The 56,105-nt window shown below is 74.6% G+C and carries 49 protein-coding genes (2 of these 49 cut by a window edge); 24 read left to right on the top strand and 25 right to left on the bottom strand.

The features are described 5' to 3' along the window. Nucleotides 1-1,251 carry the 3' portion of a transporter gene (locus ACFWTC_RS21645; protein ID WP_384028157.1) on the top strand. Its footprint begins 393 nt before the window's first position, so the window shows 1,251 of its 1,644 coding nt (coding positions 394-1,644); the start codon falls outside the window, past its left edge; it ends in the stop codon at nucleotides 1,249-1,251. Between the two features lie 95 nt (nucleotides 1,252-1,346). Here the strand turns inward: ACFWTC_RS21645 and ACFWTC_RS21640 are convergent, their stop codons facing one another. Together ACFWTC_RS21640 and ACFWTC_RS21635 are read right to left on the bottom strand one after the other, a co-directional pair. Continuing rightward, entirely contained in the window at nucleotides 1,347-2,240 is an 894-nt protein-coding gene (locus ACFWTC_RS21640) for a sigma-70 family RNA polymerase sigma factor (RefSeq protein ID WP_383916846.1), read from the bottom strand. A 119-nt stretch (nucleotides 2,241-2,359) separates the two neighbouring features. After that, nucleotides 2,360-2,788: an ATP-binding protein gene (locus ACFWTC_RS21635; RefSeq protein WP_383916849.1), complete on the bottom strand. Its 429-nt coding sequence runs from the start codon at nucleotides 2,786-2,788 to the stop codon at nucleotides 2,360-2,362. Between the two features lie 213 nt (nucleotides 2,789-3,001). Between ACFWTC_RS21635 and ACFWTC_RS21630 the strand changes: the two genes are divergently transcribed. Both ACFWTC_RS21630 and ACFWTC_RS21625 read left to right on the top strand, forming a co-directional pair. Then, complete coding sequence (locus ACFWTC_RS21630; RefSeq protein WP_384028161.1) at nucleotides 3,002-3,847, top strand: helix-turn-helix domain-containing protein; 846 nt, start codon at nucleotides 3,002-3,004, stop codon at nucleotides 3,845-3,847. A gap of 13 nt (nucleotides 3,848-3,860) precedes the next feature. Further along, nucleotides 3,861-4,064: a DUF397 domain-containing protein gene (locus tag ACFWTC_RS21625; protein ID WP_384028156.1), complete on the top strand. Its 204-nt coding sequence runs from the start codon at nucleotides 3,861-3,863 to the stop codon at nucleotides 4,062-4,064. Here the strand turns inward: ACFWTC_RS21625 and ACFWTC_RS21620 are convergent. Together ACFWTC_RS21620 and ACFWTC_RS21615 are read right to left on the bottom strand one after the other, a co-directional pair. Beyond that, nucleotides 4,055-4,999, bottom strand: coding sequence for an alpha/beta fold hydrolase (locus tag ACFWTC_RS21620; protein WP_383916856.1), 945 nt, complete (start codon nucleotides 4,997-4,999; stop codon nucleotides 4,055-4,057). The two genes, ACFWTC_RS21625 and ACFWTC_RS21620, sit on opposite strands and share 10 nt — an antisense overlap. A gap of 326 nt (nucleotides 5,000-5,325) precedes the next feature. Beyond that, nucleotides 5,326-6,018, bottom strand: a complete 693-nt coding sequence (locus ACFWTC_RS21615; RefSeq protein WP_383916859.1) for a metal-dependent transcriptional regulator — start codon at nucleotides 6,016-6,018, stop codon at nucleotides 5,326-5,328. Between the two features lie 368 nt (nucleotides 6,019-6,386). Here ACFWTC_RS21615 and ACFWTC_RS21610 point away from each other — a divergent pair, with 368 nt between their 5' ends. Both ACFWTC_RS21610 and ACFWTC_RS21605 read left to right on the top strand, forming a co-directional pair. After that, nucleotides 6,387-7,142 (top strand): SIS domain-containing protein, encoded by a 756-nt coding sequence (locus tag ACFWTC_RS21610; RefSeq protein ID WP_384028155.1) that lies wholly within the window; start codon nucleotides 6,387-6,389, stop codon nucleotides 7,140-7,142. A gap of 108 nt (nucleotides 7,143-7,250) precedes the next feature. Further along, nucleotides 7,251-8,558: a serine hydrolase domain-containing protein gene (locus ACFWTC_RS21605; RefSeq protein ID WP_384028154.1), complete on the top strand. Its 1,308-nt coding sequence runs from the start codon at nucleotides 7,251-7,253 to the stop codon at nucleotides 8,556-8,558. Here the strand turns inward: ACFWTC_RS21605 and ACFWTC_RS21600 are convergent. Together ACFWTC_RS21600 and pdxH are read right to left on the bottom strand one after the other, a co-directional pair. Continuing rightward, entirely contained in the window at nucleotides 8,555-9,904 is a 1,350-nt protein-coding gene (locus tag ACFWTC_RS21600; RefSeq protein WP_383916868.1) for a PAS domain-containing protein, read from the bottom strand. The two genes, ACFWTC_RS21605 and ACFWTC_RS21600, sit on opposite strands and share 4 nt — an antisense overlap. A 433-nt stretch (nucleotides 9,905-10,337) precedes the next feature. After that, nucleotides 10,338-11,009, bottom strand: a complete 672-nt coding sequence (pdxH, locus tag ACFWTC_RS21595; RefSeq protein WP_383916871.1) for a pyridoxamine 5'-phosphate oxidase — start codon at nucleotides 11,007-11,009, stop codon at nucleotides 10,338-10,340. A 199-nt stretch (nucleotides 11,010-11,208) separates the two neighbouring features. Here pdxH and ACFWTC_RS21590 point away from each other — a divergent pair, with 199 nt between their 5' ends. After that, the gene (locus tag ACFWTC_RS21590; protein ID WP_383916874.1) at nucleotides 11,209-12,315 is read left to right on the top strand and encodes a citrate synthase 2; all 1,107 of its coding nucleotides are present in this window, start codon (nucleotides 11,209-11,211) and stop codon (nucleotides 12,313-12,315) included. 83 nt (nucleotides 12,316-12,398) lie between these two features. Here the strand turns inward: ACFWTC_RS21590 and ACFWTC_RS21585 are convergent, their stop codons facing one another. The 7 genes from ACFWTC_RS21585 to ACFWTC_RS21555 form a co-directional block, all read right to left on the bottom strand. Beyond that, the gene (locus ACFWTC_RS21585) at nucleotides 12,399-12,986 is read right to left on the bottom strand and encodes a TetR/AcrR family transcriptional regulator (RefSeq protein ID WP_383916877.1); all 588 of its coding nucleotides are present in this window, start codon (nucleotides 12,984-12,986) and stop codon (nucleotides 12,399-12,401) included. After that, on the bottom strand, nucleotides 12,974-13,711 hold the full coding sequence (locus tag ACFWTC_RS21580) for an enoyl-CoA hydratase family protein (protein ID WP_383916880.1): 738 nt from the start codon (nucleotides 13,709-13,711) through the stop codon (nucleotides 12,974-12,976). Before ACFWTC_RS21580 ends, ACFWTC_RS21585 begins: the two co-directional genes overlap by 13 nt. Before the next feature lie 173 nt (nucleotides 13,712-13,884). Then, entirely contained in the window at nucleotides 13,885-15,045 is a 1,161-nt protein-coding gene (locus ACFWTC_RS21575) for an acyl-CoA dehydrogenase family protein (protein WP_383916882.1), read from the bottom strand. Then, nucleotides 15,042-17,015 (bottom strand): acetyl/propionyl/methylcrotonyl-CoA carboxylase subunit alpha, encoded by a 1,974-nt coding sequence (locus ACFWTC_RS21570; RefSeq protein WP_383917056.1) that lies wholly within the window; start codon nucleotides 17,013-17,015, stop codon nucleotides 15,042-15,044. Before ACFWTC_RS21570 ends, ACFWTC_RS21575 begins: the two co-directional genes overlap by 4 nt. An 8-nt stretch (nucleotides 17,016-17,023) precedes the next feature. Continuing rightward, nucleotides 17,024-18,622 (bottom strand): acyl-CoA carboxylase subunit beta, encoded by a 1,599-nt coding sequence (locus ACFWTC_RS21565; RefSeq protein ID WP_383916884.1) that lies wholly within the window; start codon nucleotides 18,620-18,622, stop codon nucleotides 17,024-17,026. Continuing rightward, nucleotides 18,619-20,886 carry an acyclic terpene utilization AtuA family protein gene (locus ACFWTC_RS21560; protein ID WP_384074378.1) on the bottom strand — a complete coding sequence of 756 codons (2,268 nt, stop codon included), beginning with the start codon at nucleotides 20,884-20,886 and terminating at the stop codon, nucleotides 18,619-18,621. Before ACFWTC_RS21560 ends, ACFWTC_RS21565 begins: the two co-directional genes overlap by 4 nt. Next, nucleotides 20,883-21,683, bottom strand: a complete 801-nt coding sequence (locus ACFWTC_RS21555) for a TIGR03084 family metal-binding protein (RefSeq protein WP_383916890.1) — start codon at nucleotides 21,681-21,683, stop codon at nucleotides 20,883-20,885. Before ACFWTC_RS21555 ends, ACFWTC_RS21560 begins: the two co-directional genes overlap by 4 nt. A 335-nt stretch (nucleotides 21,684-22,018) precedes the next feature. On the opposite strand from ACFWTC_RS21555, the gene ACFWTC_RS21550 reads away from it, so the two are divergent. Continuing rightward, a complete protein-coding gene (locus ACFWTC_RS21550; RefSeq protein ID WP_383916893.1) occupies nucleotides 22,019-23,668 on the top strand; it encodes a CocE/NonD family hydrolase in 1,650 nt (549 codons plus the stop codon). 162 nt (nucleotides 23,669-23,830) lie between these two features. On the opposite strand, the gene ACFWTC_RS21545 is transcribed toward ACFWTC_RS21550, so the two are convergent. Further along, nucleotides 23,831-24,286: a hypothetical protein gene (locus tag ACFWTC_RS21545; protein ID WP_384028152.1), complete on the bottom strand. Its 456-nt coding sequence runs from the start codon at nucleotides 24,284-24,286 to the stop codon at nucleotides 23,831-23,833. 81 nt (nucleotides 24,287-24,367) lie between these two features. On the opposite strand from ACFWTC_RS21545, the gene ACFWTC_RS21540 reads away from it, so the two are divergent. Then, on the top strand, nucleotides 24,368-25,408 hold the full coding sequence (locus ACFWTC_RS21540; RefSeq protein WP_384028151.1) for a helix-turn-helix transcriptional regulator: 1,041 nt from the start codon (nucleotides 24,368-24,370) through the stop codon (nucleotides 25,406-25,408). Between the two features lie 56 nt (nucleotides 25,409-25,464). Here ACFWTC_RS21540 and ACFWTC_RS21535 read toward each other — a convergent pair whose 3' ends face one another. The 3 genes from ACFWTC_RS21535 to ACFWTC_RS21525 form a co-directional block, all read right to left on the bottom strand. Further along, a complete protein-coding gene (locus ACFWTC_RS21535) occupies nucleotides 25,465-25,830 on the bottom strand; it encodes a DUF1801 domain-containing protein (RefSeq protein WP_384074375.1) in 366 nt (121 codons plus the stop codon). Then, entirely contained in the window at nucleotides 25,830-26,798 is a 969-nt protein-coding gene (locus ACFWTC_RS21530; RefSeq protein ID WP_383916903.1) for a DMT family transporter, read from the bottom strand. Before ACFWTC_RS21530 ends, ACFWTC_RS21535 begins: the two co-directional genes overlap by 1 nt. Nucleotides 26,799-26,883: 85 nt before the next feature. After that, nucleotides 26,884-29,997, bottom strand: a complete 3,114-nt coding sequence (locus ACFWTC_RS21525; protein WP_384028150.1) for an FAD-binding and (Fe-S)-binding domain-containing protein — start codon at nucleotides 29,995-29,997, stop codon at nucleotides 26,884-26,886. Between the two features lie 85 nt (nucleotides 29,998-30,082). Here ACFWTC_RS21525 and serC point away from each other — a divergent pair, with 85 nt between their 5' ends. From serC to ACFWTC_RS21505, 4 genes are all read left to right on the top strand, one after another. Next, nucleotides 30,083-31,201 (top strand): phosphoserine transaminase, encoded by a 1,119-nt coding sequence (serC, locus tag ACFWTC_RS21520; protein ID WP_383916906.1) that lies wholly within the window; start codon nucleotides 30,083-30,085, stop codon nucleotides 31,199-31,201. 298 nt (nucleotides 31,202-31,499) lie between these two features. Beyond that, nucleotides 31,500-32,315, top strand: a complete 816-nt coding sequence (locus tag ACFWTC_RS21515; RefSeq protein ID WP_383916909.1) for a hypothetical protein — start codon at nucleotides 31,500-31,502, stop codon at nucleotides 32,313-32,315. After that, entirely contained in the window at nucleotides 32,308-32,949 is a 642-nt protein-coding gene (locus tag ACFWTC_RS21510) for a class F sortase (RefSeq protein ID WP_383916912.1), read from the top strand. Before ACFWTC_RS21515 ends, ACFWTC_RS21510 begins: the two co-directional genes overlap by 8 nt. Nucleotides 32,950-33,019: 70 nt before the next feature. Then, nucleotides 33,020-36,163: a sacsin N-terminal ATP-binding-like domain-containing protein gene (locus ACFWTC_RS21505; protein ID WP_383917061.1), complete on the top strand. Its 3,144-nt coding sequence runs from the start codon at nucleotides 33,020-33,022 to the stop codon at nucleotides 36,161-36,163. A gap of 129 nt (nucleotides 36,164-36,292) precedes the next feature. Here ACFWTC_RS21505 and ACFWTC_RS21500 read toward each other — a convergent pair whose 3' ends face one another. Both ACFWTC_RS21500 and ACFWTC_RS21495 read right to left on the bottom strand, forming a co-directional pair. Beyond that, a complete protein-coding gene (locus tag ACFWTC_RS21500) occupies nucleotides 36,293-38,758 on the bottom strand; it encodes an HAD-IC family P-type ATPase (protein WP_384028149.1) in 2,466 nt (821 codons plus the stop codon). Between the two features lie 120 nt (nucleotides 38,759-38,878). Next, the gene (locus ACFWTC_RS21495; protein ID WP_384028148.1) at nucleotides 38,879-39,226 is read right to left on the bottom strand and encodes a DUF2530 domain-containing protein; all 348 of its coding nucleotides are present in this window, start codon (nucleotides 39,224-39,226) and stop codon (nucleotides 38,879-38,881) included. Nucleotides 39,227-39,354: 128 nt separating this feature from the next. On the opposite strand from ACFWTC_RS21495, the gene ACFWTC_RS21490 reads away from it, so the two are divergent. Next, nucleotides 39,355-40,806 carry an NCS2 family permease gene (locus ACFWTC_RS21490; RefSeq protein ID WP_383916921.1) on the top strand — a complete coding sequence of 484 codons (1,452 nt, stop codon included), beginning with the start codon at nucleotides 39,355-39,357 and terminating at the stop codon, nucleotides 40,804-40,806. Between the two features lie 29 nt (nucleotides 40,807-40,835). Here the strand turns inward: ACFWTC_RS21490 and ACFWTC_RS21485 are convergent, their stop codons facing one another. Continuing rightward, nucleotides 40,836-41,018 carry a ribbon-helix-helix protein, CopG family gene (locus tag ACFWTC_RS21485; RefSeq protein WP_384028147.1) on the bottom strand — a complete coding sequence of 61 codons (183 nt, stop codon included), beginning with the start codon at nucleotides 41,016-41,018 and terminating at the stop codon, nucleotides 40,836-40,838. A 119-nt stretch (nucleotides 41,019-41,137) separates the two neighbouring features. Here ACFWTC_RS21485 and ACFWTC_RS21480 point away from each other — a divergent pair, with 119 nt between their 5' ends. From ACFWTC_RS21480 to ACFWTC_RS21465, 4 genes are all read left to right on the top strand, one after another. Next, nucleotides 41,138-41,575 carry a MarR family winged helix-turn-helix transcriptional regulator gene (locus ACFWTC_RS21480; RefSeq protein ID WP_383916924.1) on the top strand — a complete coding sequence of 146 codons (438 nt, stop codon included), beginning with the start codon at nucleotides 41,138-41,140 and terminating at the stop codon, nucleotides 41,573-41,575. A 25-nt stretch (nucleotides 41,576-41,600) separates the two neighbouring features. Continuing rightward, a complete protein-coding gene (locus ACFWTC_RS21475) occupies nucleotides 41,601-42,998 on the top strand; it encodes an MFS transporter (protein ID WP_384028146.1) in 1,398 nt (465 codons plus the stop codon). A gap of 50 nt (nucleotides 42,999-43,048) precedes the next feature. Continuing rightward, the gene (thpR, locus tag ACFWTC_RS21470; RefSeq protein WP_384028145.1) at nucleotides 43,049-43,606 is read left to right on the top strand and encodes an RNA 2',3'-cyclic phosphodiesterase; all 558 of its coding nucleotides are present in this window, start codon (nucleotides 43,049-43,051) and stop codon (nucleotides 43,604-43,606) included. 288 nt (nucleotides 43,607-43,894) lie between these two features. Beyond that, complete coding sequence (locus ACFWTC_RS21465; RefSeq protein WP_383916932.1) at nucleotides 43,895-44,884, top strand: aldo/keto reductase; 990 nt, start codon at nucleotides 43,895-43,897, stop codon at nucleotides 44,882-44,884. Between the two features lie 94 nt (nucleotides 44,885-44,978). Here ACFWTC_RS21465 and ACFWTC_RS21460 read toward each other — a convergent pair whose 3' ends face one another. Beyond that, nucleotides 44,979-45,689, bottom strand: a complete 711-nt coding sequence (locus ACFWTC_RS21460; protein ID WP_383916935.1) for a GDSL-type esterase/lipase family protein — start codon at nucleotides 45,687-45,689, stop codon at nucleotides 44,979-44,981. Between the two features lie 76 nt (nucleotides 45,690-45,765). Here ACFWTC_RS21460 and ACFWTC_RS21455 point away from each other — a divergent pair, with 76 nt between their 5' ends. Continuing rightward, nucleotides 45,766-46,797: a WD40 repeat domain-containing protein gene (locus tag ACFWTC_RS21455; protein WP_383916936.1), complete on the top strand. Its 1,032-nt coding sequence runs from the start codon at nucleotides 45,766-45,768 to the stop codon at nucleotides 46,795-46,797. A 40-nt stretch (nucleotides 46,798-46,837) separates the two neighbouring features. Here the strand turns inward: ACFWTC_RS21455 and ACFWTC_RS21450 are convergent, their stop codons facing one another. Beyond that, nucleotides 46,838-47,755 (bottom strand): DUF3027 domain-containing protein, encoded by a 918-nt coding sequence (locus ACFWTC_RS21450; RefSeq protein ID WP_383916938.1) that lies wholly within the window; start codon nucleotides 47,753-47,755, stop codon nucleotides 46,838-46,840. 332 nt (nucleotides 47,756-48,087) lie between these two features. On the opposite strand from ACFWTC_RS21450, the gene ACFWTC_RS21445 reads away from it, so the two are divergent. From ACFWTC_RS21445 to ACFWTC_RS21430, 4 genes are all read left to right on the top strand, one after another. Next, nucleotides 48,088-49,461, top strand: a complete 1,374-nt coding sequence (locus ACFWTC_RS21445) for an MFS transporter (protein ID WP_383916941.1) — start codon at nucleotides 48,088-48,090, stop codon at nucleotides 49,459-49,461. Nucleotides 49,462-49,574: 113 nt separating this feature from the next. Continuing rightward, entirely contained in the window at nucleotides 49,575-50,060 is a 486-nt protein-coding gene (locus ACFWTC_RS21440; RefSeq protein WP_383916944.1) for a DUF2771 domain-containing protein, read from the top strand. Between the two features lie 13 nt (nucleotides 50,061-50,073). Next, complete coding sequence (locus ACFWTC_RS21435; RefSeq protein ID WP_383916947.1) at nucleotides 50,074-50,799, top strand: futalosine hydrolase; 726 nt, start codon at nucleotides 50,074-50,076, stop codon at nucleotides 50,797-50,799. Next, a complete protein-coding gene (locus tag ACFWTC_RS21430) occupies nucleotides 50,786-51,640 on the top strand; it encodes a 1,4-dihydroxy-6-naphthoate synthase (protein ID WP_383916950.1) in 855 nt (284 codons plus the stop codon). The genes ACFWTC_RS21435 and ACFWTC_RS21430 overlap by 14 nt, the downstream gene beginning before the upstream one ends. Nucleotides 51,641-51,721: 81 nt before the next feature. Here the strand turns inward: ACFWTC_RS21430 and ACFWTC_RS21425 are convergent, their stop codons facing one another. Beyond that, complete coding sequence (locus ACFWTC_RS21425) at nucleotides 51,722-52,105, bottom strand: cold-shock protein (protein ID WP_269288191.1); 384 nt, start codon at nucleotides 52,103-52,105, stop codon at nucleotides 51,722-51,724. A gap of 178 nt (nucleotides 52,106-52,283) precedes the next feature. On the opposite strand from ACFWTC_RS21425, the gene ACFWTC_RS21420 reads away from it, so the two are divergent. After that, on the top strand, nucleotides 52,284-52,535 hold the full coding sequence (locus ACFWTC_RS21420) for a hypothetical protein (protein WP_383916953.1): 252 nt from the start codon (nucleotides 52,284-52,286) through the stop codon (nucleotides 52,533-52,535). A 55-nt stretch (nucleotides 52,536-52,590) separates the two neighbouring features. Here ACFWTC_RS21420 and ACFWTC_RS21415 read toward each other — a convergent pair whose 3' ends face one another. After that, nucleotides 52,591-53,208: an HAD family hydrolase gene (locus tag ACFWTC_RS21415; protein WP_383916956.1), complete on the bottom strand. Its 618-nt coding sequence runs from the start codon at nucleotides 53,206-53,208 to the stop codon at nucleotides 52,591-52,593. A 248-nt stretch (nucleotides 53,209-53,456) separates the two neighbouring features. After that, nucleotides 53,457-54,527, bottom strand: coding sequence for a hypothetical protein (locus ACFWTC_RS21410; RefSeq protein WP_384028144.1), 1,071 nt, complete (start codon nucleotides 54,525-54,527; stop codon nucleotides 53,457-53,459). An 86-nt stretch (nucleotides 54,528-54,613) separates the two neighbouring features. Here ACFWTC_RS21410 and ACFWTC_RS21405 point away from each other — a divergent pair, with 86 nt between their 5' ends. After that, nucleotides 54,614-56,105: the 5' portion of a helicase-associated domain-containing protein gene (locus tag ACFWTC_RS21405; RefSeq protein ID WP_384028143.1), read on the top strand. Its footprint extends 1,016 nt past the window's final position; only the first 1,492 of its 2,508 coding nucleotides appear in the window; its start codon is at nucleotides 54,614-54,616; the stop codon falls past the right edge of the window.

The raw sequence follows: 56,105 nt of genomic DNA, 5'->3' as shown, positions 1-56,105 counted from the left end.
ATCGGACCGCTGTTCACGCTGTGCCTGGCGGTCGGCTCGGTCATCGCCGTCGCGCGGGGCGCGGCCGGGGCGGCGGCCGCGGTCGTGGGCGCCCCGCTGCTGGTTCTCGGCTGCGTGACGCTGGCGCGGGCGGTGGCCACGGCCAACGTGCGGCTGTTGACCAGCCGCAAGGGGCGCGACCTGGCCCTGCTCAGCGGCCTGTTGATCGCGGTCGGCGCGCAGCTGGCCAACTTCGCCAGCCAGCGCCTGTTCGAGGCGGGCGGCCTGTCCCAGCTGGAGCCCGTCGAGGCGGTGGTGCGGTGGCTGCCGCCGGCGACCGCCGTGGGCATGGTCGACTCGGTGAGCGACGGCTCGTACGGGGTGGCGGCGGCCCAGCTCGCGCTCACCGTCGGCGCGCTGGCGCTGCTGATGTGGTTCTGGGAGCGCAGCCTGACCCGGCTGATGGTCAGCCCGGACGGTTCGACGATCGCCGCCGCACGGCCCGTGAAGGACCGCGGCACGGGCGGCCCGTGGTCGCTGCTGCCGGAGGGCCGGACGGGCGCGGCCGTGCAGCGCACCCTGCGGTACGTGGTGCGCGACCCGAAGACCAAGGCCTCCTGGGTGACGGCGCTGGCGATCGGCCTGATCATCCCGGTGGTCAACGCCCTCCAGGGCGCCGGATCCGTGTACCTCGCGTGTTTCGGCGCGGGCATGCTCGGCGTCCAGATGTACAACCAGTTCGGGCAGGACACCTCCGCGTTCTGGATGGTCGCGCAGACCATCTCGACCCCGCGCGACGCGTACCTGGAGCTGCGCGCCCGGGCGCTCGCGCTGGGGCTGGTGGCGCTCCCGTACACCGCGCTGGTCACGGCGGTCACGGCCGCGCTGCTCGGCGACTGGGGCAGCTTCCCGGCGGCCCTGGGGCTGGCGGTGGCCCTGGTGGGCTCGATGCTGTGCACGGGGGCGCTGGCCTCGGCCCGCTTCCCGTACTCGATCCCGACGGACGGCGCCTTCAAGAACGTCGCCCCGGGGCAGGGCGGGCTCGCCTGGATGGGCATCCTCGGCGGCATGGCGGTGTCGGCGCTGATCTGCGCCCCGGTGATCGCCCTGACGGTCTACCTGAGCGTGGCGGACCACCGGGTCCTCTCCTGGATCGTGCTGCCGCTGGGCGTGGCCTGGGGTGCCCTCGTGACCTGGGCGGGCCTGCGGCTGGCGGCGCCGACGGTGGCGCGGAAGCTGCCGGAGATCCTGCTGGCGGTGAGCAAGGGCTAGCCGTACCGGTCGCGGGGGTGGCCACGGGGGTGCGGCGGGCGGTCTGCCCGCCGCACCCCCGTGTCGTGCGCGGGGGCGGGGCGGGGGGTGCGGGGTCAGCCGTCGAGGACGTCCAGGTCGACGCGGGCGAGGCGCTCGGGGTCGGTGAGGATGTCGAGGGCGGTGATCCTGCCGCCGCGGATCGTGAACGCCATGACCGACAGCGGACGGCCCCCGGCGACCGCGACCAGCCCGGGGGCGCCGTTGACCAGCACCGGACGGGCCGCTTCGGCGAAGCGGGCGAAGGCGATCGCCTGCGAGGCGACGTCGGAGGCGCCGCGGCGGAGCAGGCTCGGGCGCAGCACGCCGCCGTCGGAGCGGGCCGTGACGTCGGGGTCGAGCACGGCGACGAGGGCCTCGAAGTCGCCACCCCGCGAGGCGGCGAGGAACGCGTCGACGATCCTCCGCTGGTGGGCCGGGTCGGTGTCGGGGACGGGCGCCCCGGCCTGGACGCGGCGCCGGGCCCGGCTGGCGAGCTGCCGCGTGGCGGCCGGGGTGCGCCCGATGACCGGGGCGATCTCGTCGAAGGGCACGGCGAACGTGTCGTGCAGGACGAAGGCGAGCCGTTCGGCCGGGGTCAGGGTCTCCAGGACGACGAGGAGCGCGATGCCGACGGAGTCCGCCAGGAGCACTGCCTGTTCGGGGTCGGGTCCGGCCGGACCGCTGACGACCGGGTCGGGGACGCGGACGTGGCCTTCCCCGTCGTGGAGCGGGTCCTCGCGGCGGGCGGCGCGCGAGCGCAGCATGTCCAGGCAGACCCGGCCGACCACCGTGGTCAGCCAGCCCCCCAGGTTCTCCACGGCGTCGGCGTCCGAGCGGCTCAGCTTGAGCCAGCCCTCCTGTACGGCGTCCTCCGCCTCGCCGAGCGAGCCCAGCATCCGGTAGGCGACCGCCCTCAGGTGCGGGCGGTGCTCCTCGAACCGCCGCGCCAGAAGATCCTTCCCGTTCATCCGCCTCATCCCCCGCTTCGTGTCCGCCGGTGCCCTGAAGGACGATAACGGGCGGACCCAACTCGGTCCGGCAGCAGGGGAGATGGAGAGCGCCCCGGACCACCGCGGAGGGGCGGGTTTCACCGGCGGGGCCCGCACTCCACCCAGAGCAGCTTGCCGGCGTGCGCCCCGTCCAGGCGGTACGAGCCGTACCGGTCCGCGCACAGCCGTACGAGGATCAGCCCGCGCCCGTCCTCCGCGTCGGGCGCCGCCCCGGGCGCGGCGGTCTCGCCGCCGAAGGGGGCCGGGATGGCCGGGTTCGTGTCCCAGACGCCGACCCGGACCCGGTCTGCCGCCACCGCCCGCAGCCGCAGGGCGCAGGGGCCGTACGCGTGGCGGTAGGCGTTGGCGACCAGCTCGCTCGCCAGGAGCTCGGCGGTGTCCGCCGGCCCCGGCATGGCGTGGCTGCGGAGCACGGCCCGCACGGTGGAGCGGGCGATTCCCGCTGCGCGGGGATCGTGCGGGAGTTGGAGGGTGTAGGCCCAGGACGGAGCTACGGTTACGTCCATGGAAGTCTCCGATCGAGGAGGAAAGTTGGACCGCGTGCGGTGGATCTGTGCGGTGCCCGGTGACCAGGCCGCTCCGTCGAGCGGGGTACTTCCAGGCGGTGGCCAACCACCAACATAGGGACCCGCGCCTAAGGAGTTAGGCGCTTCGCGCTAAATGCATGCAACGCCCACTCGTGTGGGTGACACTTGCCCGCGGAGGTAGTCGCTTTGCCCATTCGCAGCAGCCCGACCGCACGCCAACTGCGCTTCGCAGCCGAGCTGCGCAGGATGCGCGAACGCGCCGGGCTCACGTCCGCCGAGGCCGCCGGCCTGCTCGGCATCAAGCCGAACCAGATCAGCAACATGGAGGCCGCACGTTTCGGCGTCAGCCCCGAGCGGATCCGCGCCCTGGCCCGCCATTACGACTGCGCCGACGACGGTCTGGTCGAAGCCCTGGTGACGATGACGGGCGAGCGCAAGGGCGGCTGGTGGGAGGCGTACCGCGAGCTGCTCCCAGCCGCTTGGCTGGACCTCGCCGAGCTGGAGCACCATGCGCGGACGCTGCGCGACGCGATCACCGTGCACATCCCCGGACTCCTGCAAACCGCCGAACACGCCCGGGAGATCTTTCGCCAGGCCGTCCCCTCGCTTCCCCCGCCGGAAATCGAGGACCGCGTCTCCTTCCGCCTGAAGCGGCAACGAGTCCTCCACGGGGACACCCCGACGCGGTACGACGTGACCATCCACGAGGCGGCGCTGCGCATCGCCGTCGGCGGACCGGTCGTGGCACGGGCACAGTTGAGGCACCTGCTGACCATGGGCGAGCAGGACCACGTCACCATCCGCGCCATCCCGTTCTCGGCGGGCGCCTTCCCGGGATCAGGGCAGTCCGTCTACTACGCGCACGGACCGGTGCCCCTCCTGGACACCGTCCAGCTCGACCAGTCGCACGGGCCGGTCTTCCTGGACGCAGAGGCGCAACTCCTCAAGTACCGGACACTGTTCGAGCGATTGGAAGCGGTGGCACTGAGCCCGGCGCAGACGCGCGACCTCATCAGCGCCGTCGTCCGGAGCCAGTGAAAGGCAGTCCCCCATGACCGAGGAATGGCAGAGGTCCACCCACTGCGCGGAGGGCAACTCCTGCGTCTACGTCGCCATCGCCCCCGACAGCCCCGGGCACGTCCTCGTGGCGGGCAGCCCCGGCAGCCCCCGCGGCGGCCCGCCGGCCCGCGTCGTGCGGGTGGGGGCCGCCGCCTGGGGGGCGTTGCTCGACGCGGTCAGGAGCCGTCAGCTCTGAGCGGCCCGGACCCCGTCCAGGAACGGTTCCAGGACCGCGCGCCAGGCCGTCGGCTGGTCGTAGTGCAGGTAGTGGCCCGCGTCGGGGATCTCGGCGTACTGGCCGGCCGGGAGGACCCGGACCATCTCCTGGGCCTCGGCCCGGCCCAGTTCGCCGTCGAGGCCGCGGACCACCAGGGTCGGGCAGCGGACCTGGGCCAGCTCCTCCCAATGGGCGTCGTGCACCCAGGTCTCGCGGGCCGTCAGCATCTGGCGCCGGGAGAACAGCGGGCGCCAGCCGTCCTGGGCCTCGTGCATGACCTCCGCGAAGAAGGCGCCCCGGCCGGGGTCGGGGCGTTCCACGCGGGGGTCGTCCTCGCCGAACCAGCGACGGGCCGCGTCCTGGGTGGGGAAGGGGAGCGGCCAGCGGCGGAACCAGTCCTCCCACTCCTGCTGGGAGGCCTCGCCGAGGGCCGAGGCCCGCATGTCGCAGATGACCACGGCTCCGACCAGGTCCGGGCGGCGGGCCGCGAGCTGCCATGCGGTGAGCGCGCCCATGGAATGGCCGATCAGGGTCACCGGGGCGAGGCCGAGCTGCTCGACGGCGGCCTCCGCGTCGGCCACGAAGGCCTCGCGGCCCAGGGAGGTCATCGCCCCCGGGCCCGCGGGCGGGCGGTCGCTCTGGCCGTGTCCGCGCTGGTCGAGGGCCACCACGCGGCGGCGCTCGGCGAGCCAGCGGGCGGTGCCTGCCCAGTGGAAGGCCCGTCCCATCAGGCCGTGCAATAACAGGACCCCGGGGCGCTCGGGCGCGTCGCGAGGCGGTGCGGGAGGCGCTGCGGAAGCCGCGGTGGCGTCTTCGTCGCCCGCGGGCACCGGGTGCCCCGCGTGCGGTTCGCGGAACTCCCAGGCGGCCAGGCGCACACCGTCGGCCCCTGTCACATCGATGCGCTGTACCACCGCAGATGCACCCCCTTCGCTCCCGGCCAGACTATCGAACCCGTATTCGAAAACGGGGGTCTCGGCGAGAACACCCCTCTTTCGAGTGACCTTGCTCAAGGATTGGCCGCCGCTGCCGATGGAGATCCTTTCAGCAGGGAGGCGGGCCGATCGGGGAAGACGGTCCGAGGGGACGACCTTGAGAGCTCGGGGCTCCAGGTCACAAGGGGAGGATCGGTCCCGGCGCCGCGAGGCGCCGGGACCGCCGCCCCCTTGACCGGGACCGCCCGCTCCGGAAATCCGGTCCGTCCGGTCGAAATCCGTCCCGCCGTCCGGCCGCAGCCGGATCAGCGCTTCGCGACGAACACGTGCGAGGCGATCTCCCCGTCCAGCTCGGCCGCCTCGCCGCCGCTCCCCACGAGCACCCCGCCCGGGGACTCCGTCACGCTCACCACCGAGCCGGGCTGCACGCCCGCCCGCCGCAGCGTGTACATCAGCTGGGCGTCCGTCTGGATCGGCTCGCCGATCCGGCGGACGACCACGGTCTTGCCCTCGGTGCCCGGGTCGAGCTCGGCCAGGCTGACCATGCCCTCCTCCAGGAAGGGGTCGGCCTCGGCCTTCTCGCCCAGCTCCTCCAGCCCCGGGATCGGATTCCCGTACGGCGACTCGGTCGGGTGACGCAGCAGCTCCAGCACCCGCCGCTCCACCGCCTCGCTCATCACGTGCTCCCAACGACAGGCCTCGGCGTGCACGTGCTCCCACTCCAGGCCGATGACGTCGACGAGCAGGCACTCGGCGAGCCGGTGCTTGCGCATCACGCGCGTCGCCAGCCGCCGCCCCTCCTCCGTCAGCTCCAGGTGCCGGTCGCTGGCGACGGCCACCAGGCCGTCGCGCTCCATCCGCGCCACCGTCTGGCTCACCGTCGGGCCGCTCTGATCGAGCCGCTCGGCGATACGGGCGCGCATGGGGACCACGCCTTCCTCTTCCAGCTCGAGGATGGTGCGGAGATACATCTCCGTGGTATCGATCAGTCCGGACATTCGTGCCCCTCGGATTGCGTGCGCTGGCCCTGCCCCCAATTCTGACGCATCAGGCCGACAACCGTCCCGTGCCGGGCGTCAAGCGCCCGCGGGACATCGCCGCGGCGCCCGCCGCCCCCTCGCCGGTGCCTCCGCGGACGGTCCCCGGTGATCGCCCGGACGCTCGCGGGGGTGATCGCGGAGGGGCGCCCGAGGACCTCCCGGGTGATCTCCCGGACCCCGTCCCCGGACATCCCGGGACATCCCCCGGGGGCTTTCGGCCCGGGATTGACGTTCGTATTGACACGCCCTTGGTCCAGACCGCACGGTGAGCGGCGGACACCGACGCACCGCCACTCCCACCCCACCTCCGGAAGGGCCATCGGCGTATGAGCGAGAGCAAGCTGGCCGGTCAGTTCTTCGACGCCGCCATCGGTCTGCTGGAGCGGGTACGGGACGAGGAGGCCGCGCGGATCAGCGAGGCCGGCACCCTCGTCGCCGACGCCGTGGCCGGCGGGAACCGGCTCTTCGCCTTCGGCGCCGGGCACTCCTCGCTGCCCGCCCAGGACGTCGTCTACCGGGCCGGCGGACTGGCCCTGATGAACTTCCTGGCCGTCCCGGGCACCGTCGGCATCGACGTCATGCCCGCGACGCTGGGCAGCGCCCTGGAGCGGGTCGACGGCCTCGCCGCGGCCGTCCTCGACAGCAGCCCCGCCTCGGAGGGCGACGTACTCGTGATCATCTCCCTCTCCGGGCGCAACGCGCTGCCCGTCGAGATGGCGATCAACGCCCGCGCGATCGGCCTCAAGGTGATCGGCCTGACCTCGGTGGCGTACGCGACGGAGACCAAGTCCCGCCACGCCTCCGGCACCTACATGAAGGACCACTGCGACGTCGTCCTCGACAGCAAGATCGCGGTCGGCGACGCGGAGCTGACCCTCGACGGCATCGACGCCCCCTTCGCCCCCGCCTCCACCGTCGTGACCTGCGCGATCATGCAGGCGGTGATGGCGGCGGCGGTCGGCGAGCTCGCCGCCCGCGGGATCGAGCCCCCGATGCTGCGCTCGGGCAACGTGGACGGCGGCCACGAGTGGAACGGCCGCGTGATGCAGGAGTACGGCGACCGGATCTTCTTCCGCCACTGACCGGGTGCCCGGCGACCGGCCGGGCACCCGACCGGTCGCCGGGCGCGGCCTTTCGTTCCACGATGGTGGGACGGCACTCGGGGCCCCGGTGAGCAGAGGTGACCCGGCATGCCCTCCACCCCCGCGACGCAGCCCGCCACGACGAAGCCCCCGTACGACCGCGAACCGCGCGCGGGCCGCGGACCGCACACCCGCCGACGCGCCCTGCGGGCCGGGGCGGCGGCCCTGCTCCTGCTCCTCACGGGCGTCGCCGCGGCTCCCGCGGCCCCCGCCCGGGCGGCGGCGGTGTCCGCGCCCTCCACCTCCGAGGCTCGGGCCGCCGCCGCGGCCGCCGTACCGCGCGAACTCGACCCCGCCACCGTCCGCCGGCTCGACGCGGCCGTGGTCGGGGCCATGAAGCGCGACAACATCCCCGGCGCGATCGTCGGCGTCTGGATGCCCGGACGCGGCGACTACGTGAAGGCCTTCGGCACCGCCGACACCCGGTCCGGCACCCCCATGAAGTCCGACCTCTTCATGCGCATCGGCAGCGTGACCAAGACCTTCACCGTCACCGCCGTCCTCCAGCTCGTCGACGAGGGGCGCATCGCCCTCGACGACCCGATCTCGAAGTACGTCGACGGCGTGCCCGGGGGCGAGCGGATCACCCTGCGCCAGCTCGCCTCCATGCGCAGCGGCCTCTTCAACTACACCGAGGACGAGAAGTTCCTCGCCGCCCTGCGCGCCGACCCGCACCGCGAGTTCACCCCGCGCCGGCTCCTCGGCTACGCGTTCGCGCACCCCGCGAACTTCGCGCCCGGCGCCAAGTGGGAGTACAGCAACACCAATACGATCCTCCTCGGGCTCCTGCTGGAGGAGATGTCCGGGCAGCCCCTGAACGGCTACCTCCGCCACCACGTCTTCGACCCGCTGAAGCTGAAGGACACCTCCCTGCCGAGCGGCACCGAGTTCCCCGAACCGCACGCCGACGGGTACACGGGCTTCTCCCCCGACGGCGCCGTCGCCAACGCCACCGACTGGAACCCCTCGTGGGCGTGGGCCGCCGGCTCCGCCATCTCCACGCTCGACGACCTGCACGCCTGGGTCCCTGCCCTCGTCGACGGCCGGCTGCTGACCCCCGCCACCCAGGCGCAGCGGATGCGCACGGAGCCGGTGGGCGTCCCCGGGATCTCGTACGGCCTCGGCATCGCCGACGTCAACGGCTGGCTCGGACACAACGGCGAGCTGCCCGGCTACGAGACGATCGCCGCGCAACTGCCGCAGGACAAGACCACGATGGTGATCATGGTCAACTCCGACATGGACGAGGGCGGCTCGTACAGCACCACGCTCGGCAAGGCCGTGACCGAGGTCATCACCCCGGACCACCTGTGGAGCCTGCCGTCCCCGTCCCAGGTCGGCCAGAGCCGGCGCTAGGCGTTGCCCTCCGGGTAGTCCGGCGGGGCGGGCGCGGCCGGGGTGTCCCGGGCGGAGAGGTCCAGGTCGGCCGCGACGCGGGCCGCGACCTCCTCCGCGTACGCCGCGTCCGCGCGTTCGAAGGCCGGGCGCGAGGGTCCGCGCAGGAACGTCACCGCGCCCAGCGTCCGGCCCCGGCTGCGCAGCACCGCGCACAGCGCGTGCGCCGCGTCCTCGGGCCACCGGCGGGTCCGCGCCCACGCCGCGTCCTCGGCGCCGCGCGGGGCCGAGGCCCGTACGGAGCCGACCCGGTCCAGCGCCTGCAGCGCCGGGTGCCCGGACGCGTACGGGACGGGGATCGACCCCGGTCCCGGCAGCGCCGGCGGCGACGCGGCGGCCCGCAGGAGCCTGCGCCGCCCGGGGCCGGCGGAGGGGTCGAGCACGTCGAGCAGCACGTGGTCGGCGAAGCCCGCGAGGGCGAAGTCCAGGCGTACGGCGGCCGCTTCGGCCGGGTCCTCGCACTCGGCGGCGGCCCGGCCCGCGCGGTGCAGCTGGTGGGACCGGAAGCGCAGCTGCGCGGTGTCCAGCTGGGCCTGACGGGCCTCGGTGACGTCCTGGAACAGCCAGCCGACGCCCAGCGGCACCGGTTCCTCCGCGAGCGGCGAGGCCAGGCGCAGGAACCCGCACCGCCAGCAGCGCCGGCGCAGCCCCTCGGCCGTGCGCACCGTCACCCACAGCTCGACGGGGGCGGGCGGCGCACCTTCGGCGAGCACGTGCTGGAGGGCGCCCTCCAGCTCCTCCACGCCCTGGGCGAGGAGCTCCCCGAGCGGCCGCCCGAGGAGGGCGGTGCGGCCGGCGGCGAAGGCGCGCGCGGCGTGCGCGTTGACCACGGCGGGGCGCAGGTCGACGTCGACGAGCACGACGCCCCACGAGGCGTCCTCCATGAGGGCCTCGCTCAGCGCGATGGACCGCTCCAGGTCGATCTGGGCGTGCACCTCGCTGAAGGCGCAGTACACCCCGGCGGGCCGGCCGTCGGCGCCCGGTACGCCGGCGGACTGGGTCCGTACGAGGACGCGGCCGCCGTCCTTGGTCAGCAGCGCGAACTCGTGGACCTGCCGGCCCGGGCCGTCCTGGGCGGCCATGAGCCGGTCCTGCACGTCCTGCGCGTCGGCGGCCCGCGCCGCCCACCCCGCGAAGCCCTTGCGGCCGACGGCCTCGGCGGCGGACCAGCCCAGGATCCGCTCGGCCTCGCGGTTCCAGTGGGTGACCACGCCGTCGGAGTCGAACGCGCACAGGGCGGCGTCCATCCCGTCGAGCAGGGCTGCGAGCAGGTCGTCGGTGGTCTCGTCACGCCCGGAAGCACTCACCTGGCACCCCCCGCGGGTGTTCGCGTGTGCGGCTCGTCGGATCATTCAACTGGAACGTGACGCATCCCACACGGCGTTCCCCCGATTACCCCGTAATGATCCGTTTCGGACCCCGGGCGGACCGTCGAGGTGCTCCGGAAAATAAGTGGTTGTGCCCCACCGGAAGGGCTTCTAGGCTCGTGCCACACAAGAAGGGAGGTGGTTCCCGAAATGTACGGAAACCGGACGCGTGAGGTGGCTGCGGGCTAAGCGCCCGTCGTCGCACGCACCCAGTGCGGTGCCCGGCGGGATCGCCAGGCGCCAATCCACAGCAGTCACCCGACCCGCGGGCTCGCCGGCACGTCCGGCCGGCTTCTCTCACTGCAGGAGAGGATCCCGAGCCCGCGGGTCGTCTGCGTTCCCGGGCCGCCACGGCGGATGCTGGCCGCTACGGCTACGGGCACAGCCGCTCGACGTGCCAGGACCCGGCGGCCGCCGCGTCGCGGACGTAGCGCAGGCGGTCGTGCAGGCGGTTCTCGTGGCCCTGCCAGAACTCCACCGCGTCCGGGGTGATCCGCAGGCCGCCCCACTGGGGCGGGACCGGGACCTGCTCGCCCTCCGGGTAGCGGGCGGCGAGTTCCGCGTAGCGGCGGTCCAGTTCCGCGCGCGACGCGATCACGCTGGACTGCTCGCTCGCCCAGGCACCCAGCTGGGAGCCGTGCGGGCGGGAGCGGAAGTACGCCGCCGTCTTGTCGCGGCCGATCCGCGCCGCGGTGCCGGTGACGACGACCTGGCGGGCGATGGGGTGCCAGGGGAAGAGCAACGCGACGTGCGGGTTCTCCGCCAGTTCGCGGCCCTTGCGGGATCCGTAGTTGGTGAAGAACACGAACCCCCGCTCGTCGAACTGCTTCAGCAGCACCGTGCGCGAGCTGGGGCGGCCGTCGGGGGTCGACGTCGAGACGACCATGGCGTTGGGTTCGAAGAGGTGCGCGTCGGCAGCCTGCTGGAACCACCGGGCGAACTGCGCCATGGGATCACCGGCGAGGCTGTGCTCGTCGACGATCTCGGAGCGGTACTGCTTGCGCATGACGGCGGGGTCAAGGTCGTGATCGGTCACGCGGGCCATCCTGCCGCAGTGTGCCCGCCGGGGGTGTGCCGTATGTCACGCTTCCGCAGTCCCGCGGGAACGGACAAAATCTTGGGGCCGGTCCGAGGACCCCCGCACGGGTGACCAGCGGACCTGCCGGGCATCAACGGGGATGACCGCGCCGGACCGCGGATACGGCAGGAGCCGCGCGTATCCGCACTATCTGAGGAGCCGCCTGATGTCCGACTTCGTACCCGGGCTCGAAGGGGTCGTCGCGTTCGAGACCGAGATCGCCGAACCGGACAAGGAAGGCGGTTCGCTCCGCTACCGGGGGGTCGACATCGAGGACCTCGTCGGGCACGTCTCCTTCGGGAACGTGTGGGGCCTGCTGGTCGACGGCGCCTTCAACCCCGGTCTGCCGGCCGCCGAACCCTTCCCCATCCCGGTCCACTCCGGTGACATCCGCGTCGACGTGCAGTCCGCGCTCGCCATGCTCGCCCCCGTCTGGGGCCTGAAACCGCTGCTCGACATCGACGAGCGGACCGCCCGCGACGACCTCGCGCGGGCGGCCGTCATGGCGCTCTCGTACGTCGCCCAGTCCGCCCGCGGCCAGGGCCTGCCGATGGTCCCCCAGCAGGAGATCGACAAGGCCGAGTCCGTGGTCGAGCGGTTCATGATCCGCTGGCGGGGCGAGCCGGACCCGCGCCACGTCAAGGCCGTCGACGCGTACTGGACCTCGGCCGCCGAACACGGGATGAACGCCTCGACGTTCACCGCGCGCGTCATCGCCTCCACCGGGGCGGACGTGGCCGCGGCCCTGTCCGGCGCCGTCGGCGCGATGTCCGGGCCACTGCACGGCGGGGCGCCGTCCCGCGTGCTCGGCATGATCGAGGAGATCGAGCGCACCGGCGACGCCGTGGCGTACGTGAAGAAGGCCCTGGACAAGGGCGAGCGGCTGATGGGCTTCGGGCACCGCGTCTACCGCGCCGAGGACCCGCGCGCCCGCGTCCTGCGCCGTACCGCCAAGGAGCTGGACGCCCCGCGCTACGAGGTGGCCGCCGCCTTGGAGAAGGCCGCGCTGGAGGAGCTGCACGCGCGCCGGCCCGACCGGGTGCTCGCCACGAACGTGGAGTTCTGGGCCGCGATCATGCTGGACTTCGCGGAGGTGCCGGCGCACATGTTCACCTCGATGTTCACCTGTGCCCGTACGGCCGGCTGGTCGGCGCACATCCTGGAGCAGAAGCGCACGGGCCGCCTGGTGCGCCCGTCGGCCCGCTACATCGGGCCGGGCGGGCGGAACCCCCGCGAGGTCGAGGGGTACGCGGACATCGCCGCGACCGCCTGACCGTCCCTCCCCCGCTCCGCGCGTTCCGGGCGCCGTACCCCCTCGGGGGTGCGGCGCCCTCGCGCGTACGGGCCGCGGGAGGGTCAGGACAGGGCGGTGTCCACGATCCGGGACCACTGGGCGACCACGCGGGCGCGGCGGGCCGTGTCGTCCGTCAGGACGTTGGCCAGGCCCAGGCCGCGCGCCATGTCGAGCAGGCCCTGTACGGTCTCCCGCACGCCCGGGACCGACTCGTCCGCGCCCAGCAGCTCGACGGCGATGCGGTGGGTCTCGCGTCCGACCCGGGCCTCCAGTTCCGAGACCCGGGGGCGCAGTTGCTCCTCGTTGGAGGCGGCCACCCACAGCTGGAGGGCGGCCCGGAAGAGGATCCCGGTGTACATGTCCACCAGGGCCGCCACGACCTCCGGGCGGGCGGCCGGGCCCGCGTGGAACAGGTCGCGCAGGGCCGTGGAGCGTTCCTCGGCGACGTACTCGACGGCCGCGGTGAACAGGTCCTCGCGGGTCGGGAAGTGGTACTGGGCCGCGCCGCGGGAGACCCCGGCCCGCTCGGCCACGACGGAGACGGTGGATCCCGCCCAGCCCTGCTCGGCGAGGCAGGAGACGGCCGCCTCCAAAAGGTGGCGGCGGGTGACGCGGCTGCGCGCCTGCTTGGGGCCGGTCACAGTGCCCATGACGGGTCCCGGCGCTCGAAGCGGGCGGTGATGCCCTCGCGGGCCTCGGCGGAGGCGAAGAGCCCCGCGGAGAGCTCCGCCAGGCGGGCGCCGTCGCGGTCCAGGGTCTCCCGTACGGCGGCGGCGGTGAGCGCCTTGGTGGCCGCCAGGCCCTGCGGGGAGGCCTGGCGCAGGCCGGCGAGGACCGGGGCGAGGGCCTCGTCGACGTCCTCGGCGTGGAGGGTGAGCAGGCCGATGCGGGCGGCCTCGGCGGCGTCGAACCGCTCGGCGGTGAGGAAGTAGCGCGCGGCGGCCCGCGGGTCGAGGCGCGGGAGCAGCGGCATGGAGATGACGGCGGGGGCGAGGCCGAGGTGGGTTTCGGTGAAGGCGTACGAGGACAGCGGTCCGGCGGCGGCGATGTCGCAGGCGCCCAGCAGGCCGAGGCCCCCGGCCCGGACGTGGCCCGTCACGCGGGCGAGGACGGGCTTGGGCAGCCCGGCGACCTCCCGGAGCAGGGCGAGGAAGTCAGCGGGGTCGCAAGGGGACTTGAGGTCGGCGCCCGCGCAGAAGGTGGTGCCGGTGTGGGTGAGGACGACGGCCCGGACCGCCGGGTCCGCCGCGGCGGCGGCCAGTGCCGCGCGGAGTTCTCCGACGAGGCCGGCGGAGAGGGCGTTGCGGTTCGCCGGGGAGTCGAGGGTGAGGGTGGTGACGCCGGCCGCCTGGGCGGCGTGCACGAGTGGGGCCATGTCTCCTCCGGAGGGGTGGGCGGTCGGGGGTCCCTCCGGGGAGGGTATGCGGGTCGCCGCCGGCGGGGGCGGGCAGGTGGGCCGCGGTCCCCCGCGGGGGCGGCCCGTGGCCGGGGTCCGGGGTGAGGCCCCGCCCCGGCCTCGTGCGCGCGGGCCGGGGCGGGGCCTCGGGGTCAGTAGGACTTGGGGAGGCCCAGGGTCTGGTGGGAGACGAAGTTGAGGATCATCTCCCGGCTGACCGGGGCGATCCGGGCGACCCGGGAGGCGGTGATGAGCGACGCCAGGCCGTACTCACGGGTGAGGCCGTTGCCGCCGAGGGTGTGGACGGACTGGTCCACCGCCCGGACGCAGGCCTCGGCGGCCGCGTACTTGGCCATGTTCGCGGCCTCGCCCGCGCCCATGTCGTCGCCCGCGTCGTACAGCGCGGCGGCCTTCTGCATCATCAGCCGGGCGAGTTCCAGCTCGATGTGGGACGCCGCGAGGGGGTGGGCGATGGCCTGGTGGGCGCCGATGGGGTCCTTCCAGACCTGGCGGGTCCCGGCGTAGTCGACGGCCTTGGCGAGGGCGTAGCGGCCCATGCCGATCGCGAACGCGGCGGTCATGATGCGCTCGGGGTTGAGGCCGGCGAAGAGCTGGAGGAGGCCGGCGTCCTCGTCGCCGACGAGGGCGTCGGCGGGGAGCCGCACCTCGTCCAGGGTCAGTTCCCACTGCTTCTCGGCGGCCTGGAGCTCCATGTCGATGAGGGAGCGGGAGAAGCCGGGGGCGTCCCGCGGGACGATGAACAGGCAGGGCTTGAGGCGGCCGCTGCGCGCGTCCTCGGTACGGCCGACGATGAGGGTGGCGTCCGCGATGTCCACGCCGGAGATGAAGACCTTGCGGCCGGTGAGGACCCACGCGTCGCCGTCGCGGCGGGCCGTGGTGGTGATGCGGTGGGAGTTGGAGCCGGCATCCGGTTCGGTGATGCCGAAGGCCATGGTGCGGCTGCCGTCGGCGAGGCCGGGGAGCCAGCTCCGCTTCTGGGCCTCGGTTCCGAAGCGGGAGATGACCGTGCCGCAGATGGCGGGCGAGACCACCATCATCAGGAGCGGGCAGCCCGCCGCTCCGAGTTCCTCCAGGACGATGGAGAGTTCGGCGATGCCGCCGCCTCCGCCGCCGTACTCCTCGGGGAGGCTGACCCCGAGGTAGCCGAGGGCGGCGGCGTCCGCCCACAGCTCGTCGGGGTGGCCGCCCTCGCGGGCGACGCGGGCAAGGTAGTCGCGGCCGTACTTGCGGCCGAGGGCGGCGACCGCGGTGCGCAGGTCCCGGTGTTCCTGGGTCTCTATGACGGAGCTCATGCTGGCGGTTCCTCCTGGACTACGGCGAGCAGGGCGCCGAACTCGACCTGTTGGCCGGTGGCGGCGTGGAGCGCGGTGAGCGTGCCGGAGGCGGGCGCGAGGATGCGGTGTTCCATCTTCATCGCCTCCAGCCAGAGCAGGGGCTGCCCGGCCGTGACGGGGCTGCCGGGGGCGAGGCCCTCGGCGACGCGGACGACGGTGCCGGGCATGGGGGCGAGCAGGGAGCCCGGTTCGGTGCGGTCCTGGGGGTCCGCGAACCGGGGAACGGGGGTGAGGGTGTGGGAGCCGAGGGCGGAGTCGACGTAGACCTCCGACGTGTTCGAATTGTGTTTCACGTGGAACAGGCGCCGGATCCCCTCGACTTCGAGGGTGACGAGTTCCGGAGCGGCGGCCAGGACCCGGACACCGGGGTGGTTCACCGGCCGGTACTGGACCTCGTGCTCGGTGCCGGACGCGGTGTAGCGGCGGGTCTGGGGCTGGGAGCGGACGTTGCGCCAGCCGCCGAGGCGGCGGGCGAGCGGGGCTCCCGGGGCGGGGGCGGCGGCCGCCAGGGCCGCGGCGAGGGCGGCCAGGGAGGCGTCCGGTTCCTCCGCGGTGAGGGCGGCGAGGTGGCGCTCGTAGAAACCGGTGTCGAGCTGTCCCGCGGCGAACTCCGGGTGGCGCAGGGACCGTACGAGGAGCTCGCGGTTGGTGGTGAGCCCGTGGATCCGGGCGGCGGCGAGCGCGTGCGCCAGGGTACGGACGGCCTCGGCGCGGGTGGGGGCGTGGGCGACGACCTTGGCGAGCATCGGGTCGTAGTGGACGGAGACGGTGTCGCCGTCGCCGAAGCCGGTGTCCACGCGGACGCTGCCGGGGACGGCGAGGGTGTGCAGGACGCCGGTCTGCGGCCGCCAGTCCCGGGCCGGGTCCTCGGCGTACAGGCGGGCCTCGACGGCGTGCCCGGCGGGCTCGGGCGGCGTCAGGGGCAGGGCCGCGCCCTCGGCGATCCGCAGCTGGAGGGCGACGAGGTCGAGGCCGAAGACGGCTTCCGTGACGGGGTGCTCGACCTGGAGGCGGGTGTTCATCTCCAGGAAGTACGGCCGCCCGTCGGCGGTGACGAGGAACTCGACGGTGCCCGCGCCCTGGTAGGAGACGGCCCGGGCTGCGGCGACGGCGGCCTCGTGGAGGGCGGTGCGCAGCGGCTCGGGCAGGCCGGGCGCGGGTGCCTCCTCGATGACCTTCTGGTGGCGGCGCTGGAGGGAGCAGTCGCGGGTGCCTAGCGCCCAGACGGTGCCGTGCGCGTCGGCGAGGACCTGCACCTCGACGTGGCGGCCCCGCTCGACGTACGGCTCGGCGAAGACCTCCGCGTCGCCGAAGGCGGAGGCGGCCTCGGCACGGGCGCCCGCGAGGGCTTCCGGCAGCTCGCCGAGGGCGCGGACCACGCGCATGCCGCGTCCTCCGCCGCCGGCCGCGGCCTTGAGCAGGAGGGGCAGGTCCGCGGGGGTGGCGGTGTCCGGGTCGACGGGTTCCAGGAGGGGGACGCCGGCGGCGCGCATCAGCTCCTTGGCCCGGGTCTTGGAGGCCATGGCCTCGATGGCGGCGGGCGGCGGGCCGACCCAGGTCAGACCGGCGGCCTGGACCTCGCGGGCGAAGCCGGCGTTCTCGGAGAGGAAGCCGTAACCGGGGTGGACGGCGTCCGCCCCGGCGGCCAGGGCCGCCTTGATGACGAGGTCGCCGCGCAGGTAGGTGTCCGCGGGAGCGGCGCCCGGCAGCCGTACGGCCGCGTCGGCCTCGCGGACGTGCAGGGCCTGCTCGTCGGGGTCGGAGTGGACCGCGACGGTGGCGAGGCCGAGGGCGCGCGCGGTGCGGAAGACGCGTACGGCGATCTCGCCGCGGTTGGCGACGAGGAGGGAGGTGAGGGGCTTGGCGGTCAGGGGCGGGTCGGTCACGGGCTTGGCGGTCAGGGGCTCGGTCACGGGCTTGTCGGTCATGGGGGCGCTCACATCCGGAAGATGCCGAAGCCGCCGCGGGCGCCCTCGACGGGGGCGTTGTGGACGGCCGACAGGCACAGGCCGAGGATGGTGCGGGTGTCGCGGGGGTCGATGACCCCGTCGTCGTACAGCCGCCCGGACAGGAACATCGGCAGGGACTCGGACTCGATCTGCGCCTCCACGAAGGCGCGCATCCCGGCGTCGGCCTCCTCGTCGTACGGCTGCCCCTTGGCGGCGGCCGACTGCCGGGACACGATGGAGAGCACCCCGGCGAGCTGCTGGGGGCCCATGACGGCGGACTTGGCGCTGGGCCAGGCGAACAGGAACCGGGGCTCGTAGGCGCGGCCGCACATGCCGTAGTGGCCGGCGCCGTAGCTCGCGCCGATCAGGACGGAGAGGTGCGGGACGCGGGAGTTGGACACCGCGTTGATCATCATGGAGCCGTGCTTGATGATGCCGCCCTGCTCGTACTCCTTGCCGACCATGTAGCCGGTGGTGTTGTGGAGGAAGAGGAGGGGGATGTCGCGCTGGTTCGCGAGCTGGATGAACTGGGCGGCCTTCTGTGACTCCGCGCTGAACAGCACGCCCTGGGCGTTGGCGAGGATGCCGACCGGGTAGCCGTGGAGGGTGGCCCAGCCGGTGACCAGGCTGGTCCCGTAGAGGGGCTTGAACTCGTCGAAGTCGGAGGCGTCGACGATGCGCGCGATGACCTCGCGGGGGTCGAAGGGGGTCTTCAGGTCGGGAGGGACGATGCCGAGGAGTTCCTCGGGGCCGTACAGCGGGTCCTGGGCGCAGGGCGGGTCCGTACGCGGCTTGCGGTGGCCCAGGCGGGCCACGACGCGGCGGGCCTGGCGGATGGCGTCGTGCTCGTCGAGGGCGTAGTAGTCGGCGAGTCCGGAGGTGCGGGCGTGCATGTCGGCGCCGCCGAGGGACTCGTCGTCGCTCTCTTCGCCGGTTGCCATCTTGACCAGCGGCGGACCGCCGAGGAACACCTTGGATCGGTCCTTGATCATGATGGTGTGGTCGGACATGCCGGGGATGTAGGCGCCCCCGGCGGTGGAGTTGCCGAAGACGACGGCGACGGTGGGGATGCCGTCGGCGGAGAGCCGGGTGATGTCGCGGAAGATCGCCCCGCCCGGGATGAAGATCTCCTTCTGCGAGGGGAGGTCGGCGCCGCCGGACTCCACGAGGCTGATGCAGGGCAGCCGGTTCTGCCGGGCGATCTCGTTGGCCCGCAGGGCCTTCTTCAGGGTCCAGGGGTTGCTGGCGCCGCCGCGGACGGTCGGATCGTTGGCCGTGACCAGGCACTCGACGCCCTCCACGGTGCCGATGCCGGTGACCATCGAGGCGCCGACCGGGTAGTCGCTGCCCCAGGCGGCCAGCGGGGACAGCTCCAGGAACGGGGTGTCCGGGTCGAGGAGCAGCTCGACGCGCTCGCGGGCGAGGAGCTTGCCGCGGGTCTTGTGGCGGGCGGTGTACTTCTCGCCGCCGCCCTGGAGGGCCTTGGCATGCTCGGCGTCGAGCGCGGCGAGTCGTTCGAGGGCGGCGGTACGGGCCTGCGCGTGCTCGGGGGCGTGCGGGTCGACGGTGGTGCCGAGGCGGGTCATGTTCCGACCTCCGGGTCGGGGGCGGGGCCCTGGGCGGGCTGCGGGGGCGGGGGCGGGCTCCCGGGCGGGGGCGGGCTCCCGGCCGGGGGCGGCGCGGGCTGTGCCGGGGGTGCGGGCTGTGCCGGGGGCCCGGGTTGCGCCGGGGGCGCGGGTTGTGCCGGGGGCGCGGGTTGTGCCGGGGGCCCGGGTTGCGCCGGGGGCCCGGGTTGCGCCGGGGGCCCGGGTTGCGCCGGGGGCCCGGGTTGCGCCGGGGGCCCGGGTTGCGCCGGGGGCGCGGGCGCGGCTGGGAGGAGGTGGGTCGGGATGTCGAGGTGGCGGGCGCGGAGCCATTCACCGAGGGCCTTGGCCTGGGGGTCGAAGCGGTGGCCGGAGGCGACGCCGGCGCCGAGGATGCCGGTGACGGTGAAGTTCAGGGCGCGCAGGTGCGGCAGTTCGTGCCGGGCGACGGGGAGGTCCCGGGTCTCGGGGAGCAACTCCCGGAAGGTGTCCACCGTCAGGGCACCGAGCAGCCAGTCCCAGGCGGGGGCCGACTCGACCCATACGCCGACGTTGGCGTCGCCGCCCTTGTCGCCGCTGCGGGCCCCGGCCACTGCCCCCAGGGGGGCGCGGGTGGTTCGCCCGTCCCGGGCCCGGTCCTGCTCCCTGTCCTGGTGCCGGTCCCGTTGCCGGTCCCGTTGCTGGTCCTGGTGTGGCCCTGCGGGGCTTTCCCCCACCCCGCCCCTTCCCGAAACCGGGGCTCCGCCCCGGACCCCTTCGGGGGCTCCGCCCCCCGGCCCCCGCGCCTCAAACGCCGGCGGGGCTGGAAGTGCGGCCGGGGCCTCCGACAGGACCGGGGTTGCGGACGGCTCCGCCAACAGAGGTGGAAGCGCCGCGAGCTCCGCCGACAGGGGTGAGGGTGCGGCGGGCACCGCCGACGGGGCTGGAAGTGCGGCGGGCACCGCCGGCGGGGCTGGAAGTGCCGAGGGCTCCGCCGAGAGGGCCGGGGGTGGGGGGACGGGGAGGCGGGTGCCGTCGGGGAGGACCGCGGTGTGGGGGACGGTGTCGGCCGGGACGTGGGCCGAGGTGAAGACCCCGTACGGCTGGGCGGGGCCCGGCGGGGCCGTCACGTGGAAGCCCGGGTAGCTGGCGAGGGCCAGTTCGATCGCCGCCGAGGTCAGCGCGCGGCCGACCCGGTCCGGGGACGGGTCGCGGACGACCAGGCGCAGCAGGGCGCTGGCGGTCTCCTCCGTCGGGGCGTCCTCGTGGTCCGTGCGGGACAGGGTCCACCGCGCGGACGCCACCCCGGCCAGGGACGCGGCGAGCTGGGACCGGACCAGGGCCGCCTTCTCCTCGACGTCGAGCCCGGTCAGCACGAAGACCACCTCGTTGCGCCAGCCGCCGATCCGGGTCACGCCCACCTTGAGGGTGTCCGGCGGCGGCTCCCCGAGGACGCCCGAGACGCGGACCCGGTCGGGTCCGTCCTCGGCCAGCCGGACCGTGTCGAGCCGCGCGGTGACGTCGGGGCCCAGGTAGCGGACGCCCTGGGTCTCGTAGAGGAGCTGGGCCGTGACCGTGCCAATGGTGACGGCCCCGCCCGTGCCCAGGTGCTTGGTGATGACCGCGGAGCCGTCCTCGGCGACCTCCGCCAGCGGGAAGCCGGGGTGGCGGACGTCGTGCCGCGCGAAGAAGGAGTAGTTCCCGCCGGTGGCCTGGGTGCCGCACTCCAGGACGTGGCCCGTGACCACCGCTCCCGCCAGCCGGTCGTACGCGTCCGGGGCCCAGTCGAACCACCAGGCCGCCGAACCGCTGACCAGGGCCGCGTCCGTGACCCGGCCGGTGACGACCACGTCGGCCCCGGCCCGCAGGCAGGCCGTGATCCCGGCGCCGCCGAGGTAGGCGTTCGCCGTCAGCGCGCCCTCCTGGTACGGCATCAGGTCGTCGCCCTCGACGTGCGCGACGGAGACCGGCACCCCGGCCTCGGCCGCGAGTTCCCGTACGGCGTCGGCGAGGCCGGCCGGGTTGAGGCCACCCGCGTTCGCGACGATCCGCACCCCGCGCTCCCGGGCGAGCCCGAGGCCCTCCTCCAGCTGGCGCAGGAAGGTCTTGGCGTAGCCGAGGTCCGGGTTCTTCAGCCGGTCGCGGCCCAGGATCAGCATCGTCAGCTCGGCGAGGTAGTCCCCGGTCAGCACGTCCAGCGGGCCGCCGGTCAGCATCTCGCGCACGGCGCCGGCCCGGTCCCCGTAGAAGCCCGAGGCGTTGCCGATCCGCAGCGGGCGGCGCGTCACCGGGCGTCCCGCGGGGCGCGGCCGGGGCCCGCCGGGCCGGCGAAGGCCTGCGCGATGTCCAGCCAGCGGTCCGCGTCGGGGCCGGTGGCCGTCAGCGCCAGGTCGGCGCGGTGGGCGCGCTGGGTGACGAGCAGGCAGAAGTCGAGCGCCGGGCCGGTGATCCGCTGCGGGGCGTCGGCCGGGCCGTACGCCCACACGCCCTCCGCGCCCGGCGCCGTCAGCTCCACCCGGAACTCCCCGGCCGGCGCGGGCAGTCCGCGCACCGCGTAGGCGTAGTCGCGGGCCCGTACGCCGATCCGCGCGACGTGCCGCAGCCGGCCGGTCGGGGTCCGGCGCACCCCGAGGGCGTCGGCCACGTCCTGGCCGTGCGCCCAGGTCTCCATCAGCCGGGCGCTCGCCATCGAGGCGGTCTTCATCGGCGGCCCGTACCAGGGGAAGCGGGTGTCGGGCGAGGCCCCGGCGAGCGCCTCGTCGAGGGCGGTGCGCCCGGCCCGCCAGCGGGCGAGCAGTTCGGCCGGCGGCAGTGCCGCGCCCTCCTCCGCGCCCTCGTCGACGAAGGAGTCGGGGGCCTTCAGGGCTGCCTCGACCATCCCCGCGAAGCCGTCGGCGTCCGTGAGGGAGAGCAGGGACGCCCGGTCGGTCCAGTGCAGGTGGGCGATCTGGTGGGCGATGCTCCAGCCGGGCGCGGGGGTGGATCTGTTCCAGTCAGCTTCGGGCAACTGCCCTACCAAGGCGTCCAGTTCACCACTCTCCTCGGAGAGATCGGTGAAGACGGCGACGGCGGACGGATCGGGCACGGTGCGCTCCCCTCTCGGCGTGAGGGGAAGACTGGCAGCCTCCACTAAAACAATCAAGCACGCTTGCATGATTTTATGGAGAGGTGACACGTTCCCGCCACGACCCCCAACCCGGCGACCCGCAGACGGACTTGGCATGTCGCACGGCGCGCGCAGGTCCCGGGGCGCGCCGTGCGGCGCAGGCGCGGGGGCAATTCAGGCCGTAAGCCGGAAACTCGCGATACGTCACCGGATGTCCCGTCGATACTGGACGTTCCGCTCCGGGCCCGGGCGAGCACACCACGTTCATGTCACTCGACGAACTCGACGAAACTCGACGAAGAGGATGAACCGACGTGACTCCAGCCGCCTCCTCCCGCCCCGCCTCCTCCGACGCTCCCGACCCGTCCTCCCTCTATCCCGAACTCGACGCGACCGCCCTCGGCGCCTTCGTCACCGCCCTGGAGAGCGGCGACCTCACCGGCCTCGCCCCGGCCCGCGCGGCCGAGGTCGCCGAGGCCCGCTCCGTGGCCGTCTTCACCCGCGGCAAGGTGACCGGCGCCGACGGGGACCGGCTCGACGCCGCGCTCTGGCGCCACACCGGGTCCGGACCCCGGCCCGTGATCGTGATGCCGTCGCCCTGGACCGACCTGGGCTGGCTCACGTACGCCGTTCAGGCCACCCTCTTCGCGGCCCGCGGCTACGACGTCCTCGCCTACACCACCCGCGGCTTCGCCGCCTCCGAGGGCCAGGTCGACGTGGCGGGCCCGCTCGACGTCGCCGACGGCAGCCGGGCCCTGGACCACCTCATCGAGCGGTCCTCCGGCCCGGTGACGAAGATCGGCTTCCTCGGGGACTCGTACGGCTCCGGCATCAGCCAGCTCGTCGCCGCCCACGACACCCGCGTCGACGCCGTGGTCGCGCTCAGCAGCTGGGGCGACCTCGGGGAGGCGTTCTACGAGAACTCCACCCGCCACGTAGCGGCCGTACGGGCCCTGCTCGGCGCGGCGGCGAAGGCGCGGCTGAGCCCGCAGACGCGGAGCGTCTTCGACAACGTCCTCGGCAACCGCGACATCCAGGGCACCCTGCAGTGGGCCGAGACCCGCTCGCCGTTCAGCCACATCAAGGAGCTCAACCGCCGCCAGGTGCCCGTCTACTTCGCGCACGCCTGGCACGAGACCCTCTTCCCGGCCAACCAGACGCTGAAGATGTTCAACGAGCTGACCGGCCCCAAGCGCCTCGCCCTGTCCATCGGGGACCACTCCGGCCCCGAGATGACGGGCATGCTCGGCCTGCCCAACCGGATCTGGACGGACGCCCACCGCTGGTTCGACCACCACCTCCGGGGCATCGACAACGGCATCGCCGACGAGGACCAGGTGCTCAGCGAGGTGATGTGGACCAAGGCCCTCGAACCGCGCCCCACCTGGCACTCCGTCACCGAGCGGGTACACCGGCTGCACCTGGCGGGCGGCGGGGAACTGGCCGGGGAGCCGGAGGCCGGCTGGACGGCCGGCGTGCTGTGCGGGGTCGACACCCCGGCCACCGTCGCCGACGCCGTCGTCACCTCCGGGTACGCCGAGATCGCCGGCCGCCCGAAGGTCTACCCGACGGGCGACATCGACCGCACCGTCGCCGCGGTGTGGGCGTCGGCCCCGGTCGAGGAGACCACCCGGCTGCGCGGCACGCCGAGGCTGCGCGTCACCTACCGGTCGGCGAACCCGAGTTCCACCTTCGTCGCGTACCTGCTCGACCTGGCGCCCGACGGCACGGCCCGCCTCGTCACGCACGCCCCGTACACCGACCTGGACTCGGCTCCCGACAGCCTGATCAGCGCGGACGTCGACCTCCAGGCGACGGCGTACGACGTCCCGCCCGGCCACCGGCTGATGCTGGTGATCGACGCCCGCGACCCCTTCTACGGCGACGCCAACCTGCCGCGCGCGACCCTGTCGTTCACCTCCCCGGACGCGACGCCGTCGTACGTGGACCTGCCGCTGGGCTGAGCCGTGAGCCGCTGAACCCTGGGCGGCTGAGCCGTGAGCCGTGAGCCGCTGAACCCTGGGCCGCTGAGCCGTCGAGGCCCCCGGCCCCCGAGCCCGCCCGCCCCTCCGGACCCCCGTGCCGGCGGGGCGGGCGGGCCGCTCCGGGCCGCGTCAAGGACCCCGCTACGGGCGGCGGGTGAAGTCCATCGTCCAGTTGTCCAGCCAGGTCGCGCCCCCGTCGAGCGAGAAGGCCTGCTCCCAGCGCGGAGCGGACCCGGGCGCAGTCCCGGGCCACACGTACCGCACGCGGACGTCCTTCCCGTCGTGCGTGTCCTCCCCCTCGAAGACCCCGCGGTCGCCGTCGAACCGGCCGACGACGGGCGGGAAGAGGGTGCCGGTGCGCCCGCTCGCCCAGTGCAGCGACCACTCCTCCCGCTCGCGGTCGAAGAGCCGCAGCGTCAGGCCGGCGGAGCCCTTGGTCGGGAAGTCGATCGCGTCGAAGCTCGCCGCGCCGCCGAAGTGCCGGGAGATGTGCGACACCGCCGGGAACTCCTCCCACGGGCTGTCCGCGTCGAGGAAGTCGGTGCGGCGGCGGTTGGCGACGTCCCAGCTGCCGACGAGGAAGTCGAAGTCGTTCATGCGGTGCGCTCCCTTGGATCCGTTGCGATACGGGGGAACCGTAGGAGCGCTCCCCTGACATCCTGTGTCAGTGGAGTCCCGATGAAGGCCGACCGGCTGCTGTCGATCCTGCTGCTGCTCCAGACCCGCGGCCGGATGACCGCCGCCGAGCTCGCGCGCGAGCTGGAGGTGTCCGTACGCACCGTCTACCGCGACGCGGAGGCCCTGAGCGCGGCGGGCGGACCGCTGTACGGGGACGCCGGCCACAGCGGCGGCTACCAGCTGCTCGCCGGCTACCGCACCCGGCTGACCGGCCTCAGCACGGGCGAGGCGGAGGCGCTGTTCCTGACCGGGATGCCGGGCCCGGCGGCGGAGCTGGGCCTCGGCCGGGCCGTGTCGGCGGCCCAGCTGAAGCTGCGGGCGGCGCTGCCGCCGGAGCTGCGCGCCCAGGCGGACCGGATGCGGCTGCGGTTCCACCTGGACGCGCCCGGGTGGTACGCGGAGCACGGGGAGACCCCGTACCTGGCCCGGGTCGCCGACGCGGTGTGGCGGGGCCGGGTCATCGAGGTCCGCTACCGGCGCTGGCAGGCCCCGCGGGAGGTGGAGCGCCGGCTGGCCCCGTACGGGCTGGTCCTCAAGGCGGGCCGCTGGTACCTGGTGGCGTCGCCCGCCGGACCGCGGGAGCCCGCCGGGACGCGGGGCGCGGACGCAACGGCCGTCCCGGCCGGGGAGCGGGAGCCCGCCGGGACGCGGGAGCCGCGGACGTACCGGGTGGACCAGATCCTGCGGGTCGCCGAGACCGCCGAGGAGGCGGAGCCTCCGGAGGGCTTCGACCTGGCCGCGCACTGGCAGCGCACCCAGGCCGACTTCCACGCGCGGCTCCACCCGGAGGAGGCGGTCGTACGCCTCTCCGCGCGCGCGGCCGCCCTGCTGACGGGGGCCCAGGCGCGCGCGCTGGCGGCCACGGGCGAGCCCGACCCGGAGCTCCCCGGGTGGACGCGCGCGACCCTGCCGATCGAGTCCGCGGCGCAGGCCGAGGGGCAGTTCCTGTCGCTGGGCGCGGATGCGGAGGTCCTCCTCCCCACGGCCCTCCGGGACCGCGTCCGGTCCACGCTGGCGGCGATGGCGGCCCGGTACGCGTGAGGGCGGCGGGCTCGGCCGGTGTCAGCAGACCGGTCCCCCGGGCGAAGGCCGGCCCCTCAGGCGCAGACCGGCCCCCCGGGCGCCTCGGCCGTGGCCCGCAGGAGGTCCCGTACGAGGTCGAAGTCGACCTTGGCGGGGTTGCGGAAGCGCAGGCAGGCCTTGCCCATGTCGTGGCCGGCCAGCCGGTCCGCGAGGGCGTCGCGGACGTCCGTGCGCAGCAGGTAGAAGGAGATGTACTGCTTCTGGTTCGCCCAGGCGATCTCCTCCGCCTCCGCGCCCGGCCGGAGGTACACCGGCATCCCGTACGCGATCTGCTCCTCGAAGCCCGTCAGCTCGGCCGCGCACAGCGCGCGCAGCCGGGTCAGGGCCGCCCGGCGGGCCGCCGGGACCGCGGCGAGGTAGGCGTCGACGCGGGGGTCCATCAGCGGGTCCGCTTGCGGGTCTGGGAACGGACCGCGCCCATGCTGGCCGCGATCACCAGGGCGATGGCCAGGGCGTCCACGGCGGACAGGGCCTGGTTCAGCACCAGGAAGCCGGCGGTGGCGGCGATCGCCGGTTCCAGGCTCATCAGGATCGCGAAGGTGGGTGCCGGGAGCCGCCGCAGGGCGAGCAGTTCCAGGGTGTACGGGAGGACGGAGGACAGCACGGCCACCCCGAGGCCCAGTGCGAGGGTGCTCGGGACCAGCAGGGCGGAACCCGCCTCGAAGACGCCGAGCGGGAACGACAGCAGCGCGGCCACGGCCATCGCCAGGGCCAGGCCGTCGGCCTGCGGGAAGCGGCGGCCGGTGCGCGCGCTGAAGACGATGTACGCCGCCCACATCACGCCCGCCCCGAGCGCGAAGGCGGCGCCCGCCGGGTCGAGGGAGCCGAAGCCGGAGCCTGCGCCGCCGTGGCCGGACAGCAGGACCACGCCGCCGAGGGCGAGGCCCGCCCACAGCAGGTTCACCAGGCGCCGGGAGACGATCACCGAGAGGGCGAGCGGGCCGAGGACCTCCAGGGTGACGGCCGGACCGAGCGGGATGCGGTCCACGGCCTGGTAGAAGAGGCCGTTCATGCCGGCCATGGTGACGCCGAAGGCGAGCACCGTGCCCCAGTCGGCGCGGGAGTAGCCGCGCACCTTGGGCCGGCACAGGAGCAGCAGCACGAGGGCGGCGGCCGCGAGGCGCAGGGTGACCACGCCCGCCGCGCCCGCCCTCGGCATGATCATGACCGCGAGGGCGGCGCCGAACTGCACCGAGACCCCCGCCGCGACCACCAGGGCGACCGGACCGAACCGGGCCGCCGCGGAGTCCTGCGGGGCCGCGGCGGGAGATGCGGCGGCGGGTGCGGGGGCGGATGCGGGGGGTGCGGGGGCCGCGGCGGGGGCGGCCGGTTCGGAGGGGGCGGTCATCTCTCCAGAGTAAGGGGTTCGGTAAGGAGTGTCCCCAGGGGTTTTTCCTTACCGCACGGCGCTGGAGGTGCCGTGGAGGGAGGCCTCAGAGCGCCTCGTCCAGGAGTTCCGCCAGGTGGCGGGCCCGGACTCCGCCGAGCTGGGCGATCTGGGTGCGGCAGGAGAACCCGTCCGCCTGGACCAGCGCGCCCTCGGGCGCCCCGCGCAGGGACGGCAGCAGCTGCTCCTCGGCGCACGCGACCGACACCTCGTGGTGGCCGGGCTCGAAGCCGAAGTTCCCCGCCAGGCCGCAGCAGCCGCCGCTGAGCTCACCGATGAGACCGGCCCGCTCGCGCAGCCGGCGGTCGGCGGCGTCGCCGAGCACGGCGTGCTGGTGGCAGTGGGTCTGGCCGGCCACCGGCCGGTCGATCCGGGGCGGCCGCCAGTCCGGGGCGTACTGCTCCAGGGTCTCGGCGAAGGTGCGGACCGCCGCGGCGAGGCGGTGCGCGCGGGGGTCGTCGGGGAGGAGGGCGGGGAGATCGCCGCGCAGGGCCGCGGCGCAGCTGGGTTCCAGGACGAGGACGGGACGGTCGATGGCGCCGGTCCCGCCGGTCCCGCCGGAGGCGTCGGTCCCGCCGGAGGCGTCGAGTGCGTCCAGGGTGCGGCGCAGGACCGTGCGGGCGCGGTCGAGGCGGCCGGTGGAGACGTACGTCAGGCCGCAGCAGACCGGGCCCCGGGGGACGGTGACGGCGAACCCGGCCGCCTCCAGCACGCGGACGGCCGCGCGGCCGGCCTCGGGGGCGAGGTGCTCCGTGAAGGTGTCGGGCCACAGGGTGACGGGCGTTCCGGGGCCGGGGCCGGGGCCGGGGCCGGGGCCGGTGGCCCGGGTGGCGGGGCCGGTGGGCGGGGTGCCGGTGCCCTGCGGGCGGCCTTCGGGCTCCGCCCGGACCCGCGCCTCAAACGCCGGCGAGGCTGAATGTGCGGACCCGGCGTCACCACCCCGAGCCGAATGTCCGGACCCGGCATCACCGCCCCGAGCCCAATGTCCCGACCCGGGGCCATCACCCCGAGCCCAATGTCCCGACCCGGGGCCACCGTCATGGGCTGGACTTCCCGACCCGGCGCCGCCATCCCCAGCCGAGTGTGCGGACCCGGCTCCGCCAGCCCCAGCCGAGTGTGCCGACCCGGGGTCGCCGGTCCGGGGCGGGGGCGGGGTTGGGCGGGTGTGCCACCAGTGGGTGAAGGGGGTGGGGGCGACCGGGGGGAGGGGGCGGGTGCGGGTGAGGCCCGGGAGGGGGAGGCGGCGGGCGGCCGCGTTGACGACGGCCGCGAGCCGCAGCCGGGCGATCAGGCGGAGCCAGCCCGGGAGGCCGCCCAGGGTGTAGTGGGCGAGCGGGCGGATCCGGCCCGCCCAGTGGCGGTGCAGGAACTGCGCCTTGTACGCGGCCATGTCCACGCCCACCGGGCAGTCGCTCAGGCACCCCTTGCAGCCGAGGCACAGGTCCAGCGCCGCGGCGACCTCCGCCGAGCGCCAGCCGTCGGTCACGATCTCCCCGGCCAGCATCTCGTGCAGCAGCCGGGCCCGGCCGCGCGTGGAGTGCCGCTCCTCCCCCGTGGCCCGGTACGACGGGCACATCACCGCCGCCCCGCCGGTCTCCGTCGAGCGGCACTTCGCGACGCCCACGCACCGGGCGACCTCCCGCGCGAAGGGGGTGTCCGGCAGCACCGCGAAGCGGAGGTCCTCGTCCAGCCGGGCCGGCCGGACCAGCATCCCCGGGTTCATGCCGCCCGCCGGGTCCCACACGTCCTTGTAGGCGCCGAAGAGGGCGATGACGTCCGGCCCGTACATCTTCGGCAGGAGCTCCGCCCGCGCCTGGCCGTCCCCGTGCTCCCCCGACAGCGAGCCGCCGTGGGCCACGACCAGGTCGGCCAGCTCCTCGGAGAAGGTCCGGAAGCGGGCCACGCCCTCCCGGGTCACCAGGTCGAAGTCGATCCGTACGTGCACGCAGCCCTCGCCGAAGTGCCCGTACGGCGATCCGCGCAGCCCGTGCGCGGCCAGCAGGGCGCGGAACTCCCGCAGGTACGCGCCCAGCCGGGCCGGCGGCACCGCGCAGTCCTCCCAGCCCGGCCAGGCCATGGCGCCCCCGGGCAGCCGCGTCGCAGTGCCCGCCGCGTCCTCGCGGATCCGCCACAGCGCCCGCTGCCCGGCCGGGTCCGTCACCACCCGCGCGTCCACGGCGTCGGCGCCGCGCAGCAGGGCCCGCGCCGCGCCCTCGTCCGGCAGCTCCGCGAACAGCCAGGCGCCGCCCCGCGGGAGGTCGGCCGCGGCGGCCCCGACGAGGTCGTGCGCCATGCCTTCCAGGGTGAGAGGCCGGTACGGGAGCAGGCCCGCGGCGGCCTCGGCGGCCGCGCTCTCGTCGGCGTACCCGAGAACGGCCAGGACGGGCGCGGCCGGGAGGTCGACCAGGCGCACCACCGCCTCCGTGACCACCCCGAGCGTGCCCTCGCTGCCGCAGAAGGCGCGGGCGAGGCGGGTGCCCCGCTCGGGGAGGAGGGCGTCGAGGCCGCCGTAGCCGGAGATCCGCCGCGCGAAGTCGCCGTGGGGGCCGTACAGCCCGGTGCGGAGCACGGCGAGGTTCTCCGCGACCAGTTCGCGCAGGCCGGCGGGGGCGCCGGCCCAGCCGGCGCCGAGGCGGTGGGAGGCGCCGCCGTACGCGGTCACCGCGAGCTCCGCGACGTTGTCGGCGGTGGTCCCCCAGGCCACGGAGTGGGCCCCGCACGCGTTGTTGCCGATCATGCCGCCGAGGGTGCAGCGGGAGCGGGTGGAGGGGTCCGGCCCGAAGGTCAGTCCGTACGGGCGGACCGCGTCCCGCAGCCGGTCGAGCACCAGGCCGGGCTGGACGACGGCGGTGCGGGCGGCCGGGTCCACCGACACCAGGGCGTTCATGTGGCGGGTCAGGTCGAGCACGACGCCCGTTCCGGTGGCCTGGCCGGCGATGGAGGTTCCGCCGCCGCGCGGGACGACGGGGACCCCGGCGGCGGCGCACACGCGCAGGGCCGCGGCCACGTCGTCGGCGTCGTAGGGGGCGACCACGCCGAGGGGGACGCGGCGGTAGTTCGAGGCGTCCATGGTCGCCAGGGCCCGCGCGGCGGCGCCGAAGTCCACCTCCCCGCGGAGGTTCGCCCGCAATGTCCGTTCGAGTTCCCCGGGAGACGTCACGGCGCCCAGCCTGCCACCGCCCCGGCGCGTCTCACCGGGTGGACGCGCCTCCGAGGCGTGGACCGGTACCCGATACGCTCCGCTCGTGGCCGAGATCCAGATTCCCGCTGACATCAAGCCCGCCGACGGACGCTTCGGCGCGGGCCCCTCCAAGGTGCGGACCGAGGCGCTGGGCGCCCTCGCCGCCACCGGTACCTCCCTGCTCGGAACCTCTCACCGCCAGGCCCCCGTCAAGAACCTGGTCGGCTCGGTACGTCAGGGCATCCGGGACCTCTTCTCCCTCCCCGAGGGGTACGAGGTGATCCTGGGCAACGGCGGCTCCACCGCCTTCTGGGACATCGCGACCGCCGGTCTGATCGAGCAGAAGTCGCAGCACCTCACCTTCGGTGAGTTCTCCTCGAAGTTCGCCAAGGCCGCGAAGCTCGCGCCGTGGCTGGACGCCCCGTCCGTCATCTCCTCGGAGCCGGGCACCCACCCGGAGCCGGTGGCCGAGGCGGGCGTGGACGTGTACGCGTACACGCACAACGAGACCTCGACGGGTGTCGCGGCGCCGATCAAGCGCGTCGCGGGCGCCGACGCCGGGTCCCTCGTCCTGGTGGACGCGACCTCGGGCGCCGGCGGCCTGCCGGTGGACATCACCGAGACCGACGTCTACTACTTCGCCCCGCAGAAGTCCTTCGCCTCGGACGGCGGTCTGTGGCTGGCGGCGTTCTCCCCGGCGGCCCTGGAGCGCGCGGCCCGCGTGCACGCCTCGGGCCGGCACATCCCGGAGTTCTTCTCACTGCCGACGGCGATCGACAACTCGCTGAAGAACCAGACGTACAACACCCCGGCGCTGTCCACCCTCTTCCTGCTGAACGAGCAGCTGGAGTGGCTGAACGGCCAGGGCGGACTGGAGTTCGCGACCGGCCGCACCGCGGCCAGCGCGCGCAACCTGTACGGCTGGGCCGAGGCGTCGAAGTACGCGAGCCCGTTCGTCGTGGACGCCGACAAGCGGTCCGCCGTCATCGGCACGATCGACTTCGCGGACGACGTCGACGCGGCGGCCGTCGCCAAGGTGCTGCGCGCCAACGGCATCGTGGACACCGAGCCGTACCGCAAGCTCGGGCGCAACCAGCTCCGCGTCGCGATGTTCCCGGCGATCGACCCGGCGGACGTGCAGGCGCTGACCGCGTGCGTGGACTACGTGATCGAGAAGCTGTAGCCGCGGCGGCGGCCGTATCGCTCCAGGAGCCCCCGGGACGTCACGTCACCGGGGGCTCCGGCGTTCCCGCCCTCAACCCGCGGTCCGGTCCGGTCCGCCGGGACTTTCGTCCCAAAAATCGGGGCAAACACTCCGCAAACGGCAGTACCACAGGCGGCCTGCGACCTGCGACTTCCCGCCGTGGGACCTTCGGCAGGGCCCTCCCCCGCCCCTCCGGAGGGCCGCAACCAAAGCGCCCAGGATGTCCCTCATGTCTGGTGTGCCGGGAAAAACCCCGGCCCGTTCAGGAGGAAACCCCATGCGCAAGGCACTCACCCTCTCGGCGATCGCCCTCGCCTCGTCGATGGCCCTCGGCGGCGCCGCCACCGCGTTCGCGGCCGACACCCCGGCTCCCGCGGGCAGTTCCAGCCCCACCGCCGACCGGCCCACCACCGACGGCCACGGCCACGCGGCCGCCGCGGGCCTCAAGCTGTCGGCCCCCAGCGCCAAGCCGGGCGCCTCCGTCAGCTTCCAGATGGACGTCCCCGACGGTTCGACGCACCTCTCCGTCTCCTCCAAGGCCCTGGCCGACGTGAAGATGACCGACGGCCGCGGCGGCACCGCCACGGTCGCCGACGTCAAGGAGGGCGACTACGGCGTCTCCCTGACCGGCACGGGCCCCGACGGCGCCAAGCTCCAGGCCACCGCCCAGCTGCACGTCACCGCGGACGCCCCGGCCCCCAAGCCCACCCCGCAGCCCTCCGCCCTGAACCTGTCGACCGACTTCGGCCGCCCCGGCGACAAGGTCGTCGTCACCGTCAAGACCTCCGAGAAGAACGCCTTCGTGAAGTCCGACGCCTTCGGCGGCCAGGTCAACCTGAAGAGCGACGGCAAGGGCACCTTCACCGGCACCGCGGTCGTCGCCAAGGACGTCAAGTCCGGCTACTACGGCGTGCACGCCTTCGCGGGCGGCGAGGAGTTCGACGTCGTGAAGTTCTCCACCGAGGCCAAGGCCGGCCCGGCCCCGCACCACGGCGTGAAGCCCCTGGACCCGAGCCTGCACAAGACCCCCAAGGGCTCCGTGAACACCGGCCAGGCCCCCGCCGGTCTCCTCCCCGAGACCGGCAATGCCTGAGCCCACCACGCTCCGCCAGGGCCGCCGCCCCGGCCGCGCACGCCGTACGGCCGCCCTGGCGGGGGCCTCGGCCCTCGCCGCCGTCCTCGCCGCCGGCTGCTCCGCGGGCAGCGCCGGAGCCGCCGACGGCGCCGGGCACGCCCCGGACGGCGCGAGCACCGCGGCCCCGCTCCCGCCGTCCGTCCCGGACCGGGTCAAGATCCCCGACCTGTCGGTGGACGCACCGCTCGACACCGTCGGGCTGGACGCCCAAGGCGTCATGCGGGAACCGGACTTCGCCAAGCCGCAGGACGCCGCCTGGTACAGGGAGGGACCCACCCCGGGGGAAGCGGGCGCGGCCGCCGTCGTCGGCCACATGGACACCCCGCAGACCCCCGAGGCCGTCTTCTACAACCTCAAGAAGCTGAAGAAGGACCAGAGGATCGAGGTCCACCGCACCGACGGCACCACCGCCGTGTTCGCCGTCGACGCGGTCGACACCTTCAAGAAGGACGCCTTCCCCACCGGCAAGGTCTACGGGGACACCCACGGGAAGGCCGAACTGCGCCTCATCACCTGCGGCGGCGACCTCACCGCGGACCGCCACTGGGACGCCAACGTGGTGGTGTTCGCGCACCTCACGGGCAAGGGCTGACCCCGGTACGCGATACCTTCAGGGCTCGGCATTCCCGAATGCAGTACGGCTTGGAGGCAGCGGCGTGAACGTGCGAGTGACGGCGGCCCGGAACGGTGTGGACCCCTTCGGCACGGCCCGGCTCCGGCGCGGGGTGCTCGACGCCTGGGGCGCGGGCCCCGCCCGCTTCCGGGAGGACGCCAACGCCGAGGAGGACCTGGCGCTCGGCGGCTACCGCGACCGGCTCGTCGTCGAGCTGGCGCAGAACGCCGCCGACGCCGCGGCCCGCGCCGGGGTGCCCGGCCGGCTGCGGCTCACCCTGCACGCCGGCGAGGGCGGGCACGGCGTCCTGGCCGTCGCCAACACCGGCGCCCCGCTGGACGCCACCGGCGTGGAGTCGCTGAGCACCCTGCGCGCCTCCGCCAAGCGGGAGTCCACCGGCTCGGGCGACACCGTGGGCCGGTTCGGCGTCGGCTTCGCGGCCGTCCTCGCGGTCTCCGACGAGCCCGCGGTCCTCGGCCGCCACGGCGGGGTCCGCTGGTCGCTGGCCGAGGCCCGCGAGCTGGCCCGCGGCGCCGCCGTCGGCAGCCCCGGACTCGGCGACGAGCTGCGCCGCCGCGACGGCCACGTCCCGCTGCTGCGCCTGCCGCTGCCCGCCGAGGGGACCGCGCCCGAGGGCTACGACACCGTCGTGGTGCTCCCGCTGCGCGACGCCGCCGCCGAAGACCTCGTGGAGCGGCTGCTCGCCTCCGTCGACGACGCACTGCTGCTGACCCTGCCCGGGCTGCGCGAGGTCGTCGTCGACACCCCGTCCGGCGGCGCCCGCACCCTGTACCGCCGCGACGAGGGCCCGTACGCCGTCATCGAGGACTCCGCGGCGGGCACCAGCCGCTGGCGCACCGTCCGCCACGGCGGCCCGCTCGACCGCGCCCTGCTGGCCGACCGCCCGGTGGAGGAGCGGCTGCGGCCCACCTGGGCGGTGTCCTGGTCCGTGCCCGTCGACGCCGACGGCGCCCCCGTGCGCCCCGCGACCGCCCCCGTCGTGCACGCCCCGACCCCCACCGACGAGCCGCTGGGAATCCCCGCGCTGCTCATCGCGACCCTGCCCCTGGACACCACCCGCCGGCACCCCGCGCCCGGACCGCTGACCGACTTCCTCGTGGAGCGCGCGGCCGACGCCTACGCCGAACTGCTCGGCACCTGGGAGCCGGTGACCACCGCCCTCGTCGACCTCGTCCCCGGCCCGCTCGGCAAGGGCGAGCTCGACGGCGCCCTGCGCGCCGCCGTCCTGCGCCGCCTTCCCCGTACGGCCTTCCTCGCCCCCGCCGTACCGCCCGGGCCCGACGAGGACGCGGAGGACGGGGCCGACGCGCGGGCCGCCCTGCGCCCCTTCGAGGCGGAGGTGGTGGAGGGCGCGGGCGCCGACACCGTCCGGGTCCTCGCCGAAGTCCTGCCTACCCTGCTCCCGGCGGGCCTGGAGCGGCGCGCCGAGCTGCGCACCCTGGGCGTGGGCCGGCTCCCGCTGGGCGACGCCATCGAGCGGATCGCCGGGATCGAGCGCACCCCCGACTGGTGGCACCGGCTCTACGACAGCCTCGCCGGGGTGGACCCCGACCGGCTGTCCGGACTGCCCGTCCCGCTGGCCGACGGACGCACCGCGATCGGCCCCCGGCACATCCTGCTGCCCGGCGCGGACACCCCCGACAGCCTGGCCCGCCTCGGCCTGAAGGTGGCCCACCCGGACGCGGCGCACCCGCTGCTGGAGAAGCTCGGCGCCCTCCCGGCCACCCCGCGCGCGGTCCTGACGACCCCGCAGGTGCGGGCGGCCGTCGCCGCCTCCCTGGACGCCGGGGACATCTGGGACGAGGACGCCGACACCCTGGACGCCGACGAGCTGGCCGAGGTGGTCCTGGGCCTGGTCCGCGACGCCGGCCTGGCCGCGGGCGACGAGCCCTGGCTCGGCGCCCTCGCCCTGCCCGACGAGGACGGGGAGCCGACCCCGGCGGGCGAACTGCTGCTGCCGGGCTCGCCGCTGGCCTCGGTGATCCGCGAGGACGAGGTCCCGTACGTGGACGCGGACCTGGTGGACCGGTGGGGTGCGGGCCCGCTCACCGCCTGCGGGGTGCTGGCCCACTTCCAGCTGGTGCGCGCCACCGACGTGGTCCTGGACCCCGACGAACTGGAGCCCCGCGACGGCGACTTCGCCGAGCCCGACGACGCCGGCCTGCTGGACGCCGTCGACGTGTGGTGCGAGGACGTACTGGACCAGCTGCCGGACACCCCGGTGCCGCCGGTGGCGACCGAACTGGTCGCCGTGCGCGACCTGGACCTCGTCGACGACGACTGCTGGCCGCAGGCCCTCGCGATGCTCGCGCGGCCGCCGCTGCGCGACGCGCTGACCCAGCCCGTACGGATCCTGCTCCCGGACGGCACCACGCAGTCGGTGCGCCCGTACACCGCCTGGTGGCTGCGTGACCACCCGGTGCTCGACGGCCGCCGTCCCGCGGGCCTGCGCTCGGCGGGCGGCGACCCGCTGCTCTCGGGGCTCTACACCCCGGCGGACGCCACCGGCTTCGAGGACGAGCAGGTGCTGCGGGCCCTCGGCGTACGCACGACCGTGCCCGCCCTGCTGGAGGAGCCCGGCGGCGCGGCCGAGCTCCTGGCCCGGCTGGCCGACCCGGACCGCGAGGTGACCGACCGGCAGCTGCACGGCCTGTACGGGGCGCTGGCGGACCTGGACCCCGAGCAGGTCACCCTGCCGGACGAGCTGCGCGCGGTGGTGGACGGCGAGGTCCGGGTGGTGGACGCGGCCGACGCCGTCATCGCCGACGCCCCTGACCTGCTGCCCCTGACGGCGGGCCTGCCGCTGCTGCCGGTCGCCCCGGCCCGCGCGGCGGACCTCGCGGAGCTGCTCCAGGTGCGCCGGCTGTCGGAGACGGTCCCGGCGGAGGTGAGCACGCCCGGCGAGGAGCACGACGTACCGGAGTCGGTACGGGTCCTGCTCGGCCCGGCCACCCCCGCGGGCTACCTGGAGCACGAGGAGCTGATCGCGGGCGGCACCGGACTGGACTGGCGCCGCACCCCCGACGGCACCGTGCACGCGGCCACGCTGGAGGGCGTGGCGGCGGGCCTGGCCTGGGCGGCGGGCCAGTGGCCCCGCCGCTTCGAGGTGGCGGCCCTGCTGGAGGACGAGTCCCGCACTGCGGAACTGGCCCGCGACCGCTGGTTCGACTGAAGCCGCGCGGCACGAGGCCGCGCGGCACGAGGCCGCGCGGCACGAGGCCGCGCGGCACGAGGCCGCGCGGCACGAGGCGTCCGGGGCGCCGCCCTCACTGAACCCCCGGAGGGGCGGGTGCGGGGGTCGTCAGGCGGGGAACCTGCGGTCGACCCAGCGGAAGGTGAACTCGATCAGGGTCGCCGCGGCGGCCGCGATCGCGACCGCGATCCACGGCATCGTGGCGCCCTCCAGCTTGAGCTGGAAGAACTCCTGGAGCCACGGCACGACGAGGACGGTCAGGAACGCCAGGCCCATCGCGCCGACCAGGCCGACCCGCCACCACGTGTACGGGCGGGCGATGATCGTCAGGACCCACATCGACGTCAGGAACAGGGCCAGCGTCGCCGCGCTGGTCTCGGCCTTGAGGGCGTCCGGGCCGGTGTAGTAGGAGCGGGCGACCAGGTACGTCACGAACGTGGCCGTCCCCGCGATGGCGCCGCCCGGGATCGCGTAGCGCATCACCCGTTTCACGAAGTGCGGCCTGGCCCGCTCCTTGTTCGGCGCCAGGGCCAGGAAGAAGGCCGGGATGCCGATCGTGAGGGTGGACAGCAGGGTCAGGTGGCGCGGCAGGAAGGGGTACTCGACCTGCGAGCAGACCACGAGGACCGCCAGCAGCACCGAGTAGACCGTCTTCGTGAGGAAGAGCGTCGCCACGCGGGTGATGTTGCCGATGACCCGCCTCCCCTCGGCGACCACCGCGGGGAGGGTCGAGAAGCTGTTGTTCAGCAGCACGATCTGCGCGACCGCGCGGGTGGCCTCCGAGCCCGATCCCATCGAGACGCCGATGTCGGCGTCCTTGAGCGCGAGCACGTCGTTGACGCCGTCGCCCGTCATGGCGACCGTGTGGCCCCGGGACTGGAGGGCGGCGACCATGTCCCGCTTCTGCTGCGGGGTGACGCGGCCGAAGACGGCGTTCTCGTCGAGGGCCTTCGCCATCGCGTCCCGCTCGGTGGGGAGCCCGCGGGCGTCGACGGTGTTCTCCGCGCCCGGCAGCCCCAGCTTGCCGGCGACCGCGCCGACCGAGACGGCGTTGTCGCCGGAGATCACCTTCGCCTTGACGCCCTGGTCCTCGAAGTAGCGCAGCGTGTCGGCGGCGTCGGGCCGCAGCCGCTGCTCCAGGACGATCAGGGCGGTGGGCCGCACGCCGGTGGCGACGGCCGCGTCGTCGAGCTCGCGGCCGGAGCGGGCGAGGAGGAGGACCCGCAGGCCCTGCTCGTTGAGGTCGTTGATCTCGTCGAGGGCCGGGTCGCCCGCCGGGAGGAGCACGTCGGGGGCGCCCAGCAGCCAGGTGTTGTTCTCGCCGTCGCCCTCGCTGAAGCTGGCGCCGCTGTACTTGCGGGCGGAGGAGAACGGCAGGGACTCGGTGCAGCGCCACTCGGCGCTGTCGGGGTAGGCGTCGATGATGGCCTGGAGGCTGGTGTTGGGCCGGGGGTCGGACTCGCCGAGGGCACCGAGGACCTTCTTGACGTACGCCGGGTCCGCGCCGCCGACCGGGCGGAGCTCGGTGACGTCCATGCCGCCCTCGGTGAGGGTGCCGGTCTTGTCGAGGCAGACGACGTCCACGCGGGCGAGGCCCTCGATGGCGGGCAGCTCCTGCACCAGGCACTGCTTGCGGCCGAGCCGGATGACACCGATCGCGAAGGCGACGGAGGTGAGGAGCACGAGCCCCTCGGGGATCATCGGGACGATGCCGCCGACGGTCCGGGCGATGGAGTCCTTGAGGTTGTTGTCCTTGACGATCAGCTGGCTGATGATGAGGCCGATCGAGGTCGGGATCATCATCCAGGTGACGTACTTGAGGATGGTGGAGATGCCGGAGCGCAGCTCGGAGTGGACGAGCGTGAAGCGGGAGGCCTCTTCGGCCAGCTGGGCGGCGTAGGCCTCGCGGCCGACCTTCGTGGCGGTGAACGCGCCGCCGCCGGCGACGACGAAGGACCCCGACATGACGGGGTCCCCGGGCTTCTTCAGGACCGGGTCGGCCTCCCCGGTGAGCAGGGACTCGTCGATCTCCAGCCCGTCGGCCTCGCCGACCGATCCGTCGACGACGACCTTGTCGCCCGGGCCGAGCTCGATGACGTCGCCGAGGACGATCTCGGAGGTGGAGATCTCGGCGGTCCGGCCGTCGCGGCGGACGGCGGGCTTGGCCTCGCCGATGACGGCGAGGCCGTCGAGGGTCTTCTTGGCGCGGAGCTCCTGGATGATGCCGATGCCGGTGTTCGCGATGATCACGAAGCCGAAGAGGCTGTCCTGGATGGGCGCGACGAAGAGCATGACCACCCACAGGACGCCGATGATCGCGTTGAAGCGGGTGCAGACGTTCGCACGGACGATCTCGGTGGTGGAGCGGGAGGAGCGGACCGGGACGTCGTTGACGTCGCCGCTCGCGACCCGTTCGGCGACTTCGGCGGTGCTCAGTCCGCCGGGCTTGAATCTCGGGGCGGGCGGCCGCATCGGGTGTACGGGATCCAGCTCGGCCCCTGCGTCGATGGCGGTCCCGGCGGCCGGGCCGCCCGGCTCCGGTCCATCGGATTCGATCCTCGCCCGCTGCGTCATGCTCTCGACGGTAAGGGGCGTTCTAACGCTTCACTCGCCGAGCGGACCGAAGATCCGACTTGGGGATGACCCGAATCGTCCCCTGGTCGCCCCTGTGAGCCTCGGCAGTGCCGTCGGCGGTCAGCCCGCCCCGCCCGGGCGCCCGGAGTCGCCCTCCGGCCCGGCGCCCGTGTCCGGGCCGGAGGGCCCGGCCGACGCGCCGGCCTCGGCGGCCGCGGCGGCGGCCTCCGCGTGGCGCTTCAGGGCCGCCTCGCGGCCGCGGACGTACCAGATGCCGATCAGGCCGAGGACGCCGCCGGCCGCGCAGGTCCACACCCACCACAGCTGGCCGCGGTCGGCGAACCACCCGTAGAAGGGGAGCTGGACGAGGAAGAGGGCGAACCAGATGATCGTGCCGCCGGTGACGGTGGCGACGACCGGCCCCTCCAGGGGCTCGGGCGCCTCGTGCCGCGCTGTCCATTTCGCCATGCGGCAAGTCTAGGCCGGGTGGCGCAGGGTCTACGCGCGGAGATAGACGCTCCTTCGTTCATGTGTTCATACTGAAACGGTGTGGGCGTGGCCCATTTTCTTCGTATGAACCACCCAATGAGGACCGTATGAGCACCCCGGCCCCCGCCCCCGCGCCCACCGCCCCGGAGCCCCCCTCCCGGGAGACCGGCCTGGACCGCTTCTTCAAGATCTCCGCGCGCGGCTCCACCGTGTCCCGCGAGGTCCGCGGCGGTCTCGCGACGTTCTTCGCGATGGCCTACATCATCGTGCTGAACCCGATCATCCTGGGCAGCGCGAAGGACATGTACGGCCACCAGCTCGACGGCGGCCAGCTCGTCACCGCCACCGTCCTGACGGCCGCCTTCTCCACCCTCCTCATGGGTGTCATCGGCAACGTCCCGATCGCGCTGGCCGCCGGCCTCGGCGTGAACACCGTGGTCGCGCTCCAGCTCGCTCCGCGCATGAGCTGGCCCGACGCCATGGGCATGGTCGTCCTGGCAGGCTTCGTGGTGATGCTGCTCGTCGCCACCGGTCTGCGCGAGCGGGTGATGAACGCCGTCCCCCTCGGCCTGCGCAAGGGCATCGCCATCGGCATCGGCCTGTTCATCATGCTGATCGGCCTCGTCGACTCGGGCTTCGTCTCCCGCATCCCGGACGCCGCGCACACCACGGTCCCGCTCCAGCTCGGCAGCGACGGCCACCTGCACGGCTGGCCCGTCCTGATCTTCGTGATCGGGACGCTGCTGACCCTGGCGCTGATCATCCGCAAGGTCCCGGGCGCGATCCTGATCTCCATCGTGACCATGACCGTCGCCGCGGTGGCCGTCCAGCTGGTCACCGGCCTGCCGGCCGAGGCGTGGGGCCTGACCGTTCCCGAGTGGCCGGGCAACCCGGTGGCCGCGCCCGACTTCGGGCTCGTCGGCCAGGTCAGCCTGTTCGGCGGCTTCGGGAAGGTCGGGATGCTGACCGGCGTCCTGTTCGTCTTCACCGTCCTGCTGTCCTGCTTCTTCGACGCCATGGGCACGATCCTCGGCGTGGGCGACGAGGCGAAGCTGATCGACAAGGACGGCAACTTCCCCGGCATCAACCGGGTCCTGCTGGTCGACGGTCTGGCCGTCGCCTCGGGCGGCGCGACCTCGTCCTCCGCGACCACCTGCTTCGTGGAGTCCACGGCCGGCGTCGGCGAGGGCGCCCGTACGGGACTGGCGAACGTCGTGACGGGCGGCCTCTTCGCCGTGGCGCTGTTCCTCACGCCGCTCGCCACCATGGTCCCGTCCCAGGCCGCGACCCCCGCGCTGCTGGCGGTGGGCTTCCTGATCCTGGCGGGCTCGGTCAGGGACATCGACTGGAGCGACTTCACCATCGCCGTCCCGGCCTTCCTGGCCATGGTGATGATGCCCTTCACCTACTCGATCACCAACGGCATCGGCATCGGCTTCGTGAGTTTCTGCGTGCTGCGGCTGGCGACCGGCCGGGGCCGCGGCGTCCCGGTGGCCATGTACGTCGTGGCCGCGGTGTTCGTCTTCTCCTACGCGATGCCGGCCCTCGGCCTCACGTGACCGGCCCCCGGCCGGCCCGCTCCACCTGATCAGGTGAGCCCGTAGAACTTCTCCGTCTCGTCGACGGCCGCCTTGAAGCGCTCGTCGAAGTCGTCGCGAATGAGCGTCCGGACCACATAGTCCTGGACGCTCATTCCGCGTTTGGCGGCATGAGTCCGGAGCCTGCCGAGGAGCTCCCCGTCTATGCGCATGCTCAGCACATGTGTCCCCATACCGAAAGAGTCGGGGCAGAGGACGTGGACGCGTGTCACTTTCCGCCGCCCACTCACCCGTACGAGTGACGAAACACCATGGGTGTTCTTTAGCGAGAGTAATGAGTTACTCTAAGGACATGCATGACCTCTCCCATGGCGACGACGATGCCGCCGTGAACGATCTCCGCTCTGCCGTCATGCGACTGGGCCGGCGCCTGAAGCACCAGCGCGTCGACGAGTCGCTGAGTCCGACCGAGATGTCGGTACTCGGCACCCTCGCCCGCTGCGGCCAGGCCACCCCTGGCGAGCTGGCCCGGCGGGAGCACGTCCAGCCGCCGTCGATGACACGCATCGTCGCGCTCCTGGAGGCCAAGGGACTGGTCACGCTGGAGCCGCACCCCGACGACCGCCGCCAGAAGGTGGTCCGCCAGACCGAGGAAGCCGAGGCGATGCTCGAAGAGAGCCGCCGCAAGCGCAACGCCTTCCTGGCCGGGCTCGCGGCCGAGCTGACCGAGGAGGAGTGGGCCAAGCTGCGCGAGGCCGCACCCGTCCTGGAGAAGCTCGCCCACCTGTAGGAACGACGCCAGGAGGCGAACGCTTTTGAGTACGGGAACCGGAGCAGACTCCGCACCCGGCCACATATCCACCCCCGCCACCGCCGGCGGCGCCACCGCCGGGGTACCCGCAGAACCCGTCACACCCGCAGTACCCGCCGCACCCGCGGTCAAGAACTCCATGTTCAGCTCGCTGAAGATCCGCAACTACCGGCTCTTCGCGACCGGCCAGGTGGTCTCCAACACGGGCACCTGGATGCAGCGCATCGCCCAGGACTGGCTGGTCCTGTCCCTCACCGGATCGGCCTCCGCGGTCGGCGTGACCATCGCCCTGCAGTTCCTGCCGATGCTGGTGTTCGGCCTCTACGGCGGCGTCCTCGCCGACCGGCTGCCGAAGCGCCCGCTGCTGCTCGCCACCCAGAGCGCCATGGGCCTCACCGGTGTCGCGCTCGCCGTCCTCACCCTCGCCGGACAGGTCCAGGTCTGGCACGTCTACCTCGCCGCCTTCCTGCTCGGCCTCGTCACCGTCGTCGACAACCCGGCCCGCCAGACCTTCGTCGCCGAGATGGTCGGCAAGGACCAGGTCGCCAACGCGGTCAGCCTGAACTCGGCCAACTTCCAGTCCGCGCGGCTGGTCGGCCCGGCGATCGCCGGTGTGCTGATCACCGCCGTCGGCTCCGGCTGGGCCTTCCTGCTGAACGGGCTGTCCTTCGCCGCGCCGATCGCCGGACTGCTGATGATGCGCACCGCCGAACTGCACCCGGTCGAGCCCCGGCCCCGCGCCAAGGGGCAGCTGCGCGAGGGACTGCGGTACGTCGCCGGGCGTCCCGAGCTGGTCTGGCCGATCGTGCTGGTCGGCTTCATCGGCACCTTCGGGTTCAACTTCCCGATCTGGCTGTCGGCGTTCGTCAGCGAGGTCTTCCACGGGGACGCCGGCACGTACGGGCTCTTCAACACCCTGATCGCCGCCGGCTCCCTCGCGGGGGCGCTGCTCGCGGCCCGGCGCGGGCACTCCCGGCTCCGGCTCCTGGTGGCCGCGGCCGTGCTGTTCGCCGCGCTGCTGACCGTGACGGCGTTCGCACCCGGCTTCTGGCTCTTCGCCGCGCTGCTGGTGCCGATCGGCGTCTTCGGCCTGACGGTCAACGTCACCGCCAACTCCAGCGTGCAGATGGCCACCGACCCCGAGATGCGGGGGCGGGTCATGGCCCTGTTCATGATGGTCTTCACCGGCGGGACCCCGCTGGGCGCCCCGCTGCTGGGCTGGATCACGGACACGTACGGCGCCCGGATCGGGATGGCGGCGGGCGGTGTGATCTCGCTGGTCGCCTCCGTGGCGATCGCCGTGGTGCTGGCCCGCGTCGGCAACCTCCGGCTGCGGGTCGACCGGCGCGGCGTGGCCTTCGTCCCGTCGCCGCGCCGCCGCGAACTGGTAACGGCCGCCTGACGGGCCCGGGACGCGGGCGGCGGCGCCGGTAGGGTCGGTAGGGTCGGGGGATGAGACTGTTCGCCGCCGTACTGCCGCCGCCGTCGGCCGTCGCCGAGCTCGCGGAGGCCGTACGGCCGCTGCGCGACGACCGGCTGACGTGGACCGCGGAGGCCGGCTGGCACTTCACGCTGGCCTTCATGGGCGAGGTACGGGACGAGGTGCTCCCGGACCTGCACGCCCGGCTGGAGCGCGCCGCCCACCGCACCGCCCTCTTCAGCCTGCGGCTGCACGGTTCCGGGCACTTCGGCGACCGGGCCCTGTGGGCCGGGGCCGCCGGGGGGCTGGACGGGCTGCGGCTGCTCGCCGAACGGGCCGACGCCGCCGCCCGGCGGGCCGGCGTACCGATGGAGCAGCACCACCGCTACACCCCGCACCTCACCCTGGCCCGCAGCCGCCACGCCGTCACCCCCCTGGGCCCGTACCTCGAGGCGCTCGCCGGCTTCGAGGGCGCCCCCTGGCCGGCCGACACCCTCAGCCTGGTCCGCAGCCACCTCCCCGCCGGCGGGGTGCCGGGCGAGCAGCCCCGCTACGAGACCGTCGGGGCCTGGCCGCTGACCGGCCGCTGACCGGCGGCAGGACGGGCCGCGGGCGACCGGGGGCCGTGCGGGGCCCCGCGGCGGGCCGGGTTAGGCTCGACGGGTGGATCCCAAGACCAGAAACCGCGTCATGGCGGGTGTGCTCGTGCTGATGTTCGTCGTCGTGGCCGTGGCGGCGGCCGTCGGCCAGTAGACCGACCGCGCCCCCCGCGAGCCCTCCCGCGTCCCGACCGGGCCCCGCCCTGCCCGCACGCGGGACCCGCGGGTTCGCGAGGTGCCCTTGCCTGGAGTGGACTCCAGGCAGTTGGCTTGTGTCCCATGAAGTACACGCAGCTCGGACGCACGGGACTCAAGGTCAGCCGACTCGTTCTCGGCACGATGAACTTCGGCCCCCAGACAGACGAACCCACCAGCCACGGCATCCTCGACGCCGCGCTCGCCGCGGGCCTGAACTTCGTGGACACCGCCAACGTCTACGGCTGGGGTGAGAACAAGGGCCGCACCGAGGAGATCATCGGCACCTGGTTCGCCCAGGGCGGCGGCCGCCGGGACAAGACGGTCCTGGCCACGAAGGTGTACGGGAACATGGCCGGCGACGGGGACCCGTGGCCCAACCACGACCGGCTGTCGGCCCTGAACATCCGGCGGGCCGTCGAGGCCAGCCTGAAGCGGCTCCAGACCGACTACATCGACCTCTACCAGTTCCACCACATCGACCGCCGGACCCCCTTCGAGGAGATCTGGCAGGCGGTCGAGGTCCTGATCCAGCAGGGGAAGGTGCTGTACGCGGGGTCGTCGAACTTCCCCGGGTACAAGATCGCCCAGGCGAACGAGACCGCCGCGCGCCGCGGCGGCGTCGGCCTGGTCAGCGAGCAGTGCCTGTACAACCTGGCCGAACGCCGGGCCGAGATGGAGGTCGTCCCCGCCGCTCAGGAGTACGGGCTCGGGGTCATCCCGTGGTCCCCGCTGCACGGCGGCCTGCTCGGCGGTGTGATCAAGAAGGAGGTCGAGGGCGGCCGCCGCGCCTCCGGGCGCTCCGCCGACGCGCTGGCCAACACCTCCGTACGGGCGCAGGTGCAGGCGTACGAGGACCTGCTCGACAAGCACGGCCTGGAGCCCGGCGAGACGGCGCTGGCCTGGTTGCTGACGCGTCCCGGGGTCACCGGCCCGATCGTCGGCCCCCGTACGGCCGAGCAGCTGGAGAGCGCCCTGCGCGCGCTGGAACTGGAGCTGAACGACGAGCTGTTGACGGCCCTGGACGAGATCTTCCCCGGTCCCGGAGCCTCCCCGGAGGCCTTCGCCTGGTAGGCGCGTCCGTACGCCGTACCGCGGCCGCCGCCGCCCCGCCCCGGGCGGCGGCGGTCGCGCGCCCTCCGGGCAAGTCGGCGCCGGTACGGGCCCGTTACGGCTGCGGGGCGGGGCGGTAGGGGCCGCCGATGCCCCAGGCCTGGTGCAGGACGGCCGCGAACTCGCCGGCGATGCGGTGCTCCCCGGAGGCGTTGGGGTGCGTGCCGTCGTAGGTGTCGTGGTCGATGTCGTAGGAGGCCGGGCGCGCGGCCAGCAGGATCGGCGAGGCGTCGGTCGTCAGGTCGGCCACGGCCTTCGCCAGCAGCTCGTTGAAGCGGGCCACCTCGGCGGCGAACGGGGCGTCCTGCCGGGCGCGGACGTTCGGTATGACCGGCAGCAGCACCATCCGCAGGGCCGGGCGGGCCTCGCGGGCCGCGGCGACGAACCGGCGTACGTTCTCGGCGGTCTGGTCGGCCCGGGTGTAGAAGCCGAGGTCGATCAGGCCGAGGGAGACGAGCAGGACGTCCGCACCGGCGGCGCCGGCCGCGGGGCCGATCAGCGGCGCCATGTGCTGCCAGCCCTCGCCCCAGCCGGCCAGGTGGCGGCGGGCCTCCCCGGGGAAGTCCGGCCCGGCGTACGCCTGGCAGCCGGCCGGGTCGGCGGCGGGCGCCCCGGCGGCGCCGTCATCGTACAGCGCGGTGCGCGGGCCGACGATCTCGAAGGGCCCGCCGAAGGCGGCGCCCAGGTGCTGCCACATCCGGTAGCGCCAGGTGTAGTCGCCGGCGCGTCCGATGGTCATGGAGTCGCCGACGAACATGAAACGCATCCGGTCATCATCGCGGATCACGTGCCGGGCGCCCCTGTGATGCCGGACACGCCGTCCGGGCTGGCAGGCTTGGGTCATGCGCATGCTGCCGTCGACCGCCGCCCCCGCCGCCGCCCTGGCCGGCTGCCTCGCCCTCCTGCCGGGCGCCGCCGCCGCGGCGGAGTCGCCCGGGGCGGCCGGGTTCACCCTCTCCGACCCGCGGATCAAGGAGTCGAGCGGGCTCGCGGCCAGCCGGCTGCACCCGGGGGTGTACTGGACGCACAACGACAGCGACGACGGCCCGTACGTGTACGCCGTGGACTCGGCGACGGGCCGGACGGTCGCCCGGCTGGCGCTGACGGGGATCGGCAAGCCCCGTGACGTCGAGGCGATTTCGCTGGGCCCCGACGGACAGCTGTACGTCGGGGACGTCGGGGACAACCTCGGCGGGACCTGGGACCACGTGTGGATCTACCGGTTCCCGGAGCCGAAGGAACTGCGCGACGCCAGCGTCAAGGCCGAGCAGTTCACGGTCACTTACGCCGACGGGCCGCGGAACGCCGAGTCCCTGATGGTCCATCCGGTGACGGGCCGGGTGTACATCGCGAGCAAGGACGAGCAGAAGGGCGGCCTGTACGAGGGCCCGGAACGGCTCGTGCCCGGCGAGGCCCGGAACGTGTTCCGGCGGGTCGCCGACGTCCCCTGGGTGACGGACGGGGCGTTCTCGCCCGACGGCACCCGGCTGACGCTGCGCGGGTACTTCACGGCCCGGACGTACGGGTGGAAGGACGGCCGCCCGCAGGGCGCGGGCGAACGGGTGGACGCGCCCTGGCAGGGGCAGGCCGAATCGGTGACGTACACGGCGGACGGCCGCACGCTGATGTTCGGCGCCGAGGGCGCGGGCAGCCGGGTGGTGGCGGTGCCGGTGGCCGCGGCCCCGCAACCGGAGCCGGGGAAGGCGTCGGGAGGGACCCCGGGGACGGCGTCCCCGGAGCCCGGTGCCCCGGGGGCGGGCGATCCGCCGGCGGGCGGGGAGGGCGACTTCACGAAGGGCGCGCTGATCCTGGCGGTCGGCACCGTCCTCGTGCTCGCGGCGAAGCGACTGCTGCGCCGCCGCGCCCCGAAGTAGCCCGGCCCCGGGGCCCGCCCCCGGAGCCGCGCCGGAAGGGCTACGAGTGGCCGAGGTCCGCGGCCGGGAGGTCCGCGACCGGGACCGAGCCCGTGTCGGAGGCCGGCCGCAGCGGGAACTCGTCCGAGGCCACAGAGTCCAGCACGTGCGGCGCCGGCCGCAGCGGCTTCGGCATGACGGCGGCCTCCGAATGGCCGCCGCAGCCGTACGAGAGGGACACCAGGCGGCCGTCGGCCGGCCCGAACTCGTTCGCGCAGACGCCGAAGGCCTGCCCGAGCGAGCCGCCGATCGCGACGAGGAACCCGCACGACACGCACGCCGCGGGCGCCGCCTGCGCCATCGGGGTCTTCGCGCCGAAGGACTCGTCCCAGCGGTCGGCCGCGCTGTGCAGCCCGTACCGCGAGAGGACCCGGGCGCGCCGCATGCCGAGTTCCTCGGCGACGGACGTGATGGACCCCCGCACCGGGACCACGGCGCGGTCGGTGACGTCCGCGTCCTCCGCCTCGACCAGTTCGGCCATCTCGGCGGAGACCACCGAGTTCGGCGGCGGGGCGTCCTCGCCCGACCAGCCCGGCTCCAGACGCAGGTCCTCGGCGTCGGTGGGCAGCAGGTCGCCGGGGCCCATGTCGCCGGGGCGCAGCCGCTCGCTCCACGGCACCCATTCGGGGGCGAGCAGCGCGTCGTCGCCGGGGAGCAGCACCGTCTCGTCGAGGGTGATGTTCTTCGCGCGGGAGGCGCGGGTCACGGTGACGGCCCAGCGCCAGCCCCGGTAGCCCGGTTCCTTGCACTCGAAGAAGTGGGTGACGACCCGGTCGCCCTCCGCCACCGCGGTCACATGCGCGCCCACCACGCCGGGGAAGGCGGCCTCCTCGGCCGCCGAACGGGCGAGTTCCACCGCCTCGACGCACAGGCGGTCGGGGGTACGCGGGGTACGGCTTCGCGTCGTCGCAGCACTCACTGGTCTCGTTCTCTCCTACGCCGTCTCACGAGTGCGCCGTCCGTACTGTCGTCCACAACGACCCGTCGGTCTCCGTACGTGGCGCGGGCGGAGCGGACCAGAGGGCCGCGTCGACGTCCGCACCCGATCGGCCTCGGGCGCACCTAACTGCGATCCATTCTGCGGGATCGCGAAGAGGCGCGCGGCCAAGAGCAACCGCCGGTGGCGCGCTACGCACGCTACCTCCTCTGGCGCCCCGGGCCCACATGCAAGGTCCGATTCGCGGACAAGCCACCGCCCGGCGGCACCCCGCGACGCGCCGGGAGGCGTCCGAGGGGGCCAAGTGGGGCAGTATGGGCCGGGTGGCAACCGTACGGTCGTCCGATGACGGCTCGGGACCGGCGAAGCGGGCCGGCCGGGCTCTGGGGCGTGCCCTGCACCTGCCCTTCACCGGTACGGCGCGCGGCATCCGGCGGGCCACCCACGCGCACGGGGCGGGCGAGTCGGGCCTCGGCAAGCTGATCGAACTGCACGCGATCAACGGCGCCGGCGATGTGATGATCACGGTGGCGCTGGCCTCGACGGTGTTCTTCTCCGTACCCACGGACGAGGCCCGGGGCCGGGTCGCGCTGTACCTGGCGATCACGATGGCCCCCTTCACCCTGCTGGCCCCGGTGATCGGGCCGCTGCTGGACCGGCTGCCGCACGGGCGGCGGGCCGCGATGGCGGCCGCGATGCTCACCCGGGCCCTGCTGGCCGTGATGATGTCGGGCGCGGTGGCCACGGGCGGGCTGGAGCTGTATCCGGCCGCGCTGGGCGTCCTGGTGGCGTCCAAGGCGTACGGGGTGGTGCGCAGCGCCGTCGTGCCGCGCCTCCTTCCGCCGGACTTCTCCCTCGTGAAGGCCAACTCGCGGGTCACGCTGGCCGGTCTGCTGGCCACGGGCGCCGCCGCGCCGGTCGCGGCGGGGCTGCACACGATCGGCCCGCCGTGGCCGCTGTACGGGGCCTGCGCCATCTTCATCGGGGGGACCTTCGCCGCGTTCACGCTGCCGCACAAGGTGGACGAGGCGAAGGGCGAGCGCCGGGCCCGGCTGTCCACGCACGAGGCCCACTCCCCCAGGCCGGGGCTGCGCACGGTGGGCCCGTCGGTGCTGTGCGGCCTGCTCGCCAACGCGTCGATGCGCGGGCTGTCCGGGTTCCTGATCTTCTTCCTGGCATTCCTGCTGCGCGAGCACCCGCTCGCGGGGCAGAGCGCGGCGGTGTCCCTGGGGATCGTGGGCGTGTCGGCGGGTCTGGGCAACGCGTGCGGTACCGCGGTGGGCTCGTGGCTGCGGGCCCGGGCCCCCGAGGCGATCATCGCGGCCGTGCTGTGCCTGACGCTCGGGGTGGCGGTGCTCGCGACCGTGTTCTTCAGCGGGCTGTTCGTGGCGGTCCTCGGTGCCACGGCCGGCTTCTGCCAGGCGCTGGCGAAGCTCTCCCTGGACGCGATGATCCAGCGGGACGTGCCGGAGGCCGTCCGCACGTCGGCGTTCGCCCGTTCGGAGACGCTGCTCCAGGTGGCCTGGGTGCTGGGCGGCGCGATCGGCATCGCGCTGCCGCTGAACGGCGCGCTGGGCATGGCCGTCGCGGCGGTGGTGGTGGCCCTGGGCACCACGATGGCCTTGCGCGGCCTGCGCTCCGCGCCGCGCCACCAGCAGCACGGCTCCTCGCGCCCGAGGGTGGCGTGATGCCGGCCGGCCGGGGCCGTGACGCCCCGGCGGAGCGGGATCCGCGCCGCGCCGCAGGCCACGGCGGGACCCCGTGCGGCGGCTCGGCCCACCGGCCCGATAGCCTTCGGCTCATGACCGCACCGCTTTTCTCGGGTAGGGCCCGCCGCAGCGTCGCGGCCCTCGGAGCCGTTTCCGCCGGCCTCCTCCTCCTCTCCGCCTGCGACAAGCCGACACCGCTGGCGACCGTGACGGTCGGCACCACCACGGTGTCCGCCGAAGCCGCCTGCCACGACGGCAAGGAACTCTCCATGGACAAGGTCCAGGAGTGCCTCACCAACCTGAAGGACGCCAAGGCCGTCGCGTACGCCCGCGGCGACACCCTGCGCCTGGGCGTCGAGCCCGAGGTCGTCGAGGACGGCAAGAAGTGGCAGGCGGTCCTGGACGGGCAGCCGATCACCGAGCCCTCCTCGAACACCTACCGCAGCTTCCCGGGCGCCGACGTCTTCGCGACCGGCGGCCAGGGCGAGGCCCCGACCTCGAAGAAGCTGGCCTTCGTCCAGGTCGGCGAGGACGGCAAGCCGCTGTCCGTCTGGTCGTTCAACCTGAAGCTGAAGTAGCCGGGCGGCCCCGGTGCGCGCGCTCGTCGTGACCGCGGTGGCGGCGGAGGCCGACTCCGTCGTTGCCGGGCTGACCCCTCATCCGGACGCCCCCGGCCCCGAGCCCCGCACCCTTCCCGGTGGTTACCCCCTCACCCGCCGGGACCTCCCGGGCATCGCCTTCGACGTGCTCGTCGGGGGCGTCGGACCGGCGGCCGCCGCCGCCGGCACCGCCACCGCCCTGGCCCTCGGTAGCTACGGCCTCGTCATCTGCGCCGGCATCGGCGGCGGGTTCGCGCCCGCCGCCCCGCCCGGCTCCCTCGTGGTCGCGGACGCGATCGTCGCCGCCGACCTGGGGGCCGAGACCCCCGAGGGGTTCGTGGACGTGGCGGCCCTGGGCTTCGGGCGGGCCGTGCACCTGCCGCCCGCCGAGCTCGCCGCGCTGGCCTCCGAGGCCACCGGCGGGCTGCTCGCGCCCGTCCTGACCGTCTCCACCGTCACCGGCAGCGCCGCCCGCGCCGCCGAGCTCGCCGCCCGGCACCCGCAGGCCGGGGCCGAGGCCATGGAGGGCTTCGGGGTGGCGGAGGCCGCCGCCGCGCACGGGCTGCCTGTACTGGAGATCCGCGCCGTGTCCAACGCGGTGGGCCCGCGCGACCGCGACGCCTGGCGGATCGGGGAGGCCCTCGCCGCCCTCGCGGACGGCTTCCGCGCGCTGGGGCCCGTACTCGTCCATTGGGGAGAACGCCATGAGCACCGGTGACGGCCCGCTGCGGATCGCGTATTCGCCGTGCCCGAACGACACCTTCGTCTTCGACGCGTGGGCGCACGGCCGGGTGCCGGGCGCGCCCGGCCTCGACGTCACCTTCGCCGACATCGACCTGACCAACGGCATGGCCGAGCGCGGCGAGCTGGACGTGCTGAAGGTGTCGTACGCGGTCCTGCCGTGGGTGCTGGAGGAGTACGCGCTGCTGCCCTGCGGCGGGGCGCTGGGGCGCGGCTGCGGCCCGCTGGTCCTGACCCGCGAGCCGGGCGCGGACCTGGCCGGCAAGACGGTGGCCGTGCCGAGCGAACGCTCCACCGCCTACCTGCTGTTCCGGCTGTGGGCGGCCGACGTGCTGCCGGACGGGGTCGGCGAGGTGGTGGTGCTGCCGTTCCACGAGATCATGCCGGCGGTGCGCGACGGCCGGGTGGACGCCGGACTGGTCATCCACGAGGCCCGGTTCACCTACCGGGACTACGGGCTGCACTGCCTGGCCGACATGGGCGAGCACTGGGAGTCGACGACCGGCCTGCCGATCCCGCTCGGCGCGATCATCGCCAAGCGCTCGCTGGGCGCGGAGCGGCTGCGCGCGCTCGCCGAGTCGGCCCGTACGTCGGTCCGGATGGCCTGGGACGACCCGGAGGCCTCCCGCCCGTACGTCCGCGCGCACGCCCAGGAGCTGGACCCGGCCGTCGCCGACCAGCACATCGGGCTCTACGTCAACGAGTTCACCGCGGACCTCGGCGAAGCCGGCTACGCAGCGGTGCGCGGGCTGCTGACCCGGGCGGCCGCCGAGGGGCTGGTACCGGCCATCCCGTCCGGCGCGCTGGACTTCCCGTAGCCGTCGCGGCCGTTCGCACCGCCCGGACACGACGGCGCCCCGCCGCTCTCACGAGGGACGGGGCACGGGTCGTGCGGACGCTCAGACGTCGAGCTGGTCGGCCACCGCGCGCAGCAGTCCGGCGATCTTCGTGCCGTGCACCCTGTCGGGGTAGCGGCCGCGCTCCAGAATCGGAGTGATGTTCTCCAGGAGGGTCGTGAGGTCCTGCACGATGGAGGCGAGCTCGTCGGGCCCCCGCCGCTGCGCGGCCGCGACGGACGGCGCCGGGTCCAGCACCGTCACGGAAAGTGCCTGGTCACCGCGCTGGCCGGCGACCACTCCGAACTCGACGCGCTGGCCGGGCTTGAGCGCGTCGACCCCGGCAGGGAGCACCGACGAGTGGACGAAGACGTCGCCGCCGTCGTCGCGGGAGAGAAAGCCGAAGCCCTTCTCACTGTTGAACCACTTGACCTTGCCGGTAGGCACGTCCGTCCTCTGTCCTTGTGCTCGTCGGGGTCCGGGGTGCCGCGCAACGGCTCCGGACAACAGCGCAGCGGGCCGTGGACGACCCGCCACCTCAAGGCTAATGGCCGCGGTCCGGGTGACAAGTCGTTCCCCGGACCTTCGCGGTCGGCTGCTTCGGCCAGGGAACTACCCTGGTGAGGTGACTGTTACTCCTCATTCCGACGAAGCGCGGCCCGGCGACGGACTCGTCAAGGCCGGCGGCATCGTGTTCATCGCCGGCGCCGTGGCCACTGTGGCCACGATGGCCCCGCTGTTCCTGGACGTCGACCCGTTCCCCCCGTACGCGTGGGCCGTCTGCATGCTGATGGGCGTCGGCTTCGCGATCTCCGCGGGGGGCGTGCTCCGCTCGGCCGCGGCCCAGCGGAGGGCGGCGCGGGCCTCGCAGACCTGAGCCGCGGGGAGGGTACGGGCCGCCGGGCCGGGCCTTCGGGCCAGGCCTTAGGGGCTTAGGCCGGGCGGCCGGCGACGTATGCCGCGAGCCACTGCGGCAGCGCGGTGAGGTCGGGGAGCACCACGTCAGCGCCCGCCGCCCGCAGCTCGGCCTCCGGGCACGGGCCGGTCGGCACGGCCACCGACAGCGCTCCGGCCGTCCGGGCGCCGCGCACGTCGCCGACGTGGTCGCCGACGTACACCTGCGCCCCGTACTCGCGCAGCGCGCCGGCCTTGGCCTCCGCCCAGAGCCAGCCGATGACCGCGTCCGGCTCGATGCCCAGGTGCTTCAGGTGCAGCCGGGCGTTGGGCTCGTGCTTGGCGGTGACGACGATCGCCCGCCCGCCGAGCGCCCGGACCGCGTCGACCGCCTCGCGGGCGCCCGGCATGGCCGGCGTCGGTTCGATGGCGTGTGTGGGATAGATCTCCCGGTAGCGGTCGGCCACGACCGGTATCCCGGCCGCCGGGAACCAGTGCGCGAGCTCCTCCTCCAGCGGCGGCCCGAGCCGCGTGACGGCCGCGTCGGCGTCGATGAACGTGCCCGTCTCGGCCGACAGGGCCTGGTAGGCGGCCTTGATGCCGGGGCGCGAATCGATCAGGGTCATGTCGAGGTCGAAGCCGACGGTGAGGTTCATACCGGCCATTGTGCCGAGCCCGACGGGCGCCGGACCCCGGAGGGGGCACACCGGGCCCGCACCGCCTGGACCCGTCCTGTCGGCGCCGGGCCGGAGGCACGACCGGCCCCGTCCGGCCCCGCCGCCGGTCGGAGCACGGGGTCCGGGGCTACGCCCCGAGGGGGCCCCGGCGCCGCCCCCGCGGGGGCCCGGCGGAGAGCCGGCTGCCGGGCGCCGGCGCAGCCGGGCACGCGCCCGCCGGCCGGGCGTCAGCGCCTGCGCGCCCGCCACACCAGGTACAGCGCGGAGGCGACGCCCGCCGCCCGGAGCAGCCACGGCCACATCCCGTGCAGGGTCCCGCTCAGCTGGTCCTCGGCGAGGGTCTCGCCCCACTTGCCGTTCATCCGGCCCCACAGCCACACCCCCGCCCCCGCCAGCACCGCGCCGGGCGGTCCGAAGACGGCCCACTTGTGCTCGCCGGGGCGCAGCACGCGCGAGGCGTACGGCAGCAGCCAGCCGACCACCAGCAGCAGCCAGTAGCCGCTGACCACCCCGGCGACGAGGACGGCCGCCGCCAGCAGCAGGAAGGCGTTCGGCTTGGAACGGGCCGGGGCGGCGGCGACCTCGGCGACCACCGGTGCGGCCCCCTTCGCCGCCCGCTTCGCGCTCCGCCGCTCGCGCAGGAGCCGTACGGCGGCACGGGCCCGCGCCTGCGCCGCTCCGGACGGCTTCCCGGACGCTTCGGCGCCCCCGGACCCGGACCCGGCTCCGGCCTTGGGCTTGGGCTTGGTCGGGTCCTCGCCCTCGTCCTCGTCGTCCGGCCCCTCCTTGAACAGGTCCGGGATCTCGATGCCGCCCGCGAAGCCGTCCACCTGCGGGCCCGCCCCGTAGGAACCCGGCGTGACGCGCCACCAGTCGGGCTCCGCGCCGTCGGACGGCCCGAGTTCGTCGAGCCCGGCCAGGTGCGGCGGCACGTTCTCCGGCTCCGCCGCCGGGCGCGGCGGCGGCACGGGCCCCCGGCGCAGCCGGCGCGGACCCCGCTGGGTGGGTACCGCCGGACCGGAGTCGAGGACGGACGGGGCGGCGGCCCGGCCGGCGGGCGCCGGGCCGGACAGGGTGCCGAGGGTGTCGAGGACCTCCTCCGGCGTGCCGATCCGCTCCAGGATGCGGCGTACGGCGGCCGGCGTCTCAGGGTCGTACTTGGCGCGCCGACGGTCGATCTCGTCCCGCAGCCCCGCCACGAGCCGCATCCGGTCCCCGGAGTTCAGCTGCCTGCGCTGCGCCAAGTCCCCGACGCGGCTCAGATATTCGTAGACCAGATGGTCGCTTTCGATCCCCATGCCCCGGCTCCTCCCGTACCACCTGTGCCGAAGGTAGCGCGTGCGCCCGTGGAGCTGTCGCGGGCGCAGCGGATACCGTTGGCCGGATGGGGACCGGCCGACTGACCGGCCGACGCGACCAGGAGGCGACTGTGCCCGAGGCAAGCACCGCAGCGGGAGACGCTGCCGGCAGCTCCGCAGGGAGCGCCGGGGCGGGCGCCCCGCGTTCGCTCGCCGAGGCGCTGCGCTCCCGCGACGACACCGCGCTCGCCGCCCTGCTGCGCGCGCGCCCCGACCTCCTCAGCCCCGTACCGGGCGACGTGACCCAGCTGGCCACCCGCGCCGGCACCCGGGCCTCGGTGGTACGGGCGCTGGAGCGCCTCGACCGGTTCGCGCTGCAGACGGCCGAGGCCCTGGCCGTGGCCCCGGACCCGTGCCCGTACCCGGTGCTGGAGTCGCTGCTCACCGGCGAGACCGGCACCACCGGGGAGGACAACGGGGCCCGCGCCGCACTCCCCCGGGCCCTGGCCACCCTGCGCGAGCAGGCCCTGGTGTGGGGCGACGAGGAGCGGGTGCGGCTGGTGCGCACCGCCCGCGAGTTGCTGGCCCCCTCGGCGCAGCGGCCCTCCCCGACCGGCCTCGGACCGACCGTCGCGGAGGCCACGTCCGGAATGTCGCCGACGCGCGTGCAGGAGATCGTGTCCGCGGCCGGACTGCCCGCCACGCACGACCCGGTGTCCGCGGTGTCGGCGCTGACCGGGCTGTTCACCGACCCGGAACGGATGTCCGCCCTGCTCGACGAAGCCCCGGCCGAGGCCCACCAGGTGCTGGGGCGGCTCGTGTGGGGCCCGCCGTACGGGGAGGTGACCCCGCATCCGACGGCTCCGGTGCGCTGGCTGCGCGACCGGGGGCTGCTGCTGCCCGCCTCGGCGCGGACCGTCGTCCTGCCCCGCGAGGTGGCACTGCACCTGCGGGGCGGGCTCGCGCACCGGGACACCGCGCCGGTCGCGCCGCCGGTGCCCGCGCACCGCGAGCACCGTCCACAGCTTGTGGACGCGAACGCCGCCGGGCAGGCGATGGCCGCGGTGTCGACCGTCGAGGAGCTGGTGAAGTCCTGGGAGTACGCCGGTCCGGCCGTGCTGCGGGCCGGCGGACTGTCCGTACGGGACCTCAAGCGGGCCGCGTCCTCCCTGGACGCCACCGAGGCGGCGGCGGCGTTCTGGGCCGAGCTGGCGTACGCGGCCGGGCTGCTGGCCGGCGACGGCGAGACGGACGAGCGCTACGCCCCCACCCCCGCCTTCGACCCCTGGTGCGAACTCCCGCCCGCCGAACGGTGGTCGGCCCTCGCGGCGGCCTGGCTGCCCGCGACCCGCACGGCCGGGCTGGTCGGCGAACAGGACGCCAAGGGGCGCACCCTGTCGGCGCTCGGCCCCGAACTCGACCGCTCCGCGGCCCCCGAGGTGCGCCGGCGGGTCCTCGAACTCCTCGCCGGGCTCCCCGAAGGCGGCTCCGCCGACCCCGACGCGCTGCTGGCCCGGCTCGCGTGGGAGCGCCCCGTGCGCGGGACCAGCGACCTGCGGGCCCGCCTCGCGCGCTGGG

This window comes from Streptomyces sp. NPDC058619 (genome assembly GCF_042717785.1).
In the GTDB taxonomy this organism is placed as follows: domain Bacteria; phylum Actinomycetota; class Actinomycetes; order Streptomycetales; family Streptomycetaceae; genus Streptomyces.
Note: the sequence above shows the minus strand (reverse complement) of the source record. Positions and strands in the feature narration are given on the sequence as shown.

Coding starts and splice junctions, on each gene's coding strand:
- ACFWTC_RS21640 (WP_383916846.1), bottom strand. CDS start 2,240: ATGAACGGGAAGGATCTTCTGGCGCGGCGGTTCGAGGAGCACCGCCCG.
- ACFWTC_RS21635 (WP_383916849.1), bottom strand. CDS start 2,788: ATGGACGTAACCGTAGCTCCGTCCTGGGCCTACACCCTCCAACTCCCG.
- ACFWTC_RS21625 (WP_384028156.1), top strand. CDS start 3,861: ATGACCGAGGAATGGCAGAGGTCCACCCACTGCGCGGAGGGCAACTCC.
- ACFWTC_RS21615 (WP_383916859.1), bottom strand. CDS start 6,018: ATGTCCGGACTGATCGATACCACGGAGATGTATCTCCGCACCATCCTC.
- ACFWTC_RS21610 (WP_384028155.1), top strand. CDS start 6,387: ATGAGCGAGAGCAAGCTGGCCGGTCAGTTCTTCGACGCCGCCATCGGT.
- ACFWTC_RS21605 (WP_384028154.1), top strand. CDS start 7,251: ATGCCCTCCACCCCCGCGACGCAGCCCGCCACGACGAAGCCCCCGTAC.
- pdxH (WP_383916871.1), bottom strand. CDS start 11,009: ATGGCCCGCGTGACCGATCACGACCTTGACCCCGCCGTCATGCGCAAG.
- ACFWTC_RS21590 (WP_383916874.1), top strand. CDS start 11,209: ATGTCCGACTTCGTACCCGGGCTCGAAGGGGTCGTCGCGTTCGAGACC.
- ACFWTC_RS21585 (WP_383916877.1), bottom strand. CDS start 12,986: ATGGGCACTGTGACCGGCCCCAAGCAGGCGCGCAGCCGCGTCACCCGC.
- ACFWTC_RS21580 (WP_383916880.1), bottom strand. CDS start 13,711: ATGGCCCCACTCGTGCACGCCGCCCAGGCGGCCGGCGTCACCACCCTC.
- ACFWTC_RS21575 (WP_383916882.1), bottom strand. CDS start 15,045: ATGAGCTCCGTCATAGAGACCCAGGAACACCGGGACCTGCGCACCGCG.
- ACFWTC_RS21570 (WP_383917056.1), bottom strand. CDS start 17,015: ATGACCGACAAGCCCGTGACCGAGCCCCTGACCGCCAAGCCCGTGACC.
- ACFWTC_RS21565 (WP_383916884.1), bottom strand. CDS start 18,622: ATGACCCGCCTCGGCACCACCGTCGACCCGCACGCCCCCGAGCACGCG.
- ACFWTC_RS21545 (WP_384028152.1), bottom strand. CDS start 24,286: ATGAACGACTTCGACTTCCTCGTCGGCAGCTGGGACGTCGCCAACCGC.
- ACFWTC_RS21540 (WP_384028151.1), top strand. CDS start 24,368: ATGAAGGCCGACCGGCTGCTGTCGATCCTGCTGCTGCTCCAGACCCGC.
- ACFWTC_RS21535 (WP_384074375.1), bottom strand. CDS start 25,830: ATGGACCCCCGCGTCGACGCCTACCTCGCCGCGGTCCCGGCGGCCCGC.
- ACFWTC_RS21530 (WP_383916903.1), bottom strand. CDS start 26,798: ATGACCGCCCCCTCCGAACCGGCCGCCCCCGCCGCGGCCCCCGCACCC.
- ACFWTC_RS21515 (WP_383916909.1), top strand. CDS start 31,500: ATGCGCAAGGCACTCACCCTCTCGGCGATCGCCCTCGCCTCGTCGATG.
- ACFWTC_RS21510 (WP_383916912.1), top strand. CDS start 32,308: ATGCCTGAGCCCACCACGCTCCGCCAGGGCCGCCGCCCCGGCCGCGCA.
- ACFWTC_RS21500 (WP_384028149.1), bottom strand. CDS start 38,758: ATGACGCAGCGGGCGAGGATCGAATCCGATGGACCGGAGCCGGGCGGC.
- ACFWTC_RS21495 (WP_384028148.1), bottom strand. CDS start 39,226: ATGGCGAAATGGACAGCGCGGCACGAGGCGCCCGAGCCCCTGGAGGGG.
- ACFWTC_RS21490 (WP_383916921.1), top strand. CDS start 39,355: ATGAGCACCCCGGCCCCCGCCCCCGCGCCCACCGCCCCGGAGCCCCCC.
- ACFWTC_RS21485 (WP_384028147.1), bottom strand. CDS start 41,018: ATGGGGACACATGTGCTGAGCATGCGCATAGACGGGGAGCTCCTCGGC.
- ACFWTC_RS21480 (WP_383916924.1), top strand. CDS start 41,138: ATGCATGACCTCTCCCATGGCGACGACGATGCCGCCGTGAACGATCTC.
- thpR (WP_384028145.1), top strand. CDS start 43,049: ATGAGACTGTTCGCCGCCGTACTGCCGCCGCCGTCGGCCGTCGCCGAG.
- ACFWTC_RS21465 (WP_383916932.1), top strand. CDS start 43,895: ATGAAGTACACGCAGCTCGGACGCACGGGACTCAAGGTCAGCCGACTC.
- ACFWTC_RS21460 (WP_383916935.1), bottom strand. CDS start 45,689: ATGCGTTTCATGTTCGTCGGCGACTCCATGACCATCGGACGCGCCGGC.
- ACFWTC_RS21455 (WP_383916936.1), top strand. CDS start 45,766: ATGCGCATGCTGCCGTCGACCGCCGCCCCCGCCGCCGCCCTGGCCGGC.
- ACFWTC_RS21445 (WP_383916941.1), top strand. CDS start 48,088: ATGGGCCGGGTGGCAACCGTACGGTCGTCCGATGACGGCTCGGGACCG.
- ACFWTC_RS21440 (WP_383916944.1), top strand. CDS start 49,575: ATGACCGCACCGCTTTTCTCGGGTAGGGCCCGCCGCAGCGTCGCGGCC.
- ACFWTC_RS21430 (WP_383916950.1), top strand. CDS start 50,786: ATGAGCACCGGTGACGGCCCGCTGCGGATCGCGTATTCGCCGTGCCCG.
- ACFWTC_RS21415 (WP_383916956.1), bottom strand. CDS start 53,208: ATGAACCTCACCGTCGGCTTCGACCTCGACATGACCCTGATCGATTCG.
- ACFWTC_RS21410 (WP_384028144.1), bottom strand. CDS start 54,527: ATGGGGATCGAAAGCGACCATCTGGTCTACGAATATCTGAGCCGCGTC.